The organism is Mucilaginibacter sp. FW306-07-L, assembly GCF_058782065.1.
The window spans coordinates 173,015-229,394 of the sequence record NZ_JBYSXI010000001.1 but is presented as its reverse complement, the minus strand read 5'-3'; the positions used below and the strand labels follow the sequence as shown (position 1 = coordinate 229,394).

64 protein-coding genes and 1 tRNA gene (2 of these 65 cut by a window edge) are annotated in these 56,380 nt (G+C 44.2%); 19 read left to right on the top strand and 46 right to left on the bottom strand.

From position 1 onward, the window contains the following. The 4 genes from AC3WJC_RS01050 to AC3WJC_RS01035 all read right to left on the bottom strand — a co-directional run. Positions 1-36, bottom strand: partial view of an ImuA family protein gene (locus AC3WJC_RS01050; protein WP_492397212.1) — the 5' portion only. The gene continues 705 nt to the left of window position 1, outside the view; the window shows 36 of its 741 coding nt (coding positions 1-36); the start codon lies at positions 34-36; its stop codon lies off the left edge, out of view. A 113-nt stretch (positions 37-149) separates the two neighbouring features. Further along, the gene (locus AC3WJC_RS01045; RefSeq protein WP_492397211.1) at positions 150-3,443 is read right to left on the bottom strand and encodes a DEAD/DEAH box helicase; all 3,294 of its coding nucleotides are present in this window, start codon (positions 3,441-3,443) and stop codon (positions 150-152) included. Position 3,444: 1 nt separating this feature from the next. Continuing rightward, entirely contained in the window at positions 3,445-4,254 is an 810-nt protein-coding gene (locus AC3WJC_RS01040; RefSeq protein WP_492397210.1) for a hypothetical protein, read from the bottom strand. A gap of 112 nt (positions 4,255-4,366) precedes the next feature. Then, the gene (locus AC3WJC_RS01035) at positions 4,367-4,552 is read right to left on the bottom strand and encodes a hypothetical protein (protein WP_492397209.1); all 186 of its coding nucleotides are present in this window, start codon (positions 4,550-4,552) and stop codon (positions 4,367-4,369) included. 230 nt (positions 4,553-4,782) lie between these two features. Between AC3WJC_RS01035 and AC3WJC_RS01030 the strand changes: the two genes are divergently transcribed. The 6 genes from AC3WJC_RS01030 to AC3WJC_RS01005 all read left to right on the top strand — a co-directional run bounded on the left by AC3WJC_RS01030 (position 4,783) and on the right by AC3WJC_RS01005 (position 8,533). Then, a complete protein-coding gene (locus AC3WJC_RS01030) occupies positions 4,783-4,980 on the top strand; it encodes a hypothetical protein (RefSeq protein ID WP_492397208.1) in 198 nt (65 codons plus the stop codon). 39 nt (positions 4,981-5,019) lie between these two features. Next, positions 5,020-5,922, top strand: a complete 903-nt coding sequence (locus AC3WJC_RS01025) for a DUF8464 domain-containing protein (RefSeq protein ID WP_492397207.1) — start codon at positions 5,020-5,022, stop codon at positions 5,920-5,922. A 96-nt stretch (positions 5,923-6,018) separates the two neighbouring features. Then, positions 6,019-6,396 carry a DUF2958 domain-containing protein gene (locus tag AC3WJC_RS01020; protein WP_492397206.1) on the top strand — a complete coding sequence of 126 codons (378 nt, stop codon included), beginning with the start codon at positions 6,019-6,021 and terminating at the stop codon, positions 6,394-6,396. Between the two features lie 213 nt (positions 6,397-6,609). After that, complete coding sequence (locus AC3WJC_RS01015; RefSeq protein ID WP_492397205.1) at positions 6,610-7,530, top strand: ArdC family protein; 921 nt, start codon at positions 6,610-6,612, stop codon at positions 7,528-7,530. Between the two features lie 296 nt (positions 7,531-7,826). Next, positions 7,827-8,201, top strand: a complete 375-nt coding sequence (locus AC3WJC_RS01010) for a DUF2958 domain-containing protein (protein ID WP_492397204.1) — start codon at positions 7,827-7,829, stop codon at positions 8,199-8,201. Between the two features lie 83 nt (positions 8,202-8,284). Continuing rightward, entirely contained in the window at positions 8,285-8,533 is a 249-nt protein-coding gene (locus tag AC3WJC_RS01005; protein WP_492397203.1) for a hypothetical protein, read from the top strand. Between the two features lie 30 nt (positions 8,534-8,563). Here AC3WJC_RS01005 and AC3WJC_RS01000 read toward each other — a convergent pair whose 3' ends face one another. The 9 genes from AC3WJC_RS01000 to AC3WJC_RS00960 all read right to left on the bottom strand — a co-directional run bounded on the left by AC3WJC_RS01000 (position 8,564) and on the right by AC3WJC_RS00960 (position 16,403). Then, on the bottom strand, positions 8,564-8,938 hold the full coding sequence (locus AC3WJC_RS01000) for a hypothetical protein (protein WP_492397202.1): 375 nt from the start codon (positions 8,936-8,938) through the stop codon (positions 8,564-8,566). Then, positions 8,922-11,669: a MobF family relaxase gene (gene mobF, locus AC3WJC_RS00995; protein ID WP_492397201.1), complete on the bottom strand. Its 2,748-nt coding sequence runs from the start codon at positions 11,667-11,669 to the stop codon at positions 8,922-8,924. Before mobF ends, AC3WJC_RS01000 begins: the two co-directional genes overlap by 17 nt. Positions 11,670-11,757: 88 nt before the next feature. After that, positions 11,758-12,219, bottom strand: coding sequence for a hypothetical protein (locus AC3WJC_RS00990; protein ID WP_492397200.1), 462 nt, complete (start codon positions 12,217-12,219; stop codon positions 11,758-11,760). A 148-nt stretch (positions 12,220-12,367) separates the two neighbouring features. Then, entirely contained in the window at positions 12,368-13,150 is a 783-nt protein-coding gene (locus AC3WJC_RS00985; protein WP_492397199.1) for a hypothetical protein, read from the bottom strand. Between the two features lie 26 nt (positions 13,151-13,176). After that, a complete protein-coding gene (locus AC3WJC_RS00980) occupies positions 13,177-14,673 on the bottom strand; it encodes a type IV secretory system conjugative DNA transfer family protein (protein ID WP_492397198.1) in 1,497 nt (498 codons plus the stop codon). A 9-nt stretch (positions 14,674-14,682) separates the two neighbouring features. Then, a complete protein-coding gene (locus tag AC3WJC_RS00975) occupies positions 14,683-15,540 on the bottom strand; it encodes a hypothetical protein (protein ID WP_492397197.1) in 858 nt (285 codons plus the stop codon). Positions 15,541-15,551: 11 nt separating this feature from the next. Further along, positions 15,552-15,857, bottom strand: coding sequence for a helix-turn-helix domain-containing protein (locus tag AC3WJC_RS00970; protein ID WP_492397196.1), 306 nt, complete (start codon positions 15,855-15,857; stop codon positions 15,552-15,554). Between the two features lie 55 nt (positions 15,858-15,912). After that, positions 15,913-16,101, bottom strand: coding sequence for a hypothetical protein (locus AC3WJC_RS00965; RefSeq protein WP_492397195.1), 189 nt, complete (start codon positions 16,099-16,101; stop codon positions 15,913-15,915). An 89-nt stretch (positions 16,102-16,190) separates the two neighbouring features. After that, positions 16,191-16,403: a hypothetical protein gene (locus tag AC3WJC_RS00960; RefSeq protein ID WP_492397194.1), complete on the bottom strand. Its 213-nt coding sequence runs from the start codon at positions 16,401-16,403 to the stop codon at positions 16,191-16,193. Positions 16,404-16,546: 143 nt separating this feature from the next. Between AC3WJC_RS00960 and AC3WJC_RS00955 the strand changes: the two genes are divergently transcribed. Then, positions 16,547-16,900 (top strand): hypothetical protein, encoded by a 354-nt coding sequence (locus AC3WJC_RS00955; RefSeq protein WP_492397193.1) that lies wholly within the window; start codon positions 16,547-16,549, stop codon positions 16,898-16,900. Between the two features lie 81 nt (positions 16,901-16,981). Continuing rightward, on the top strand, positions 16,982-18,145 hold the full coding sequence (locus tag AC3WJC_RS00950; RefSeq protein WP_492397192.1) for a hypothetical protein: 1,164 nt from the start codon (positions 16,982-16,984) through the stop codon (positions 18,143-18,145). A gap of 166 nt (positions 18,146-18,311) precedes the next feature. Here AC3WJC_RS00950 and AC3WJC_RS00945 read toward each other — a convergent pair. After that, a tRNA-Met gene (locus AC3WJC_RS00945) sits at positions 18,312-18,384 on the bottom strand. 141 nt (positions 18,385-18,525) lie between these two features. Between AC3WJC_RS00945 and era the strand changes: the two genes are divergently transcribed. Continuing rightward, complete coding sequence (gene era, locus AC3WJC_RS00940) at positions 18,526-19,401, top strand: GTPase Era (protein WP_492397191.1); 876 nt, start codon at positions 18,526-18,528, stop codon at positions 19,399-19,401. A gap of 173 nt (positions 19,402-19,574) precedes the next feature. After that, positions 19,575-20,876, top strand: a complete 1,302-nt coding sequence (gene der / locus AC3WJC_RS00935) for a ribosome biogenesis GTPase Der (protein ID WP_492397190.1) — start codon at positions 19,575-19,577, stop codon at positions 20,874-20,876. 63 nt (positions 20,877-20,939) lie between these two features. On the opposite strand, the gene ispF is transcribed toward der, so the two are convergent. Then, positions 20,940-21,422, bottom strand: a complete 483-nt coding sequence (gene ispF, locus AC3WJC_RS00930) for a 2-C-methyl-D-erythritol 2,4-cyclodiphosphate synthase (protein WP_492397189.1) — start codon at positions 21,420-21,422, stop codon at positions 20,940-20,942. Between the two features lie 2 nt (positions 21,423-21,424). Then, on the bottom strand, positions 21,425-22,576 hold the full coding sequence (porV, locus tag AC3WJC_RS00925) for a type IX secretion system outer membrane channel protein PorV (RefSeq protein WP_492397188.1): 1,152 nt from the start codon (positions 22,574-22,576) through the stop codon (positions 21,425-21,427). 213 nt (positions 22,577-22,789) lie between these two features. Here porV and AC3WJC_RS00920 point away from each other — a divergent pair, with 213 nt between their 5' ends. Continuing rightward, positions 22,790-24,406, top strand: coding sequence for an SUMF1/EgtB/PvdO family nonheme iron enzyme (locus tag AC3WJC_RS00920; protein ID WP_492397187.1), 1,617 nt, complete (start codon positions 22,790-22,792; stop codon positions 24,404-24,406). Positions 24,407-24,570: 164 nt separating this feature from the next. Here AC3WJC_RS00920 and AC3WJC_RS00915 read toward each other — a convergent pair whose 3' ends face one another. From AC3WJC_RS00915 to AC3WJC_RS00775, 29 genes are all read right to left on the bottom strand, one after another. Next, positions 24,571-25,233, bottom strand: a complete 663-nt coding sequence (locus tag AC3WJC_RS00915; protein ID WP_492397186.1) for a DUF4159 domain-containing protein — start codon at positions 25,231-25,233, stop codon at positions 24,571-24,573. Then, positions 25,230-25,940, bottom strand: a complete 711-nt coding sequence (locus AC3WJC_RS00910; RefSeq protein ID WP_492397185.1) for a 16S rRNA (uracil(1498)-N(3))-methyltransferase — start codon at positions 25,938-25,940, stop codon at positions 25,230-25,232. Before AC3WJC_RS00910 ends, AC3WJC_RS00915 begins: the two co-directional genes overlap by 4 nt. A gap of 10 nt (positions 25,941-25,950) precedes the next feature. Further along, on the bottom strand, positions 25,951-27,291 hold the full coding sequence (locus tag AC3WJC_RS00905; protein ID WP_492397184.1) for a hemolysin family protein: 1,341 nt from the start codon (positions 27,289-27,291) through the stop codon (positions 25,951-25,953). A 7-nt stretch (positions 27,292-27,298) separates the two neighbouring features. Continuing rightward, positions 27,299-27,844 (bottom strand): inorganic diphosphatase, encoded by a 546-nt coding sequence (locus AC3WJC_RS00900; RefSeq protein ID WP_492397183.1) that lies wholly within the window; start codon positions 27,842-27,844, stop codon positions 27,299-27,301. Continuing rightward, positions 27,845-28,516, bottom strand: coding sequence for a DedA family protein (locus tag AC3WJC_RS00895; protein WP_492397182.1), 672 nt, complete (start codon positions 28,514-28,516; stop codon positions 27,845-27,847). 59 nt (positions 28,517-28,575) lie between these two features. Next, positions 28,576-29,955 carry an NADH-quinone oxidoreductase subunit N gene (locus tag AC3WJC_RS00890; RefSeq protein ID WP_492397181.1) on the bottom strand — a complete coding sequence of 460 codons (1,380 nt, stop codon included), beginning with the start codon at positions 29,953-29,955 and terminating at the stop codon, positions 28,576-28,578. Positions 29,956-29,986: 31 nt separating this feature from the next. Continuing rightward, complete coding sequence (locus AC3WJC_RS00885; RefSeq protein ID WP_492397180.1) at positions 29,987-31,456, bottom strand: complex I subunit 4 family protein; 1,470 nt, start codon at positions 31,454-31,456, stop codon at positions 29,987-29,989. Positions 31,457-31,479: 23 nt separating this feature from the next. Beyond that, complete coding sequence (nuoL, locus tag AC3WJC_RS00880) at positions 31,480-33,390, bottom strand: NADH-quinone oxidoreductase subunit L (RefSeq protein WP_492397179.1); 1,911 nt, start codon at positions 33,388-33,390, stop codon at positions 31,480-31,482. Positions 33,391-33,536: 146 nt separating this feature from the next. Beyond that, positions 33,537-33,866, bottom strand: a complete 330-nt coding sequence (gene nuoK / locus AC3WJC_RS00875) for an NADH-quinone oxidoreductase subunit NuoK (RefSeq protein ID WP_492397178.1) — start codon at positions 33,864-33,866, stop codon at positions 33,537-33,539. After that, positions 33,850-34,371 (bottom strand): NADH-quinone oxidoreductase subunit J family protein, encoded by a 522-nt coding sequence (locus tag AC3WJC_RS00870; RefSeq protein ID WP_492397177.1) that lies wholly within the window; start codon positions 34,369-34,371, stop codon positions 33,850-33,852. The genes nuoK and AC3WJC_RS00870 overlap by 17 nt, the downstream gene beginning before the upstream one ends. Before the next feature lie 59 nt (positions 34,372-34,430). Then, a complete protein-coding gene (locus tag AC3WJC_RS00865) occupies positions 34,431-34,928 on the bottom strand; it encodes a NuoI/complex I 23 kDa subunit family protein (RefSeq protein ID WP_492397176.1) in 498 nt (165 codons plus the stop codon). A gap of 16 nt (positions 34,929-34,944) precedes the next feature. Then, on the bottom strand, positions 34,945-36,003 hold the full coding sequence (nuoH, locus tag AC3WJC_RS00860; protein WP_492397175.1) for an NADH-quinone oxidoreductase subunit NuoH: 1,059 nt from the start codon (positions 36,001-36,003) through the stop codon (positions 34,945-34,947). Beyond that, positions 36,004-36,996 (bottom strand): NADH-quinone oxidoreductase subunit G, encoded by a 993-nt coding sequence (locus tag AC3WJC_RS00855; protein WP_492397174.1) that lies wholly within the window; start codon positions 36,994-36,996, stop codon positions 36,004-36,006. A gap of 248 nt (positions 36,997-37,244) precedes the next feature. Continuing rightward, positions 37,245-38,609, bottom strand: a complete 1,365-nt coding sequence (gene nuoF / locus AC3WJC_RS00850) for an NADH-quinone oxidoreductase subunit NuoF (protein ID WP_492397173.1) — start codon at positions 38,607-38,609, stop codon at positions 37,245-37,247. A 2-nt stretch (positions 38,610-38,611) separates the two neighbouring features. After that, positions 38,612-38,947, bottom strand: a complete 336-nt coding sequence (locus AC3WJC_RS00845) for a hypothetical protein (RefSeq protein WP_492397172.1) — start codon at positions 38,945-38,947, stop codon at positions 38,612-38,614. A gap of 6 nt (positions 38,948-38,953) precedes the next feature. Then, complete coding sequence (locus AC3WJC_RS00840; RefSeq protein WP_492397171.1) at positions 38,954-39,481, bottom strand: NADH-quinone oxidoreductase subunit NuoE family protein; 528 nt, start codon at positions 39,479-39,481, stop codon at positions 38,954-38,956. Then, a complete protein-coding gene (locus AC3WJC_RS00835) occupies positions 39,474-40,685 on the bottom strand; it encodes an NADH-quinone oxidoreductase subunit D (RefSeq protein ID WP_492397170.1) in 1,212 nt (403 codons plus the stop codon). The genes AC3WJC_RS00840 and AC3WJC_RS00835 overlap by 8 nt, the downstream gene beginning before the upstream one ends. Before the next feature lie 6 nt (positions 40,686-40,691). After that, positions 40,692-41,195 carry an NADH-quinone oxidoreductase subunit C gene (locus AC3WJC_RS00830; RefSeq protein WP_492397169.1) on the bottom strand — a complete coding sequence of 168 codons (504 nt, stop codon included), beginning with the start codon at positions 41,193-41,195 and terminating at the stop codon, positions 40,692-40,694. Beyond that, the gene (locus tag AC3WJC_RS00825) at positions 41,195-41,737 is read right to left on the bottom strand and encodes an NADH-quinone oxidoreductase subunit B (protein ID WP_492397168.1); all 543 of its coding nucleotides are present in this window, start codon (positions 41,735-41,737) and stop codon (positions 41,195-41,197) included. The genes AC3WJC_RS00830 and AC3WJC_RS00825 overlap by 1 nt, the downstream gene beginning before the upstream one ends. Positions 41,738-41,861: 124 nt before the next feature. Continuing rightward, complete coding sequence (locus tag AC3WJC_RS00820; RefSeq protein ID WP_492397167.1) at positions 41,862-42,233, bottom strand: NADH-quinone oxidoreductase subunit A; 372 nt, start codon at positions 42,231-42,233, stop codon at positions 41,862-41,864. A gap of 76 nt (positions 42,234-42,309) precedes the next feature. Then, positions 42,310-44,001, bottom strand: a complete 1,692-nt coding sequence (locus tag AC3WJC_RS00815) for a tetratricopeptide repeat protein (RefSeq protein ID WP_492397166.1) — start codon at positions 43,999-44,001, stop codon at positions 42,310-42,312. Between the two features lie 14 nt (positions 44,002-44,015). Continuing rightward, complete coding sequence (locus tag AC3WJC_RS00810; RefSeq protein ID WP_492397165.1) at positions 44,016-44,936, bottom strand: PstS family phosphate ABC transporter substrate-binding protein; 921 nt, start codon at positions 44,934-44,936, stop codon at positions 44,016-44,018. Further along, positions 44,923-45,153 carry a hypothetical protein gene (locus AC3WJC_RS00805; protein ID WP_492397164.1) on the bottom strand — a complete coding sequence of 77 codons (231 nt, stop codon included), beginning with the start codon at positions 45,151-45,153 and terminating at the stop codon, positions 44,923-44,925. Before AC3WJC_RS00805 ends, AC3WJC_RS00810 begins: the two co-directional genes overlap by 14 nt. Before the next feature lie 9 nt (positions 45,154-45,162). Continuing rightward, positions 45,163-45,984 (bottom strand): energy transducer TonB, encoded by an 822-nt coding sequence (locus tag AC3WJC_RS00800; RefSeq protein ID WP_492397163.1) that lies wholly within the window; start codon positions 45,982-45,984, stop codon positions 45,163-45,165. A gap of 38 nt (positions 45,985-46,022) precedes the next feature. After that, the gene (locus AC3WJC_RS00795; protein ID WP_492397162.1) at positions 46,023-46,556 is read right to left on the bottom strand and encodes an ExbD/TolR family protein; all 534 of its coding nucleotides are present in this window, start codon (positions 46,554-46,556) and stop codon (positions 46,023-46,025) included. 6 nt (positions 46,557-46,562) lie between these two features. Then, positions 46,563-47,174: an ExbD/TolR family protein gene (locus AC3WJC_RS00790; protein ID WP_492397161.1), complete on the bottom strand. Its 612-nt coding sequence runs from the start codon at positions 47,172-47,174 to the stop codon at positions 46,563-46,565. Positions 47,175-47,254: 80 nt separating this feature from the next. After that, positions 47,255-48,082 (bottom strand): MotA/TolQ/ExbB proton channel family protein, encoded by an 828-nt coding sequence (locus AC3WJC_RS00785; protein ID WP_492397160.1) that lies wholly within the window; start codon positions 48,080-48,082, stop codon positions 47,255-47,257. A gap of 441 nt (positions 48,083-48,523) precedes the next feature. Continuing rightward, the gene (locus tag AC3WJC_RS00780; protein ID WP_492397159.1) at positions 48,524-48,862 is read right to left on the bottom strand and encodes a translation initiation factor; all 339 of its coding nucleotides are present in this window, start codon (positions 48,860-48,862) and stop codon (positions 48,524-48,526) included. A 54-nt stretch (positions 48,863-48,916) separates the two neighbouring features. Further along, positions 48,917-49,864, bottom strand: coding sequence for a diacylglycerol/lipid kinase family protein (locus AC3WJC_RS00775; RefSeq protein ID WP_492397158.1), 948 nt, complete (start codon positions 49,862-49,864; stop codon positions 48,917-48,919). Positions 49,865-50,080: 216 nt separating this feature from the next. Between AC3WJC_RS00775 and metK the strand changes: the two genes are divergently transcribed. From metK to AC3WJC_RS00740, 7 genes are all read left to right on the top strand, one after another. Then, on the top strand, positions 50,081-51,331 hold the full coding sequence (gene metK / locus AC3WJC_RS00770; RefSeq protein WP_492397157.1) for a methionine adenosyltransferase: 1,251 nt from the start codon (positions 50,081-50,083) through the stop codon (positions 51,329-51,331). Positions 51,332-51,405: 74 nt separating this feature from the next. Beyond that, entirely contained in the window at positions 51,406-52,302 is an 897-nt protein-coding gene (locus tag AC3WJC_RS00765) for a helix-turn-helix domain-containing protein (protein WP_492397156.1), read from the top strand. Between the two features lie 67 nt (positions 52,303-52,369). Beyond that, positions 52,370-52,834 carry a hypothetical protein gene (locus tag AC3WJC_RS00760; RefSeq protein ID WP_492397155.1) on the top strand — a complete coding sequence of 155 codons (465 nt, stop codon included), beginning with the start codon at positions 52,370-52,372 and terminating at the stop codon, positions 52,832-52,834. A gap of 7 nt (positions 52,835-52,841) precedes the next feature. Beyond that, a complete protein-coding gene (locus AC3WJC_RS00755; protein WP_492397154.1) occupies positions 52,842-53,144 on the top strand; it encodes a DUF3817 domain-containing protein in 303 nt (100 codons plus the stop codon). 50 nt (positions 53,145-53,194) lie between these two features. Next, a complete protein-coding gene (locus AC3WJC_RS00750; RefSeq protein WP_492397153.1) occupies positions 53,195-53,755 on the top strand; it encodes an NUDIX domain-containing protein in 561 nt (186 codons plus the stop codon). An 84-nt stretch (positions 53,756-53,839) separates the two neighbouring features. Then, positions 53,840-54,844: a PorP/SprF family type IX secretion system membrane protein gene (locus AC3WJC_RS00745; RefSeq protein ID WP_492397152.1), complete on the top strand. Its 1,005-nt coding sequence runs from the start codon at positions 53,840-53,842 to the stop codon at positions 54,842-54,844. Between the two features lie 96 nt (positions 54,845-54,940). Beyond that, positions 54,941-55,471 (top strand): OmpA family protein, encoded by a 531-nt coding sequence (locus AC3WJC_RS00740; RefSeq protein ID WP_492397151.1) that lies wholly within the window; start codon positions 54,941-54,943, stop codon positions 55,469-55,471. A 73-nt stretch (positions 55,472-55,544) separates the two neighbouring features. Here the strand turns inward: AC3WJC_RS00740 and AC3WJC_RS00735 are convergent, their stop codons facing one another. After that, positions 55,545-56,177, bottom strand: coding sequence for an NAD(P)H-dependent oxidoreductase (locus AC3WJC_RS00735; RefSeq protein WP_492397150.1), 633 nt, complete (start codon positions 56,175-56,177; stop codon positions 55,545-55,547). Positions 56,178-56,257: 80 nt separating this feature from the next. On the opposite strand from AC3WJC_RS00735, the gene AC3WJC_RS00730 reads away from it, so the two are divergent. Then, a protein-coding gene (locus AC3WJC_RS00730; protein WP_492397149.1) for a winged helix-turn-helix transcriptional regulator crosses the window boundary here: on the top strand, positions 56,258-56,380 show its 5' portion. Its footprint extends 255 nt past the window's final position; the window shows 123 of its 378 coding nt (coding positions 1-123); the start codon lies at positions 56,258-56,260; its stop codon lies beyond the right edge, outside the window.

The window sequence follows — 56,380 nt, the reverse complement described above, 5'->3', positions numbered from 1 at the left end:
CAACTGCTCGATAATGTCTTGCTTTGTCCGACTCATCCTTGTAAGTATATATTCCTATGATAGGAATGTAAAGACAAAGATATGCTAAAAATATTAGCAAAATCAAGTAATAGTTTATCCTCTTTAAAATATTATATCTGAAATAAAATTTAAGCTAAAAAGCCGCTAAGGATCTGTAGCAAGTTTATGTAAGGCATATCATGAGGGAGTAACAACCCTGCAAACTGTGATTTAAATTCGGTATGCGCGCTAACTCTAGTTCTGTAGCGGGTTTTCGTTATCTGCATGTAGGCTAATAATTCCGGAGTTTCGGAACCTTGCGAAATAGCACTAGGCAGACACTCAAGTACTGCTAATGCCTCTAATATAAAGCCTCGATCTTCTGCAATTTTCTTTACAATTTGCACAATAAAGGTTGAAAAATAAGATAAGCAGCGAGGCGCAATATTTGTAGCTACTTCGCGAGCTTTAGGGCAAGTTATTTTCAGCCCAGCAAGGGTTCCTCCCATGGCTCGTTCAACATCCGCCAGAGTTTCGCCTTTTAACCAAGATATCATCCCCTTTTTAAGAGTAGACATTATTGCTAAATAATTGGTAGGCGTTACGCCTTGAACTCCCCCAATGGTTTTTAATGGAAGAAAGTCAACTCCGAAGCAGAATCTCCCAGCACTTTCATTGGAAGCCAACCAATCAAGCATCCATTCTGTCCAGCTTAATATGGTTATTGGCAGATTGTCATAACTCTCATTGAGTGATTTGTGTAGGTCGTTAAGTATCTCAGGGGATATACCCGATTGAATTGATAGTTGCCGCAACCAGTCAGGTAAATCAAGTTTTTGGTCAATTTCGTCTATTCGCTTGATAAAAGCTTCTAAAGCCGACTCAAATGATTCAAGTTCCTGATGTTTTTGTGCAATAAAATGTCCAAGCGAACGTTTGAATAATCCCTCTATTGAATTTGTTTGATTACCACTGTTACCCAATCGATTAATTAAATACTCAGTGTCTGCATTTAACGGTAAGTGTTGTTGAATTTGATCTAGAATTCTTCTTAAAGGATCAACGATAGCTACACATCGCTCATCTTCTGGGATTATTGATTGAAGTACACTATGCGCATTCCTTTCTGGCACATTGTCTGTAAAGGCGATTAGATTTCGCGGTACAAGTATTACTAGACCATTGGCAAGATACCCAGCACGTCCAGCTCGACCAGCGGCATTCAATAACTCATGCGCTTTCATGGGTTCTTGAGTTATATAAGCTCCGCCTAACGAAGCACGTTCATCCGCCGATAAAATGGCTACTTGTGCTGGTAAATTCATTCCTTGAGACAGAGTCGTCGTTGCGTAGATGATTCTTGCTCCGTCATTCCTGCTAAATAAACTTTCAGCAAGTTGTCTCTCATGAGAAATCAAATCGGCGTGATGTGGCACAGCACATGAAATATTATGCATTATTGAATATGCTGGATCACCGAACTCTGCTTCAATACTTTTAAATAACCGCGCTTCATGGGCGTTATAATTAACAGTAAAGCCAAGTTCTTCACCTGTCTCGCGCGCGGATTTGTTCACCCATGCAGTATTGTTCATAAAAACAATCGTTTTTAAACCAGCCCGGGCTGAAGCGATTGCCACTTTTCGAGATACACCGTTTCCATTCGTTTTTGCAATAACGGAGCGATTACTCGTAAATTCATAATTAAGAGAATAAGCTTCTTCCGCCAGTTTCCGGAGGCGAATATCTTGCGGTTGATCCGGATGCCAATTATTGACCAGACCAAATAACGCATAAGGAACAGCTTTTAATAAATTTTTTGGTGCTGTTTGTAGGCCGCTTGTGGGACTTTCTCCACGAGACAATGCACTTTTATCTAAATCTGACTGAAGTGTTGTAGCGGCATTTTCTACGGCTTCTATGTCCTGTCTCGAATAAATAACAACGCCACGCGCTTGTCTACTTGGTTTCCATACAAGTTCTAACGAAATACACGTTTTATCTGTTAACTCTTCAATCCATTCTGCAAATAATTCTGAGCTGTCAATCATCGCTGAAAGAAACAGAAAATCTACTTCAGGTAGCAAAGAGGCTAATCGAAGTATTACTAACATTCCATCAAGCGCACGTCGCAAACTTCCAGATTCAGCCGAAAGACTATGACATTCATCAAATATTACTAAACCTATTCCTTCAAACGCGTCAGGATTGAAGTTTAAGACCGCAAGACACTTTTCGGGAGTCATAATCGAAAGGTCTGAAAGTGAACCCTTAATGGCAGTTAACAAGTCTGTATCAATGTCTACATCCATGCCAAAAATCTCTGGCGGCAAGGATTCCGCTAAATCACGACGTAGTTGATCCACTAAAGCATTTGTGGGTGCTAGAAATAAAACTTGCTTGCCAGATGCAAGCGTTGCTGCGATTTTAAACTCTGAGATCGTAGTTTTTCCCGCCCCAGTGGGTAACACCAAAATAGCTGAATTGCCTGGCAGATGAAATCCTTTTTCAATAGCCACTTTATGATTCGGCCACAGCAAGGGCTTTTGTAAAGCGCGAAAATTTAGCCATTTCCACCAAATATCAGGATCTGCGCCATCAGGTGCCGGCAACAATAAAATAGAAGCATCTAACAGAGTAGGACCTAAGCTATCTAATAAAGTTGCCAAATGGGCTGGGCCTGGATATGTTGATAAGTAACCGCCATTTAATCCAGGAATATCAAATTGTCGGGTGCTTAGTTGGATTACTTGTTGGAATATTGACATTGAACTATCGACAACACGGCCGGAAAATTCTGACGGATTTTCTCCTAATATTGTTGCTGCGAGCAATTCTAGCCCTTCTAATATAAGTTCATATAAGTGAGAAGTCGCACGATCAGGATATACTTCTTCCGTCTGGATTGTATTAGCCTCGTTTCGGCGTGATTTTGCACGTCTAATGATGCTCCCGAATCTTTCCTGAACAAAGTCGACAAGTGATGCGGATAATTGCTGTATGACAAAAGGTGCAGCTTGACTAACGCCGTTAAATCTCAATATCGCTTCACGAGCATCAGGTAATTGTTGAGCGAAAAGAAATAATAAAGCTGCAGCCATATCACCATTGATATGGTCTCGATTAAATACATTGTCATCGATCTGTTCTTCGTCTTTTGATTGCAAAGTTTTCCCTAGAATTTGATACGCACTAGCAGCCACAAATGCGGATGCTCGGCCAGTAGCCCTATCGCTAGTGGTGACGGCAATACTCTCATAGCTATTGGCAATTACAACTAAGCGTTCAATTGAGTCTATCGCGTTATCGTCAGTAATACCCCTGACACGTTCCGTAACTAACTGAGTATAAATTTCGGTGAGTAAGCGCGGGAGATCGTTTGCATCAATGCCTGATACAGAAGGTGCGCTTTTAAGTAATTTGGAGGATTCCGGGTCGAACATATCAAAGGCTATTTATTACTTTTTGTGTAAAATCCTCAAACCAGTCACGCATATTAGCCGCAGTAATAAATGTACAACCGATGCGTGCCGATTGGTTGATGCCCGCGAGTTTGTTATATTTTTTGAATATTCTTCCTCTTTCGGTTTGATTATCTTCCGTCAACTCAATTGTTAAACTGGAACGATATTGGCGAACGCTCATCCCGACTGATTTTGCTGCGATGGCATTGAGTGTTCCGGCTTTGAACTCTTGACGGAGCATGGTTGTAGCACTTTCTAGAACCTTTCGATGGTTAATGTGATGTGCTTTTAGTGCAGGAATGGTGACATAGGAAAACGTATGTTCAGCATTTTCAGTGCATTTGTCCTCAAAGACAGTAGTGCTTACAATATCTGTTTTAGCGGCATTTAATTCAATCATTAAACCGTCAAGCCCCTGCGTTGTGGAACCTATATGAGGATCACGTAGTAGTGTATCTGCGGAACTGTGTTTACGCGCAACAATCCAGGATATCGCTTCGAACAGCACGCCATCTCGCTGCCATTTTGCAGTATTCCGCTCCTCCTTCCCTGTTGAAGGATCAATTTTCAGCGTTAACGCTTTTATTACGCTTGCTTTCATATCGGCATCCTGTGCAGCAGTGTAAACAATCTTATCAACTGTTATATTTTGCAAAACTGCTTCAGCATGCCCAAACTCGCATTTCATAACCAATCCAACGAGGCGAGCAAGCTCATTTTCATTGGTAATAACCCAGCGGTTACCTGTACTATCAAAATCAATAGGAACTGTGGTGGCAGTAATAGGCATAGGATAATTTTCTCGAATTTAGTTGATTTATTGAAATTGAGCAACTGCTCATATTTTAATTGTTTTGTAGCATCGGAGAAGCAACGTTGTTCGTGTGATAAAGCCTACTTGATTACGCTTCTGGATCGTTTTGGGCAGACGCAAAGGATAAGGCAATAAGTTTTAGTTCTTGTTTTTTGTGCGTTTCGACTAGTTCCCTATAGATGCGTTGAAAGAAAACCAGATATTCATCTCCGAATGTTTTTACTAGCCTCGCTGCCGCGTAATGTGCTTTTTGCAAATCTTCGATGTGAACCATCGTAACTCCTGCGTTTTATGAATTATCCTGTGGGAGATTTTATCTAATTTTCTTTAACAGACGTTCCTGATTTTACTTTGTCAACGATAAGCTTAGATCATGTCTTACGCATACTTAGGTGTGCTTATACATATCACATCGTTGATTTACAGAATTTTGTTTGACAATCACAGGTTGCTTTCATTATGACAGGCCGCGTTATTACGCAGCATTAGCACGGAAGGGAAAGTATGAATAACGAAGAAGAAATTTTTATAAATCGAAAGCAGGCTTCCAGACGAACCGGGTTTTCTCCAAAATCATATTCAACCTGGGATTCAAGAAAAACCTATGACCTTAAGCCGCAGATCCGCAAAGGCGTGATTGTCTATCGACAATCAATCATCGATGCCCACGCGGAAAGCCGTCGTCTCATCAGACAAGCCTAAAAATTAAAAAACCATAATAGTTATACAAGGAGCGCCCAAATGAATATTGAGCAGGCGAAAGCCATCGCTATTGCCGAAATTTTATTAAAACTTGATCTTAAACCAGCCAACGAAACTGAAACTGACGCGACCTTTTACTCTCCGTTCCGAAATGAACGCACACCGAGCTTTCATGTTCAGAAAGGAAGCAATGTCTGGTTCGATCATGGAGAGGGCATCGGCGGCAACGCCTTTGAACTCGTCGTACAGATCCTAAAGTTTCAGGGGTATGGCTATCGCCCGGAAGACGCGCTGCGCTGGCTTCGCAATACCGATCTTGACCCGACGCAGTTCAAACCACGTGATCTGGTACGGGAAAAGAAAAGCAAGTGGAAGCTGGTTCAGGAAATGGAACTCGAAAATCTTATCCTGATCCGCTACCTCGAACAGCGCGGTATCAACGTAAAACTAGCAAGAAAATTTGTTCAGGAAGTATATGTCCGGCACTCAAACGGCCGCACCCGCATGTATGCGCTTGGGTTTAAAAACGAAGATGGGGGATATGAATTGCGAAACCGTCTGATGAAAAGCTCTCTTTCGCCTAAGACGATCAGCTTTATCCGCGCCGATGACCCAAAGCCGGATGCTGTGATGATCTTCGAAGGTTTCATGGATTTCCTCACTTACCTAACCCTGAAAAAAGGGAAGCTGATACACGATATAATCGTTCTCAATTCCGTTGCCTGCGTTGACCACGCCATACGGTACATTAAAAACTATGGCTACCAGTACGCTTACACTTGGATGGATAATGACAAAGCGGGTTCAGCTGCGCAACGGCGCTTTGATGATTTTATTCTTACCGAGCCTGGTCTCACGCATAAGCCTTTAAATTATCTTTATCAAGATCACAAAGATTTAAATGCCTGGCACATGAATGCTATCAGCCTAAAGCCGAATTAATCAGACTTGAATCCAAATGCTCATCGGATCTGGGCTTATCAACGTAATGAAACCTGAACAGCAAGATATTTAACAGACTAACAGAATGGAGATAGGATGAACCTATTTACCCCAGCACAGCGCGAACAACTTTTAAATAACGGCGCTAATCCAGACAGGAACCATCAGCCGGTTGTTCGGCTATTTCTGAGTAATACGTCCTGCACGTGGCTTATAAACGAACTTTATGCCGACGAGCCTGATCTTGCCTTTGGCCTATGTGATCTAGGTTTTGCTTTCCCCGAACTTGGTTACTGCTATCTGCCGGAAGTGCAGGATGCAGAAAATCCAGATGCGGGTATCATTTTACAAATAGACGAGGCATTTAAAGGCAATTATGGCATGTCTGTTTATGCAGATGCCGCCCATGTATCGCGACGCATAGTCACCGATGACGTAACACTTACGCGATTCGTTCCAAAGCCCACACGTTAAATTTTAAGGCGTCTTGCAACAGTTTTATAATACTTTCCCTCGTTGCGAATGATGGTTGCGAAGCGGTGATAACCAAAGCCGTTCCTCACGCAAATATTATTTTCGCTCTGCCTCCGGCATTCACCCGCCCAACCAAAATAACATGTTGCATTCGTCGCTAAGCCTTTGGTTTGGCATCACCTCTAACCATCGCAACGACAGAAAGGGTTTTATATGACTGCCGCAATAAGCACAAAATCTAAAAAACATGTGCGTCAAGACACGCATCAGCAAATTACAGATATTATCATAGAACAGCTTGAACAGGGCGTTGTTCCCTGGCAGCAGCCCTGGAAAAGCAACAACCCGGCTTTGAACGGTTTACCGTTTAATACCTCCACCGGCAATAAGTATCGCGGGGTCAACATTCTGCTTTTATGGACTGCCATGCTAAAAAACAACTTTGAAACCAATGAATGGGGAACTTTCAACCACTGGAAGGCAAAAGGCGAATACATTCGCAAAGGCGAAAAGCAGAAGGCCATGATCATTAAATACGGCAAACGCGAAGTAGAGGTCGACGGCGAAACCGAGGAAGTCGGCTACGTCCAGCGATTCTGGGTCTTTAACCGCAGTCAGCTACAAAGCTGGAAGGCGGATGAAACAGAACTGGCTCCGCAAACGACATCGGCTGAACCTTTTGAGCGACACGCCGTTTTAGACGAGTTTGTTGCGAACACTGGAGCGGTTATCATGTGCTATGACGGTGACCCCTGTTATAACCGAGTCGATGACAAAATCCGCCTGCCTTACCTTGAAAAATTTATTGATACCAATTCAGTAACCGCTGTTGAAGGCTATTATTCGACATTACTGCATGAGCTAACTCACTGGTCTGGTGCGCCGCACCGCCTTAACCGAGTAAAGGGCAAAAGGTTCGGCGATAGCGAATACGCGTATGAAGAGCTGGTCGCTGAGCTCGGCGCATCATTTATTTGTGCAGAACACAATATCTCGATCCTGCAAAAAGGAGATCATGCCGCTTATATTGAAACGTGGATTAAGGTCTTAAAAGATAATAAGCAAATGTTGGTAACTGCTGCTGCCGATGCCTCCACAGCCTTTGATTATCTGTATGAACTTCAGCCAACTTAAATCCTGGGCGAATTTGCTGCACGGGGGGTGTCCCCGCGCAGCATTCTTTTTACAACGCCTCACTAAAGTAGCATACCGTGGATTAAATTAGACGGGGAGCAATGTGTTTTCCATTTCTGTTATGACGGATTGAGGAGTTACGGACGGAAATTAACCGAAGTCACTCCGTATGCAAATGTTATTTTCCCCTGCCTGCGGCATTCCTCGCGAAGCAAAATAACAGGTTGCATCCGTCGCTAATACTCCGGTTTTTTCATTTCCTGTAACCATCAACTCCTAACAGAAAAGGAAAACAAATGACCACTCAACTCTTTACCAAATCACAATTCAGCCAGCTCATCAACAATGGCGAATTACCGCACAAAGACTACGCACCAGTGGCACGACTTTATCTGACGAATTCTAACAGCCAATGGTTAATTAGTGAATTATTCTTCAAGCACAATATGGCTTACGGAATTACCGATTTCGGTGATGGTACAATCAAGCTGGGGCTTATCAATCTTTCCAAAATCCGAGGATTGCAGAACGAAGACAAGAAACTGGTCGCTGATCCGCAATTTGCAGGGCGATACAATTTAAGTGTCTACCTTCGAGCCGCCCGCGATGCAACCCGCATTGTTACGGACGAAGACGCATTGATCGAAGCCGAATTGGAACTGAAAGCCTAATAACTGGGCCGTCCGAAACCCCGGACGGCCTTTTTTTCACAAGGAGATTTAAAATGAAATATAGTCCGAACAATCATCCGGATATGGAAGAAGAGGCAATGCACTTAGTCAATATAAGAGATTATAAAGGGTATTTTCAGAGCTTGATTGATTACCCAACGGCAAACGGAACCGAATATCGATGGTGTTTTTATCTTGCCTGGTTTACCAGCGATGACAAGGGTGCTCATATTATGAAATGGGATCGTAGCTATGAAATTATCCCGATCACCGAAGATGGATGCATAATGATCGACGGCAAAGCATATGGCGATAGATATTGGGATCATTGAACGTTGTTGAGAAGCCCTTGTAACAGGGCTTCATTTGCTTTGTAACACCGTTACTTTAGTTACCGTGGTAATATTCTCCGCCAATGCTTTGTACCGCTCGTCAACACATTCAATAATTCGATTTTGCTGATCGAACAGTTCAAGGAAAAGCGGCTGTAACCCATACCCTTCAATTTTGACCGTGCATGAAGTATAGATCAGGTAGATTGCCGGTTCATCGCATCGGTATTGCAGCCGGAGCAGGTAGGCGTAATTAAATGCCTCCGCATTACCATTAGGCAGGAGAAATACTAAATTGCGGTTGTAGCCGCTGTTCGCGTAATAGCGGTTGTCAGCTTTCTCTTCAATCCCGTTCGGATTGTTTTCCTGCATCTGCGCAAATTTCAACTTAAATTCTTGGCTCATATTCATCTATTAAATAATCCTTTTCTGCAGATACGGGCAGTGCTTTATCCGCCATCCGAGGTCGATTTTTAAGGCGGTTTTCCATTTCGGCTCGAACAACGTATTCATTGTCGCCGATACGCTCGCCAACTAATTCCAAAGCGGATGTTCTGTTTCCCAGGTGTAGGGCATGTTCCAAAAGTTTATCTTTATCATCCGTAAAAATCGATATGGCCTGTTTGCCCCGACTGCATGAAACATAAAACTGCTTGGCATCTGTTGCAGAAAAGGTATCGGCAGGCTGGCTGATGATGACCGTGTCCACCGTGCGTCCTTGTGCAGAGTGGCTTGTGCTGCAATAGTCATGGTCGATATGGCCGAAGCCACTGCCTATCCTGTAGTTCGTTTTGCTTACGGGGTTCCGCAAATGGAGTGTGCCGTCTTTGGCAATTCTGCGCACCTCCATTGACTGACCGTTGCTTAACCGCCTGTCATCCAAATCAAAACCACCATTAGTGATTTTCAGCTTATCGCCTTTGGCTAAAGCGATCTGGCGCTGCTGATAGACTTGGAACGCGTTCGCTCTTTGCAGTGGTAACGAGCGGACGGTATTATCTGCATTTTTTATGACGAGGCCGGTTTCGTCAACCTCGATCAGATGCCAAACGCTGCCTCGTTTAATCTGTGGCACGTTCTGATTAAACTGAATGACATGTCCGGGGCGATATTTCCGCCAATCCGTTTTCTCAGCGTCGGTGAAATTGAGGTTCTCCAATCTATTAACGACTATATCCTTTCTACCGATTTTACCGGCCTTTTGCATTTCAGCCCTAATCTCGTTGTTGATTATACGTCCTTGCTTTCGGGTAGGTGATACTGCCAAAACTGTTTCGCCACGCTTTACAGCATCCACATAAGCGGAAACCATCCCCTTGTTTGGCTTTAACGGGTCAACGGTCTTGATAGCGCCCATTTCATCCAGCTTTTCAAAGCCGTCTTCGATATTGCCTTCTGATAGATGTTTCACCGCTGCAAGATATTGGGGGTTGCTCCGCTGGCGATAAATTTTGCTGACCTCGGCTGCCGGGATCTGCCCGATCGTATTGATGACACGCAATCCATCGCCGCGCAAGGTTGCATTGTGTTGTCGGGTATCTCCGCAGTAGATAACCCTAAAGTTCTTTTCATCCGCCAGGCGGAGAAGGGCGGTCATATCCTTGACCCCTAACTGCCCCGCTTCATCGACGACAAGAACCTGATTCTCCAAATTTTTCTGAAACGTGCGATCCGACAAAAGTTTGGCAACAGTTTCGGTATTCTCAAAGCCGTCGGCTGGCATTTGTTCCCGGGCTGACTTTGCCAGGGGGGTTACAAAAAAGACCTTCTTGCCAGCCGTCTGTATGAGGCGGTCAAGTTCTTTCAACGATGTCGTTTTACCTGCACCGGCTACGCCACGCAAAATATTCGTCTGGTGTGGGTTGGTCAGCAAATAGTTGACCGCCTCTTTTTGTTCCCCCTCCAGCTTTATATCGGGCGCAACCGTATAAATCGGCCGGAACCTTCCTTGCCCTTTTCTGGCAAGGTTAACCATTTCACGTTCTTCGGCCAGCACTGCCGTAGTTGTTAAATAGTTCAGGCCATTTTGCTGAACGCAAATCAATCTCTTATCGGAGTTGATGTCCATTTCAATGGCTGCAATTTCGATCTGACGTTCGCCTATACTGTGTTTAATCGCATTGGACATCAGCCGCCGGTCCTGAATAACAGAAGCGCGTTCAAAAGAATGGTCGATTGAGTGATCGACACAGTCTTTAACTGAGAGGAGGGCTTCCCGACTTTTGTCAGCATAACGGATTTTCGCATCCATCTCTCCATCGGCATAAGCGATCTCTTCGTTGATCTGCCTGCGCCACTCTTTTTTTAATTCTTTCATGGAAAGGCCGGTTTGCTTTTTTGCACGGGTTCTTGCACCCAACTCACTTAGTAGTTCTGGATCAGTGATCCCCAAATCCTTAGCCACCTGACCAATTTCATCGGTGCGCTTTGAAAAGTGTCTGATGACGCTTTCAGGTGTTCCTAAAATTTCGTATGCGCTGTCCGTTACCCGGATATCATAGCCGAGGTCAATTAGCCCGTCGGACATGCGTTTCTGGAACCTTGCTTGGTAATAGGGCATATCCCTTTTGATATTACGGAACTGTCCAGCTTTGATCTTGTCTTCGACAGGGTCATATGTTGCGTTAAATACGTAGGCGTGACAGTGCATATGAGGGTCGGGCGGCATATCGCCGACTGGGCGTGAAGTTTGGTGATAAAAAACTGCCGCCACTAGCTCGCCAGTTTTGCGGTCCTCGTTTTTTCCACCCTTACGCACCCTGGTCATGCTGTCGGCTTCTATCTCTTCCAAAGTTGCACTCACGGCCTGCTCGAAACATTTCAGGATATGGCCGTCCTCGCTTAGGGCATGGAGTAGAGACACCGATTTAGGCAAATGAAAGTTGATGTCATAGCCCGTTGTCCTTTCCTCTTTGCTGTAAGGGGTTAAGTTTCTGCCAGTAATAGGGTTAATATTATCGCATAATTTGTAGAAAATTTCTTTTTCGGCAGGCCCGGTTATGCCGAGCCTTTCTGCAAGTCTGCCGGTGAAGAACCCGCGCAACTCCTGATTTTCCGAACCCAGGTAATAATCACCTTTAGCCAGGGCATCAGAAAAATATTTTTTTGCATGGGCGGCCGATGTGCTTTGTATCATCCGTATCATGGCAGGTATATTAAAACAGGGCGCTGAACGCGCCCCGTTATTTTAAGTAAATCATCGATAGTGCAGGTTAGGTCGCTCGTTAATCGAGATCGAAATCGTCAAACTCGGATAAATCATATTCATCCAAATAAGGATTACGGGCGTCATCCTGAATGCCGTACCGTTTATCGTATTCAGCGATATTCCGGTCCAGTTTATCCGCCCAGTAAGTCGAAAATTCGTAACTCTTTCCGCTCCCGGACAACCCTTCTTTCGCTTCTTTATAAGCCTCATCTCCTAAATATAGGTCAATAACCGCTTCAACTCTCGCCGTCGTCGTGGGGCCGTCTTCCCAGGTCTGCATTTCAAAATCTCGCTTCAACCCTATTATCAGACTGGACTTCTCTTTCTGTAGCGCAATTACCCGGCTTTGACTGGTTTCATCGCCTATACATTTTTCGAGTTCAGCGTTGATTAAAAACACATGCTCCTGTGCCTCAAACAGCGGTTGTTCCAGATAGGCGTACTCGGGCGGCATAGGATTTTTTACAAGTTTATTCATCGCATTTAGGGTTAACTTCGTTCGGTTTTAAGTAAAGCCATTGGCGTTAACAGGCGTTCCATTGTGGCCGAAGCTGTGCAGAGGAAATAACTAATGTTTTAGTTTAAAAGTCATCAGACATCTTCCCTTTGCACAGCTAAGGCAGCGTTTAGTAAACTTGCAACGCCTCGTCTTCGACCATTTTTTCAACAACTTTTCGGCGCAAATCAGGATTGCCAGGGAAGCTGCCGTAAGGGCTAAAACCTCTTGTATCTGCCTGCTCTGTATAGGTTAGCGTGTTCATTAATTCTTCGGTACAGATCATTTCGTCGATTTTATCCATGATGAAATCGTCTCCAATTGCATGTGCTGCAAAATAGCTACCTGAGTAAATGATGCCGCAGATGATTATCACATACCCGATGGGCTGTTGAAGTATTGCAAGGGCGATACCGGCAGCAAGAAACAAGGCTGGTTCCAGGAGTGTGGCGACTTGTTTCGGTGTCGGCACCTGGCCTAAGATACTGATCTTATAAAACCGCTCATCAATGATGCCAGGCGACAGGCTGAATTTGGCAAAGTCAAATACTCCCGGTTCGCGCTTTATCTCTTTATGGCGCTGGTAGGCGAAATATAGAAACCCTGCAATCACCATATACCACGAAGGATATCTGATGATTACCTTCCATAAAGCTAAGCCGCCGCCGCCCCAAGGACTCATCATCGACTGAAAATTTTCCTTTAAGTAAGGGATGAAACCAATCAGCAGGGCGATAAATACACAAGTAGACATCGAAAAGGCTCTTTCACCCATTGATTTTCTAACCCAGCACTCGCAAAACAACCTCGGCCAACTGCCTATCGCAATAAACAATCCGAGTAATACACCTTTGAACAATGCATGCCTGCGATAGACCTGATGATAATAAATGTTACGTTTTTCCTTTTTCATGATTTTATTTATTAGTTATTATTTCGTTATGGAATGAAATTCTGTTTGAAGGAGATTTTCTTAAAGTTCTCTCCATTGCGGAAAGCTGCACCCTGCCGGACGATATAAGCTTCGACGACTAAATTGTTTAGCGGAGAGCCCGTTCGCAGGGTCGTGAAATCCTCGGCACGCACTCGGCGTTCAATTTTAGTGCTGACCGTCTGGCCTGCGGAATAGCTATTATTGCTCATGGTCATAGACACCTGCGGCTGAGTGAAAAGACCATCACCTATCATCTCGCTACTGTGGCGGTTTGTCTCCAGATCCGCGTTTGCATGGTAAATTTGCGTTGAAAGCGTACCGAGCAGGGACATAACTTTATGTTGTGATTTTTCACCACCCATGCTTCGGAAATAGTTCGCAAGGTTTTGCGAAATATAAACGGTGGAAATCATTGAACTCCTTGCAGTCGCCTGATATTCAGCATCATGTTCATGGATGAAAGTTTGGGCCTCATCTGCAAACAGGAAAAGTGGCCGACCGCTCTTTGTAACATCGCGGCGCTCAACCGCCTTTTGCCAGATGTATTTGAAAAGGATCTGGCAATCACGCCCGATTTTGTCATACCGTTTTGTTGGCAGGTTCACTAAGATGATTTTTCCCTCAAAACAGTCTTCCGGCCGAAAATTTGAATGATTTCCGCAGAACATCGAGAACACCGGCTCTCTCATCAGCCGAAACAAAAAGCCGGTAAACATGAACTCGATAATCGACCTCGTTTTTTCCGACAGGTCTTTGTAATTATCCATAAAGAATTCATGCACCTGGCCAAAGGTCCTGGCATTCGGTACAGCCTTGTATAACGCTTCGGTATAGGCTTCATCATCAGCCGCCAGTATTTTTCGCGTATCGCCGTCAATGGTTTTCTGCCAGGCAATTTCCTGTTCGACCACTTTCTTTTGTGCCAGGCGATGTGCTTTTTGAAAAGCGGACGGTTTATCGGATGATTGTGGCTTGTTGGGCTTAGGAATACTCCTGACCACAGCGAATAATCGCTCTATGGTTACCTCGCCATAGGCCAGCAAAATCAGATCTAGCGCAGAAATTATCAGGGTATCGAGTGCCCCCTCCCAAAATGCGTCTTCTGATTTTCCTTTGTCCTTTTCCTGGCCTGCCGCGATAACTGTTTTTAGGACGCTGAAAATGTTTTCGGCAAACCCCTGGCGGTCTTCCGTTGTCTTAGAAATATACTGGAGAAAATTGAACGCATAAGCCCCTTCAGGCTCCAGTATAATCAGGTCCTTGCTACGTTTCGAAAGGCGACAATAGCCAACCCAGCTGTCTTTTTCGTCTGTTTTACAGGTCAGCACCAGGCCGCCGAACCCTTCGGCTAAAAAGCGAAGGGCCAAAGCGCGCCCCGATCCCGTCGTTTTGCCACTCCCCACGCCGCCCCATATCTGGATGCCAGCAAAGCACTCCCTTATAGTAAGGGGCGTTTCACCTGGAAAATTGAGTATCGGCGTTTCTAAATTAAATTGTTTCATGTCGGCTTCTTATTCGTCCTTTTGCGGTTCTATATCCTGAATATCCCTTTCGGTGGTGTTCACTCCTTCCGGCGCGTCAATTGACATCTCTGCGGTTTTGACTGGCAATTCGGTTTGCCCAGGGTCTTTCAGTTCAGCAACATATTCTTTCGGCGCTTCGACGTGCCCGGACTTCTGATCGATTGAAAGCTGTTCAGCTTTAACTGGCAGTTCCTTTGCTTTTTCTGCCCGTTCCCCGACAAGGCGCGTTTTTTCAGGGAGACTTTGTATCTGCTCAGGTGATTTTGACCGGGCTTTTGAAACAGGGTTATCTTTTTCGAACTGGTCATAGCCCGCTTTCATTCCTTGTAAATACCCTATCTGAGTCACATTAGCCGATAAGGCCGACTTAATCGCCTCGGGCTGATGTTGCGCCAGCTTATACCCAATGTTAAATCCATTGGTATAGGATTTTTTGCCTGGTGCAGGCAAAGCCTGTTGCTTCACGCGTTGCTGTATCTGACCGAACTCAAAAGCTTTTTTACCCGACACCAGACCTTTGATATAATCCTTATTCATCTTTTTCGACTGGATCAATTGTTCGATCAGTTTCGGTTCGCGTTCGCACAATGCCCGTGCATTGTGGTAGCCATTTTTGAATTGGGGCGTAAACTCCTTTCGGGGTATACCGCGTGAAATTTCCTGTTGATCCCGTGCGGCCTTCATGATTTTTACAAACTCATTGTTCTTGTTTCGGTCGATAACCTTTTCGAGCAGGCGAGGTTCGTACATGCTCAACACATACCCGGCATTGAAAGCCCTGATAAGCCTTTGCTCCGATTCACCACGGGTGAGGCCGGTTTCTTCATGGTCTTTATAGCTATCCATATTCTATGGTTTTAGAAGGTTTCGTATGCGTTATCTTCCAGGAACTCATCAATCGAATCTGAATCGTAAAGAATCAGTTTAGGCGAGGGCATGGCGTATCTAATCAGTCCCTCGTCCCTATAGCTTTGCAGCGTGGTTTTGCTCTTGATCCGCAATTTTAACATGGCCTCCTCGGTGGAAATCCACTTGTCCTTTTTTACACCGGTTTCAGTTTTTAACCGCCGGTATAGCGACTCCAGTAATTCGTAAAAGGCCGTTTCCTCAAGGCATATCACCTGGATATTCGTTGCTGGGCGCGGTGTTTTTAATTGCTCCATTTATTCTTGGTTAAAACCGCCTGCGATCCCTGACCGCAGGCGGTGGTGATGCTGGTTATTTCTTTTTCAGTCGCTCGGCGAGGAATGAGTCGGATGTATTGCTTCCATATTTGTTATGGCCGCCGTTATCGACTATTATTCCATTTCCTGGACGAACGGTAACCGTACTGTTACCGTTCTTGAATTTGTATGGGTCGTTTGTTGACGCATACCCAGCATCATTAATCACTTTTTTCGTGCTCATGGCGATTTTTGATTTGCGTTAGTGCCTACTCTGTTACAGCGTTTTCGGCTAATCCGCTGCCTCTATTTATGGTTTCAGGCGTTTTACCATCAATCTTCCTCGCTTTCCAAATAATGCCACCCTGTGGCCGGGTTGGCGCCATCATCATCGAAAGTGTAATGGACACTGTGCCAAAATTTCCTTGCTGCCTCCATGTCACTTTCGTTGTCTGTAGCAGTGTTCCCTGATTTCATCACCTCATTTCCTTCAGCAGGTGCTGGTGAGGTGCCAATTGGCGATTGTAGTTTTAGTGGCTTGTTCATTTTCAATGAAATTGATATTGACATATTTGAAATGGACTTTATAAGGGGCTTTGGAGGCGGACTATGGACCATACGGATGACTTTTCCATAGTTGTATGTAATTTGTACTGCTCTTTAAATTTGTGTTGACATTTGCATTGATTATGGATATTATCTCGTCGAGGTGTAAAGTGGATCAAGACCGACTTTCCGATAATTGGCGGCTTAAAAGTGTTATCAAGCCAATCGATGAAAATAACTTTGATGCGTATGTTGAACGTTTCGGCCGGGAAAGAGCTCTTGGCTACCTGGATGCGATAGCGGACATGAAAGCCGAAGTCGATTGGATGTTGTTCCACACTACCCCTGACAGTGGGGGGTGGCGCAGAACCGAATCTAAAACGGCAAAGTTGTTGAGAGACTTTCAAAAGCAAAAAAATCAATTTGTAAATTCTATATTGAATCATACGATTTGTAAAAATGACCTCGTTATCGTTAAGAAGCTTAAGCAAAAGTGACCCATTTTTTATGGGGGAGAGAATTATATAAATTATATAAAAGTTTATATAAATTGCAGGTATTGGTAACTAACAGTCTTTATGTTCATTCCTAGTGAGGCTTACAAACTTTTTTTAATTGAAGTAATCAAGATAATAGACATAGTTGCGCCAGTTAAGAGCGCCGAAGCAAAATCAAGACTGTTTTATTGGGAACAGGTGGACCGAGATAACTACAGTGTCATCCAATTAGACCGCGTCGGAACTCAACAAGCTCGCCACTTCTATTTTAATGAACTAACCCTTGAGAGTAACCCAGACGGTGAGATAAAAGAAAGTGATCGGGTCATACTTACTGTATTAATCAGGGCGGGCTTTACACTTCCGAATAGGTTTAACTTAAGAAAATCAACGTCTAAAAGAGCTTCTGAAAATCTGAAAGCAAGGGCCTTATTTCAAGTATTCTTGTGGAACAAGGATCGAACCTTGTTGGATCAATATCCGAATCTGAAGGTGTTTGATACTAACGACACGAGCTCGTTCGATGCTAACGCCGGGAAGTATGATATAAGTGAATTGTGGGGCTTTTATAGTGACCATACTAATACAGAGAAATTTAACAATATGCCGTCGGACATAGCAAAATCGTACATTGATGGCGCCCACCAGTTTTTTAAAGAATATCTTAAAGCATGTACAAAAAAGGCTAAGACTAAGATTGTTCTTGATTATTGGCATCCAAGGGAGCGCGAATACGCTTCGGAATCTGACTACACTGGAAGCTCCATTTTTAGTAGCTTACGTTCGCCATTGGCTTCAGTTGGGTTTACCCTGCTCGGAATCCATTTCTTCAAGAACGGGGTAATACAAGATCCGCCAAACACTGGTGAAGTACAGGTCGGTTTTATGGCTTATTTTGAGGAAGTAGTAGAATTTTGGAACTCTGCTGAAGTCAACAGAATTTTAAATACAAATATTGAGGAAGTAGACACCTTCGCTCCTAAGTTATTGTCATTTTTAAAGTCTGCTACTGGTGAAGACTTTTCCAAACTCAGTAAAATAAAAATAGAGGAACTATTCAATAGAACCCCAATGATGGCGTTATTTGACGAGCGCAAACTTGAATCCATGTCAAAAGGTGAGCTCAAAGGAATGGTGAAAAAGGAGTATCTAACAGTAAGTAGGTTGTATAGAGTTTTCTGCGAATTTCACCCAGACTGGCAAAAGTGGTTCATAACGATGATTGAGCCAATTAGAACTTGTTAGCGACACAATTTGTTATCAGCCTTTCATTTATATATTTTTGTGCGTTGCCGCATCTATATTCGGCATCGTTTAATTAACTTTCATACGATGGCTGGCGTGTATGAACATTGTATGACCAGAAAAAACAAAGGCAGCTACATTTTACTGTAACTGCCTGATCTTTAGGTAGCGGGAGCAGGACTCGAACCTACGACCTTCGGGTTATGAGCCCGACGAGCTACCAACTGCTCCATCCCGCACTGTTTTTGTATTTTACTTTTTGATCATAACTCCAAAAAGTCCTTTTTCATATATCAAATCGAAATAAGATTTGTTTTGAATTGGACTGCAAAGATATAATTCGTTTCTTTGCAGTCCAAATATATTTTAAAAAAGTTTCTATGAGTCACAGGGCAGGTTTTGTTAGCATAATAGGTAAACCCAACGCAGGTAAATCAACGCTGATGAACCACCTGGTGGGCGAAAAAATGTCGGTGATCACCCCAAAGGCGCAAACCACCAGGCACCGTATTTTAGGTATTGTTAACGGCGATGATTTCCAGATCGTTTTTTCGGACACGCCGGGTATCATTAAACCCCACTATGCCCTGCACGAGAGCATGATGCACCAAGTAGAAGGCTCTATTGTTGATGCCGACCTTATTTTACTGGTAACCGATATTAACGAGAAGCATGACGAGGACGATGTGATCAGGAAGCTTGAAGGCTCACTGGCACCCTTAGCTGTGCTGATCAATAAAATAGATCAGTCGGACCCGGAAACTGTAATTCAGAAGGTTGAATACTGGCAGCAAAAACTAAACCCGAAAGTGGTATTCGCCATATCGGCCCTGCATGAGCATAACCTTAAAGCCATTATGGATTTTATTATGGAGCACCTGCCCGAGCATCCGGCCTATTATGAAAAAGATGCTTTGACAGATCGTAACGACCGCTTCTTCGCTTCAGAGATGATACGTGCGCAAATATTTAAGCAATATAAAAAGGAGATACCTTACAGCACCGAGGTTATTGTTACCGCCTTTGTTGAAGGGGAAAAAATACACCGCATCAGCGCTGAAATTATTGTGGAACGCGACTCGCAAAAAAACATACTGATAGGCAAAAATGGCGACATGCTGAAAATAGTAGGCAAATATTCCCGCCTGGACATGGAGGAGTTTTTTCAGCGTAAGGTATTTTTAGAAATGTTTGTAAAGGTTATACCCGACTGGCGCAGTAAAAAGAATTACCTGAAAAAATTCGGGTACGAATAAATAATTAAGATTTGAGATGTTAGACAGGAGATTTGAGATCATTGATCTTTTAAGTACTCAAAATCAACATCTGCAATTAAATAAGGGATTTAGCTATTAGTTTGAGATAAGGTATTGTTTAACTTATTTTTGTCTCAAATCTCATATCTCAAATCTCAAATCTAAAAAACAGAATGAGTAATATAGTAGCTATAGTAGGCAGGCCTAACGTAGGCAAGTCAACCCTTTACAACCGTTTAACTGAAACACGTAAAGCCATTGTTGACGATTTTAGCGGCGTTACGCGCGACAGGCACTACGGTGTAGCGGAGTGGACTAACCATACGTTCACCGTAATTGACACCGGTGGCTACGTAGCCCGGTCAGAAGATGTGTTTGAGGCCGCCATACGCGAGCAAGTGGTAATAGCCATTGAAGAAGCCAGCGTGATTTTATTTATGGTTGATGTTACCACCGGCATTACCGACCTGGATGATGAAATAGCATCGCTGCTGCGCAAGGGCAATAAGCCTGTTTTCGTGGTGGTTAACAAGGTGGATAATACCATGCTACAGTCTGACGCTACCATATTTTACAGCCTTGGCCTGGGCGAGCTTTACAATATCTCTTCCATGACAGGATCGGGCACCGGCGAGTTGCTGGACGATGTGGTTAAACACTTTGACCAGGAAGAACCGGAAGAAAACGCCCTGCCTAAATACGCGATAGTTGGCCGCCCTAACGTAGGCAAGTCATCTATCATCAACGCGTTACTTGGCCAGCAGCGTAATATAGTTACGCCTATCGCCGGTACCACACGCGATTCGATACATATACGCTATAACCAGTATGGGCACGATTTTATGCTGATAGATACTGCCGGTTTGCGTAAAAAAACCAAGGTTAAAGAGAATATCGAGTTTTACTCGGTAATGCGTACCATTAAAGCCCTTGAAGAGGCTGACGTGATTATACTGATGGTTGATGCCGTTGAAGGTTTGGAAGCCCAGGATATTAACATATTCCACCTGGCCGAAAAGAATAAGAAAGGTATCGTTATTGTAGTAAACAAGTGGGATCTGATTGAAAAGAACAATAAAACTATCAAAGTTTTTGAAGAGCAGATCAGGGAAAAAACAGCACCGTTTACTGATATTCCGATTGTGTTTACCTCAGTTACCGAAAAGCAGCGCGTATTAAAGGTTATTGATGTAGCTAACAAGGTTTATGAAAACCGTGCACGCAAAATAGCTACCTCAAAACTGAATGATGTAATGCTGCCGATCATTGAAAACTATCCGCCGCCGGCATTAAAAGGCAAGTACGTAAAAATTAAATACATTACGCAGATCGCCGGTACATCACCCATGTTCGCGTTCTTTTGTAATCTGCCTCAATACATCAAGGAGCCTTATTACCGCTTTATAGAAAACAAACTACGTGAGAACTTTGATTTTTCGGGCTCACCTATCCAGGTTTGGTTCAGGCAGAAATAAAAATATTATAATAAAAAAAAGGCGCTCTAAACAAGCGCCTTTTTTATGCCTGTAAAATTATAACTATATCTTTTCGATCAAACACACGGCATAAGCCACCACACCCTCTTCGCGGCCTATAAAGCCTAACTGCTCATTGGTGGTTGCTTTGATGGATATATCTTCTTCGCTGATGCCGGCCGCTTCGGCAATGTTTTTTTGCATGGCCGGGATGTGTGGGTTTATTTTGGGTGCCTCGAGGCATACCATGGCATCGATGTTACCTATCGTCCAGCCCTTTTCGGCCAACAGCTTTATTACATGTTGTAACAATATCAGGCTGCTGATGCCTTTCCAGCGGTCGTCCTTATTTGAAAAATGATAGCCGATATCGCGCAGGTTAGCCGCGCCCAGCAAAGCATCGCAAATAGCATGCAGCATTACGTCGGCATCTGAATGGCCGTACGCGCCCGCATGATGATCTAATTGAACTCCGCCTAAAACAAAAGGGTGCTGATCACGCAACTGGTGAACATCAAACCCAAAACCTACCTTTATTTTCGCCACAATTATTTTTTAAGGCCAAAGTTAGCAGATAATGTGAAACGCAGGGTATTGGCCAGCGCGCTGTTTTGCTGGTTAGCCGCCAGGTATGAAAAATCGAACGTATAATCCTGGTATTTGAAGCCCACTCCCATCGACAGGTATTTACGCCCGCCTTTTGAGGCTGCCTCATAAAAGTAGCCGGTACGCAATGCAAACTGCTTATTGTACCAGTACTCTAAACCCGGCGATAAGGTGATCTCCCGCATTTCCTCACGAAACCCGCCGGGCGCATCCGTAAACGACTGGAAGATACCCGCCGGTACCGATACATCATCGCCATTATTTATGCTGCCATCCGGGTTAACTGTAGTGGTGGGCACTAACAACTTATTCACATCAAAAGCGAAGGTAAGCTGGTTGGTGGCATCTAAAAACCAGGTATTAGCTATACCCAGCTTCATGTTGGTAGGCAAAAAATAGCGCGGGCCATTATCAGTATAACCTATTTTTGTACCGATGTTTGATATGTTGGCACCAAAAGCGAATAGGGCATCCTTACCGAATTGCTGTGTCGGGTTTTTATAATACAGGGAAACATCGGCCGCTACGGCATTGCCTGCCCGCGCAGTTTGTGCCGAACCTGATACAAACGATATGTTTGATAAGTTGGAACGGATGTAACGCAACGTTAACCCTAACGACAGGTTATCCCCAAACTTGCGGGCGAATGATCCGTCTATCGAAAACTCGTTAGGGCTGTATGAGCCCTGGCTGGTACCGCTTTCGTCAGCAAGTGAAATTGAACCCAGGTTAAAATAACGTAAGGACAGGCCGATGCTGTTACGGTCATCCAGCTTGTGGGCATAGCTAAGGTAGGCCAGGCTAACATCGGGTACCAACCGGCGTAACCATGGGCTGTATGATAGAGAAAGCGTGTGATTTTCTTCTAAAAAAGCCAGCTTTGAAGGGTTCCAGTAAGCGGAGTTGGCATCAGGCGATATGGCCACACCGGCATCACCCATAGCACCGGAGCGCGAATCGGGCGTGATGGTTAAAAAAGGCACCTCGGTGCGTATTGCCGTACCCGAACTGCCGTTTAAACCGGTTTGCGCAATAGCCGCGCATGGCAACATAAGAGCCGCGTATACAGATGCTTTAATAAACTGAAGCTTCATTTAGCTGGATGGGTAAGGGTTATATTTTCAAATATATGAATTTGATACCGGGGTATATCAAAAACTAAAATGATAATACGTAAATGCTATAATTAGGTTGTAACAATTTCAGCTTCAATTACGTTAAAAAAAGCAGTAAACAAAACAGAGAGTATTGTTGTATAAAGGGGTGAAGTTGCTACTTTTACCACTTGATAATTTGCTTTAGATAATATGAAGATAACTTTTACAAGAACTGCTTTGGCGTTACTGATAGTTGGCATGGCCGTAACCGGCTGCTCCAAAAAACAGCGTTCGCAAAAAACGGGCCTTGCGTACAATGACAGATCCAACGGTGGTTATATGCGTTTCAGGCAAACGCACCCAAGCCCGGGCCCCGGCCTTGTACCAATTGAGGGCGGTACCTTTGTATTGGGTGGCAGCGCCGATCAGGATGTTACTTATGATAATAACAATACCCGCAGGCGTGTTACCGTGCCATCATTTTATATGGACGAAACCGAAGTATCAAATCAGGATTGGCTGGATTACCTGCACTGGATAAATATTACTTTCCCGGATGATCGTGAGCTATACTACAATGCTACGCCTGATACGCTGGTTTGGCGCAGGCCTTTATCATACAATGAGCCTTATGTTGATAATTATTTAAGGCACCCGGCTTTTCAGGATTACCCCGTTGTAGGCATAACCTGGGAGCAGGCGCAGGAATACTGTACCTGGCGTACTGACCGTACTAACGAAAATATTTTACGTGAAGGCGGCTACTTAGCCAACTGGAAAGATAATGCCGCACGTAAGGGAAAAGAGCCTTTCAACACTGAAATTTACACCAATAACCAGTATCGTGGTGCCGGTATTGATGGTAAAAAAATGATGCCCGATCTTAATCCTAACGCTCAGGGCACAAAAGCTGTTCGCCCGGTACGTATGGAAGATGGCATTATCAAACAAGGCTACCGCTTACCTTCTGAAGCTGAGTGGGAATATGCCGCGCTATCGCTTGCAGGTAATACTGAATTTGAAAACATAAACGATGGCAAAGTATACCCATGGAATGGCCTTGGTGTACGTTCGCCTAAAAAAGCAACACGCGGCTTAATGCTGGCTAACTTTAAACGCGGCAATGGCGATAATGCCGGTGTAGGTGGTTATTTGAACGATAAGGCTGATATTACCGCCCCGGTACGTTCTTACGAGCCAAATGATTTTGGTTTGTATAACATGGCCGGTAACGTTAACGAATGGGTGGCTGATACTTATCGCCAAATGTCATTTGAGGATGTAGAGGACTTTAACCCTTTCCGCGGTAACGAATTTACCAACAAACGCATGGCCGACCCTACTAAAGGTGTTTACGCCAAGGATAAATATGGCAGGCCCATAAAAGACCCGGCTAAAACAAACCGTAAAATGAAGTACAGCGAGTTTGTTGCCATGCAGCAAGGCGGAGCCGCCCAAAGCACTACCGGTGATGCACAAGCCCCGGCAGGTACAGATAGCACCGGCGTTACAGCTACTGTCGCCCCAAGCGCCATTGCAGGCAAACCATACACTAACGACTATCGTGATTATATTGATACCGTTGATGCCAGCCTGTACGGCACTACCACACTGGTTAGCAACCGCTCAAAGGTTTACAAAGGCGGATCATGGAATGACATGGCCTTTTGGTTAAACCCTGCCACCCGCCGTTTTATGGATCAGGATAACTCCAGCGCCGAGGTTGGTTTCCGCTGCGCCATGACTATGGTTGGCGCGCCCGAGATCAATCCGCAAGGCAAACCGCACATCAGGGTTAAAAAGCCTAAGAACTATAAATCAAGATAAAATTGTAACTACATAAAAACGAAACCCCGTAATATTTTACGGGGTTTCGTTTTTATGTGTATAAGTCAGAGAGTTATGTCATTGCGAGGTACGAAGCAATCTCTTTAAGATATGTTCTACAAATGCTTCTTAGATTGCTTCGTAACTCAATTACGATCAAGCAATCAACGGGTAAACACATATTGCACTAGGTTAGCACCCATTTTAAGTGCTTTCAGCCGGGTTTCCTGGCTATCGCCGGGGTAAGTGCCATAATCCTCCCAGCCGTTGCCCAAATCGCTTTCAAAAGAGTAAAAACACACCAGCCGGCCTTTGTATATCAAGCCGAAAGCCTGCGCCCTTTTATTATCATGTTCGTGCACTTTGGGTAAGCCGTTAGGCAGCTCGTATTTTTGGTGGAATACCGGGTGGTTAAGGGGCAGCTCCACAAAATCAAGTTCTGGGAATACCTTTTTCATTTGGGGGCGGATGAATTTGTCCAGCCCGTAATTATCATCAATATGCAAAAAGCCGCCGCCTGTTAAGTATTTACGTAGGTTTTGTGCTTCCTGGGCAGAAAAGATCACGTTGCCGTGCCCGGTTAAAAAAACAAAGGGATAATCAAATAACTGGGCACTGCCAACCTCTACTATTTCTTCTTCGGCCTTAAAATTGGTTTTAAGGTTATCATTACAAAATTTAATGAGGTTTTGCAGGGCGGTGCGGTCGCCATACCAGTCGCCGCCGCCATTATATTTTAGGCGGCCGAGTTTATAGGTAGCAGCATTAAAACCGCTAAATAATAGCGAGGCACCGAGTACCCCTACCCATAAAAACCTTTTTTTCATAACCGGTTTAAAAAGTTCACCTCAAAGCAAGCCTCAAGCGCGGCCGTTTCGGTACGCAGGCGGCTGTCACCTAAAGTTATGGGTTTGTAACCGCTATTCAAAGCTGCGGTTATTTCATTATCGGCAAAGTCGCCTTCGGGCCCTATCAAAACAGTGGTACTTTCGCCTGCTTTTAAAATTGATTTAAGGGATGCCTTTTCGCCCTCAGCACAGTGGGCAATAAAGCCTTGCCCATTTAAGGCTGTCGAAATAAATTTATTGAACGGCACCGTTTCATTTAATCGCGGATGATAGGCTTTGATGGATTGCTTTACCGCCGAAGTGATAATACGGTTAAGCCTGTCTACACGGGCTTCCTTCCGTTCAGACCGCTGACAGATGATAAGCGATATTTCATCGATACCTATCTCGGTAGCTTTTTCTAAAAACCACTCCAGGCGTTCAATATTTTTGGTGGGTGCCACCGCAATGTGCAGGTAATGATTACGCTGCTGGTAATGCTCGGTTACCGCTACAATATCAAGTATGGTACGTTTAGGGTGAGCGTCCTTTATACGGGCGATGTAAAAGCCGCCGCGCCCGTCAATCAACTGCACTTCGTCGCCAACGCTAAGGCGCAGCACGCGCACGCAATGCTTGCTTTCCTCTTCGTTTAAAAAGTATTGGGAAACTTTGGGCTCAATATCCGGGGTGTAGAACAGATGCATAGTTTGCAAATTAATGCAAATCTACGGTATCTTCATCATTTATGAGCAGTTCGAGTTTTACCGCTTCAATGTTTTGGTCTGATTTTTTGAGCACTGTAATATTATATCCGTTAGCTTCTCTTTGCTCACCAACGTCGGGTATTTTACCAAACAAATCGCCCAGCCAACCCGAAACGGTATCATAATCACCATCCTCCGGCAAATCATGCGGCAAATGCTCGTTAACATCGTAAATTGAAGCCAAGGCATTCACAATAAATTCGCGCTCGTTCACCTCTTCTACAATCGGCTTCTCTTCATCGTATTCGTCCTGTATCTCTCCTACCAGTTCTTCAACAATATCTTCCAGCGTAACCATGCCGGCAGTACCGCCAAACTCATCAAGCACAATGGCTATCTGTATACGCTTTTGCTGCAATTCGGCCATCAGATCATTGATCTTCTTGGTTTCGGGTACAAAGTAGGGCTTACGGATGATCTCTTTCAAGTTGATCTCCTCTCCCCTCACCATCAGCGGAAGAATATCCTTAGTGTGTACAATACCTACGATCTTATCAATCACCTCCTCATACACCGGCATGCGCGAGTAGCCCTCTTCAATAAGGGTTTCAAGCAGTTCCTGCTTTTCGGTAGACAGATCGATACCTGATATTTTGGTACGAGGCACCATGATGTTTTTCACCACGCGCTCATTAAACTCAAATACATTTTGTATCAGCTCGTGCTCATTGCTATCCAGTGCGCCTGATTCCTTGCCCTGCTCAAGCAGGTACTGCAATTCTTCAGAGCTATGGTGTGTTTCAGAACCGTGTATGCTGATTACGCCAAAGGCTTTAAGGATAAAATTAGCAAAGCCGTTAAGCGCCCAGATAAAAGGCCTGAACACCACGAAAAAGAAACGCAGCGGAAACGAAACGGCCATTACCGTACGTACCGACCTTTGTATAGCTAATGATTTGGGGGCAAGCTCACCAAAAACAATATGCAAAACGGTTATAACAATAAAAGAGATAACGTGGCTTGCTGTTATAAAGCCGGGGCTTAGCGTAATGCCAAAAGCCATAAAAGCGCGAACCACCATATTGGTAACCACGCCTTCTCCAACAACACCTAAACCAAGCGAGGCTATGGTTATACCTAACTGCGTAGCAGCAAGGTAACCATCCAAATTATGCAGTATACCCCGGGCTATTTTAGCAACGCCGCTGCCTGATTTGGCTTTGATCTCAATCTGTGAGCCTCTAACCCTCACCATGGCAAACTCGGCGGCTACAAAAAAGCCGTTCAATAAAACCAAAAAAATGGTTGCAAATATGTAAAAACCGCTTATTTCGTAATGCTCGGGGTCCATGTATTAATTATTGGTAAACAGGAAAGGTACTTTGGTAAAGCTCAATGCTTTCTTCAATTACCTTGTGGGCGTAACTTACACCAAGCCATTTTTCGATGGTTACGTTTTTACCTTCAAGGGTTTTATAATCCGAGAAGAAACGAACGATCTCTTTCATAGTATGCGGCGGCAGTTCAGAAATATCGTTAATGTAATTTACTGACATGTCGTTGGCTGCAACGGCAATGATCTTATCATCCTGCTCTCCGTTATCAACCATGTGCATTACACCGATAACCTTGGCTTCGATGATAGACATCGGGAAAACGTCAACCGAGCACAATACCAATATATCCAGCGGATCTTTATCATCGCAATAAGTTTGCGGGATAAAACCATAATTAGCCGGGTACATTACAGATGAAAACAGCACGCGGTCAAGCTTTAACAGGCCTGAATCTTTATCAATTTCATATTTTGCTTTCGAGCCTTTCGGGATCTCGATGATAGCGCTTACTACTTCCGGAACATTTTTACCAGCAGATACCTGGTGCCATGGGTGTTGAGTACTCATTTATTGTTGTATATCTTTATGATCAATTTTGTTTTCTTTAACGCTTTTATCGCTAATTAGTTTCTTTTTAACAAAAGCAAAAATTAAGGGAGCAGTTGTTATTACTAAAAATGCTAAAATAACATATTGCAGGTAGTTTTCTATTTCAGGATAACTCCTGCCTAAAAAATAACCCGCCAATGTAAGCAAGCTCACCCACAAAACGCTTCCCGTTATATTGTATATGGTGAACTTTTTAAAACTTACCTTAACAACTCCTGCAAAGATAGGTGCAAAAGTCCTGATTATCGGAAAAAATCTACCTAAAATAAGCGCCGTGCCTCCATATTTGTTGTAGAACTCTTCGGCAACCATTACATAACGCTTTTTAAAGAACCAGGTATCCTTACGTTTGTATAATAAAGGCCCCGTTCGGTAACCAAACCAGTAGCCCACATAGTTACCTAAAATACCTGCTATAGCCAGCGAAAACACCAACATGCTGATATCTACCGGTAACTTACCCGCCGCGCAAAATATGCCGGCCATAAATAAAAGATAATCGCCCGGGAGAAAAAAGCCGAAGAATAAACCCGTTTCGGCAAAAACAACAATAAGCAAAACGTAAAAGCCAAGACCGACTATGGTATTGGCATCAGTTAAACTTTGCAGGCTATCCCAGATGTTTTCCATGCAGTGTGCCGTAAAACTACAAATAATTATGCTAAGATGTATTGGCCCCGGCCCTGATATTAAATCAGGTTGGAAATTATTGCAGGATAAACACCAATTATAATGGTGATTAACGCCGATAGTCCTAATACAAAGCTAAAGTAAGCTGGTACAGCAACCTCGCCCCTATCAGTAGTTTTAAAGTACATGGCAATAATAACCCTGAAATAATAGAAGATGCTAATGATAGCATTAACCACCGCCAGCACTACAAGCCACAACTGATATTTTGACAAGGCCTCAGAGAACATGAAGAATTTACCAATAAAACCGGCAGTTAATGGTATACCGGCTAATGAAAGCATGGCCACCGTAAGTGTTAAGGCCAGGAAAGGGTTTTTAGAGGCCAGGCCATTAAAGCTGTCAAAACTATCTGACCCGCTTTGGCGGTGCACCAGTATTAATGCGCCAAAGGCGATGATAGAAGCGACAGAATAAGCCGAAGCATATACAAATACCGAACTCGCCGAGGCTGCGCCCAGCGCCACTATAGCGAACAGCAGGTACCCGGCGTGTGAGATACTGGAGAATGCCAGCATCCTTTTAAAGCTTTGCTGGTATAAGGCGGTTATATTACCGATAAACAAGGTTAATATAGTGATAACCAGTAGTACCGGTGCCCAAAAATCAGACAGCGGCGCGAAGCTGGCTGAGAACAAACGCAGGAAAGCTGCGAAACCTGCTGTTTTTACCACGGTTGACATGAAGGTGGTAATCAGCGTTGGCGAACCCTCATAAACATCCGGTGTCCAGAAATGGAACGGAGCCGCGCCTACCTTAAAGCACATGCCCACTATAATTAATAATAAGCCCGTATAGAATAACGGACCGATCTCACGCGGATTTTCAACTACAAAAGTGCGGATAGCTTCAAGGTTAAATGAGCCGGATGCGCCATAGATCAGGGTGATACCGAACAGTAAAAAGCCTGTTGAGAAAGCGCCCATCAAAAAATATTTTAAAGCGGCCTCGTTAGACGCGAAGTCGTTTTTACGGATCCCAGCCAGGATGTATAAACTAACCGACATGATCTCGATACCGATGAACAGCATAACCAGGTTATGGAATGATACCATAACGATGATACCCGCCAAGGCAAATAATATGATAGCATAATATTCGGCCACGTGGCTGCTGATCTTTTCAAAATACCCCTTTGAAAGCAGCAGGATCAATATAGTAGATAGTATGGTAATGCCTGAAAAAGCGATCGAAAAATTATCAAACAGCATCATGCCCGAAAATATGGGCTGGGCGTTTGTATTCCATTCGGCAAAGGCAAAACCTAAACCAACTAACAAACCAATAACCGACACCGGCAATAACGCCTTGTTTGCTTTAAACAACCCAAGATACAAAAGCAGCAAGGGTAAAACTGATAATATTATTAAGGTGGTCATCTGTTATTATAAAAATAAACTCTAAATACTATTACTTACTTGTCATTGCCGCTACTTTCTGGCTGATCTCGGCAAGCAGTGTGTTTACCGCTGCTTCGGATATGTGTAATAATGGTTGCGGGTATACGCCTAACACGATGATGAGCGTACATATTATACCTAAAACCAGTTTTTCGGTACCGGTAATATCCGTAAACAAGGCTGTTAATTCATTGGTTTCGCCATGCATTACCTGCTTGTACATGCGCAGCATATAAATGGCGCCGAAAATGATGGTCAGTCCGGCTACGGCCGCTATCCATATATTATAATTGAATACCGCTTTTAACAGTAAAAACTCACCGATAAAACCATTGGTTAATGGCAGGGCAACAGTGCCCAGGGTGATGATCAAAAATGCTATAGCAAACTGAGGGGCTACTTTGGCAATACCACCCATCAGGCTGATATCGCGCGTACCTAACCTCCGGCTGATAATATCCCAGATAAAAAATAAACCTACTACGTTGATACCATGGTTCACCATTTGTATCAGCGCGCCCTGCATACCTTGCGTATTGTATGCGAATATGCCCGCGGCTATCAAACCTACGTGGGCAATGGATGAATAAGCTACCAGGCGCTTGCCATCCTTTTGATTAAAGGCGATCAGCGAGGCATATACAATACCGATCACCGCCAGTATCATCACAATATTTTGCCATATTAAAAATCCCACCGGCACATTTGGCAGTAACCAGCGGATAACCCCGTAGATACCCATTTTAAGCATAATGCCTGAAAGCAGCATAGTACCGGCCGATGGCGCTGTGGTATAGGTATCAGGCTGCCAGGTATGGAACGGAAACACCGGCATCTTGATAGCGAAAGCGATAAAGAACGCCCAGAATAACCAGGCTTGTTGTAAGTTGGTTAGTCCGATGCTCGATAGGTCGCTCAACTCGTACGTTTTGGCCGGACTATGCAGGTACAGGTAAATTAAACCTAACAGCATAAACAGCGAACCCGCGAAGGTATAAATGAAAAACTTAATGGTGATGCGAATGCGGTTTTCGCCGCCCCACAAACCACATATAAAGTAGATGGGGATCAGCGCGGCTTCCCAGCCAACATAAAATAAAAAGCCGTTTAACGCGGTAAACACGGTAAGCATACCGGCTTGCATAAATAGTATCAACGCGTAAAAAGCACCCGCGTTTTTATACTGATGCTGATACGTGGTAAGTATAATTAACGGAACCAGTACTGTGGTCAGTAACACCATGATCATGCTGATGCCATCAATACCGGCGGTAAAATACACGCCAAATTTTGGCAGCCATGGGTAGCTAACGCTAAACTGTACAGAAGCATCGGGCACAAAACGGGTTAAAAGCAATAAGGCTACGGCCATTTCGGCAACAGCAAAAAACAGCGCCACATGCTTGGCTGCGCCGTTTTTAATAAAGGCGGTAATTACAGCGGCAATTACAGGTAAAAAAAGTAGAATACTAACCGTCATTTTATCAACTTAACGCTTGCGTTTTAATTAATTAGGGTGTAACCGTACATCAGCACTGCTACGATGCCTATCACCATCATAAATATATAGAAACCCACATTGCCGGTTTGCAGCAAACGCAGGCCCTTACTTGCATCAATTGAACCTTTACCCAAACCATTAACCAACCCATCAATACCCAACAGATCAACCACCTTATAAAAGAATACCGACAAGGCATCCAATGGCCTGCGAATCAGGAAATCATACAGTTCATCCACGTAGAATTTATGGTATGACAGGTTTGATATTATGTGGCGCTCCTCGGTATCAGCAACCGGCACATGTTTCCCGCTTATATATTTAATATAGGCATAGCCCAGCGCGATCAACGCAGCACCTACTGATACGCCCATCAATATCCATTCAATACTGTGCGATAAATGATGCGCCTCACCGGTAAGTTTAGCGGATTGCTCAAAAACCGGTGCCAAAAATGCGCCTAACTCATGATGGCCGCCCAATACTTCTGGCACACCGATCAAACCGCCTACTATGGAAAGGATGGCCAATACAACAAGCGGGATAGTCATGGTTGCAGGCGACTCATGCAGGTGGTGCTCCTGCTCATGCGTGCCACGGAATTTTCCGTAGAACGTCAGGAACATCATACGGAACATATAAAAAGAGGTAAGGCCCGCTGTGATAACACCTAAAACATATAAGGTAGTACTATGCTCAAAAGCATGTGCCAGTATTTCGTCCTTTGAAAAGAAACCCGAGAACGGTGGTATACCCGCTATCGCGATGGTACCTATAAGCATGGTGTAAAACGTAACCGGCAGTTTGCCGCGTAGTCCGCCCATTTTGCGCATATCCTGCTCATTGCTCATGCCGTGGATAACCGAACCGGCACCCAGGAACAATAAGGCTTTAAAGAAAGCGTGCGTTAACACATGGAAGAAAGCACCGGTGTAAGTACCAACGCCTAAACCCAAAAACATATAACCCAGTTGCGATACAGTTGAATAAGCCAGTACCTTTTTAATATCAGTTTGGGTAAGGGCTATAAGCGCGGCGAATGCGGCGGTTGCCATACCTACGATGGAGATTACTTCTAAAGTTACCGGAGCCAGCGTAAACAAAATATTTGAGCGGGCGATCATGTAAATACCAGCCGTAACCATTGTTGCAGCATGGATCAGTGCCGATACCGGGGTTGGACCGGCCATCGCGTCGGGCAGCCAGGTAAATAAGGGTATTTGTGCCGATTTACCTGTAGCGCCTACAAACAGCAGTAATGTAATTAACAGGATAGTGCTATCGCCGGAGTGCATGGTAGCTGCCTTGCTGAATACATCCGCGAAGCTGATGCTGCCGAAAGTATTAAATATCAAGAACACCGCGATCAGGAAACCCAGATCGCCAATGCGGTTCATTACAAATGCTTTTTTAGCGGCATCGGCATAGCTTGGATTGTTGAACCAAAAGCCGATCAGCAGGTATGAACATAGGCCCACGCCTTCCCAGCCGATAAACATCACCAGGTAATTGGAGCCCATTACCAGCAGCAGCATAAAGAACACGAACAGGTTTAAGTAAGCGAAAAACTTACCAAAGCCCTTATCATGGTGCATATAGCCGATTGAGTATAAATGGATCAGAAAGCCCACGCCCGTTATGATAAGCAGCATGATAGCGCTCAACTGATCGATCAGGAATGCAAACGATACATTCAGGTTACCAACCGTGAACCAGTTGTACAGTTCCACGTTAATAGGTACGCCTGATGCCTTGATCTGGAAAAAGGTAGCCACGCTTAACCCGAATGATACCAGTACCAGCAGGCTGCCGATAGCGCCAATTAAATTTTTAGGCAAAGCATTACGCCCAAGCCCGTTAATAACAAAACCGGCTAACGGTAGTAAAGGAATAAGCCAGATGTATTTGTCCATGTTTAAGTCTATCTCTTAACTGTCATTCGCGGAATTAGCTTATCCGGAGATTGCTTCGTACCTCGCAATGACGTATGTATCTTTTTTACTTCGATTAGTTTTTGTTATTCAAATCCGAAATCGAAATTTCGAAATCCGAAATCAGTTTACCATTTCAACCTGTTCAGCACATTAATATCCAGCGAGTTGGTGTTACGGTAGATCATTACAATGATGGCCAGCCCGATAGCTACCTCAGCAGCGGCCAACGCCATAATAAAGAATACGAACACCTGCCCCGCGGCATCTCCCCTGTAAACTGAAAAGGCAGTAAGCAGCAGGTTTACCGCGTTAAGCATCAGCTCAACCGACATAAAAATTATGATGGCGTTACGGCGTAGTAATACACCAATTACCCCTATTGTAAATATGATGGCGCTCAGTAAAATATAATGATTAAGCGGCACCGCTTGTATGGCGTTAGTAAAGCTTTCCATCAGGCTGTGTGTTTGGTTGTTTATCCTTAGTTGCCAGTAAAACAGCGCCTACCATTGCCGATAGCAGCAGCAGGGATGATACCTCAAAAGGCAATAAAAATTCATTGAAGAGTACCTTACCCAGGTTTTTTACTAAACCCAGTTCGGGGTTTTGCAATATTACGGGTTGCGATACGGCCATGGTTTTTAATGATGCTACTATCGTAACCAGCAGGCAGCCCCCGCCAAACACGGCCGCAATTTTTACGATGTTTGATTTCATGGGCTCATTATCCTTATTTAGGTTCATGAGCATGAGCGTGTATAGGAAAAGTACCAGTATAGCCCCCATGTAAACAATAAAATTCACTATGGCTAAAAATTGCGCGTTCAGCAATATGTAATGTACCGTGAACGTAAAAAAGGTTAATACCAGGTATAATATACTATGCACGGGGTTACGTGCGGTAATAACCAGTATCGCAAAAAATATAGACAGGAATGCGATGAAGTAAAATGTACTCATGTTTAGTATTGAAAAACACCTTGCCCGCCGTTATGCTGCGCTAAGGTATAAAACTTCTTTTATTGGTTTAAAGGCGCCTCCACTAATTTATCCTTGCCATATATAAAATCCTTGCGCAGGTAATCGGCCGGTACAATATCACCATCCAGGTAGATAGCTTCTTTAGGGCAGGCCTCTTCGCATAAGCCGCAAAAAATGCAGCGCAGCATGTTGATCTCGTAAACCGCGGCGTATTTTTCTTCACGATATAGGTTCTCCTCGCCTTTCTGGCGCTCGGCAGCCGTCATGGTGATAGCTTCTGCCGGGCACGATAGCGCGCACAAACCACAGGCTGTACAACGTTCGCGGCCATGTTCATCGCGCTTGAGCGAGTGCATACCCCTGAAGTTTTCAGAGAACTCACGCTTTTGCTCGGGATATCTAATGGTTACCGGTTTCTTAAAAAAGTGCTTCATCGTAATTGCCAGCCCTTTAAAAATGGCAGGCAAGTAAGCCCGTTCCCAAATATTGAGCGGCTTTACTTCGAGTACTTTTTTTCTATTGCTTAATGATTCCATTTATACAAACTCCACATTAATTTAAAAGCGTAACAACAATACCTGTTATCACAATATTGGCAATGGCCAACGGTATCAGGGTTTTCCAGCCCAGGTTCATCAACTGATCATAACGGAAACGCGGGATGGTCCAGCGGATCCACATAAAGAAGAAGATGAACGCGAATATTTTAGCGAATAATACCAACACACCAATAATAGTAACCAGGTTTGGCGAATCAATTAATTCCATGAACGGAAAGTTATACCCACCAAAATAAAGCGTAGCCATTACCGCTGAAGAAACAAACATGTTAATGTATTCGGCAAACAGGTAAAAGCCCAGTTTCATGGATGAATATTCGGTATGATAACCACCTACCAGTTCCGTTTCGCACTCCGGTAAGTCAAACGGGGTACGGTTAGTTTCAGCAAAGGCACATACGATGAAGATCAGGAAACCCAACGGCTGCTTGAAGAAATTCCAGGTGAACCAGCCTCCCTCCCAGGGTAAACCACCATGCCAGAAGCCTTGTTGCTGCTCCGCGATCTCGCGCAGGCTTAACGATCCGGTTACCAGTAACAGGGCGATGATGGAAAGCCCCATTGAAATTTCGTAGCTGATATTTTGCGATGCCGCACGGATAGCGCCCAGCAAAGAGTATTTGTTGTTTGATGCCCAGCCACCTATCATGATGCCGTATACACCTAATGATACCACACCGAAGATGTATAGGATGCCTACATTAATATCGGTAACCTGCAAGTCAATAACTGTTGAACCGATGGTGAGCTTTTGACCCCATGGAATAACCGCCGAACCGATACAGGCTGTTAATATAGCCAGCGACGGGCCTACGATAAATAGTAATCCGCTTGCCCTTGTGGGGATGATCTCTTCTTTCAAAAACATTTTGGCACCATCAGCCAGTGGCTGTAGCATACCAAACGGACCGGCACGGTTAGGACCTACCCTATCCTGAAAAAAGGCGGCTATTTTACGCTCGGCATAGGTAGAGTACATGGCTACCACCAGGCTGATAGCAAATACAATTACGATCAGTATAAACTTTACTATAATGTCTGTCAATTCCATTTACAGGCGTGTTTCGCGTTCAAATTGTTCTTTATTGGCTTCCTGCAACAGCGGGTTGGTTTTAACTACCGGCAGCGGCTTCATGGTTTCGTAATGGTTAGCGCTGATCACTGATTTATGCGATACCTTGCGCGGGCCTTCAATTGTCCAGTCGGCTGTTTTCTTTTTATCAAAACGGCAGGTATTGCAGATGAATTCCTCTACCTCACCATATATATCCTTACGGCCTGTTACCCTGATCACGTCCTCGCCTTTGTACCACAGCGTTACCTTACCACAGCATTTATCGCAATCGCGGTGTGCTTCAACCGGCTTGGTAAACCAAACCCTGTTTTTAAAGCGGAAGGTTTTATCAGTCAATGCGCCTACCGGGCACACATCAATTACGTTTCCCGAAAAATCGTTATCAACCGCTTTTTGTATATAGGTTGATATTTCAGAGTGATCGCCACGGTTAAGTATGCCGTGCAGGCGGGTGTTAGTGATCTGGTCAGCCGTGAACACGCAGCGATAGCAAAGTATGCAACGCGTCATGTGCAGTTGTATCTTATCGCCAATGTCGATCTTCTCAAACGTGCGGCGGTCAAACTCATAACGGGTTTTTGCAGCGCCATGCTCATAACCCAGATCCTGCAGGTGGCATTCGCCGGCCTGGTCACACACCGGGCAATCCAGCGGGTGGTTGATCAACAGCATCTCTACTACACCTTTACGCGCTTCAATAACTTCGGGCGAGGTAATATTTTGCACCTCCATGCCATCCATTACCGTGGTACGGCATGATGCTACCAGCTTAGGCATAGGGCGCGGATCCTTTTCAGAGCCTTTGCTTACCTTAACCAAACAGGTACGGCATTTACCGCCGCTGCCCTCAAGCTTTGAGTAATAACACATAGCAGGCGGAACAATATCGCCACCTATCTGCCTCGCGGCATTCAGGATACTTGTTCCGGGTTCTACGTCAACAGTGATTCCGTCTATCGTTACTTTCATTTTTATTCCTCACAAATCCTCACCTTATGATGATGGACTTTAAGACCTTATATTTCTTTCTGTCTTGCCGAGCTTATCGAAGCACTCGCCGATTTTCCCAGTGTTTAGCCCTTCGACAGGCTCAGGGTGACAACCCCTTTTTATTCTTTTCAGGTAACCTGTCATGCTGAGCTTGTCGAAGCATTCGCCGATTTCCCGGCGTTTAGCCTTTCGACAGGCTCAGGGTGACAACCCCTTTTATATGTTTGTTACGCTTCCGCCTTTTCCACCTTCGGCAACGGGTCGGCGTAATGGGCCAAACCGTAGTTGCGCGTGGTAGCTTCGGCAGCGTTGGTAACATGCCATTCAAACTCATCCCTAAAGTGACGAATGGCACTGGCTACCGGCCAGGCTGCCGCGTCACCCAGCGGACAAATGGTATTACCTTCAATTTTTTTAGATACGTCAACCAGCAAATCCATATCGCTCATTTTGCCGTAACCATATTCCAGGCGGTGCAGCACCTTTTCCATCCAGCCGGTACCCTCACGGCATGGCGAACATTGTCCGCAGCTTTCGTGGTGGTAAAAACGGGCGAAATTCCAGGTATTGCGTACAATGCACTGGTCTTCATCAAAAGCGATAAAACCACCCGAACCCATCATGGAGCCGGTAGCGAAACCACCGTCAGACAGTGACTCGTAGCTCATCAGCCTTGCTTCGTTGTTGATGGTTTTTAAGATCAGGTTAGCAGGCAAAATTGGCACTGATGAACCACCGGCCACTACCGCTTTAAGGCGTTTGCCGTTGGCGATACCGCCGCAATATTCATCGCTGTAAATAAATTCTTCAACGGGTACGCCCAATTCAATTTCGTAAACACCCGGCTTATTAAGGTTACCCGATGCCGAGATCAGTTTAGTGCCTGTACTGCGGCCGATACCGATTTTGGCGTATTCGTCTCCACCCTCGTTAATGATAGGCACAACCGCGGCAATTGATTCCACATTGTTAACCACCGTTGGGCAACCATACAAACCCGCGATAGCCGGAAATGGCGGCTTGATACGCGGATTACCACGTTTACCTTCCAATGATTCCAACAGAGCGGTTTCTTCACCGCAGATGTAAGCACCGCCTCCGGGCTGCACATACAGCTCCAGATCGTAACCGGTACCTAATATATTTTTGCCTAACAAGCCCGCGTTTTTAGCTTCGGCTATGGCTCTTTCCAGTATGCGGATCTGCGGCATCATTTCGCCGCGAACGTAGATGTATGATGTGTTGGCACCCAAGGCGTAACTGGCCACGATCATCCCCTCGATCAGCAAGTGAGGGATGTACGTCATCAGGTAACGGTCCTTAAAAGTACCGGGTTCTGATTCATCGGCATTGCAAACCAGGTAACGGGGCACGCCTTCGGGCTTGGCCAAAAAGCTCCATTTCATCCCGGTAGGGAAACCCGCGCCGCCACGGCCACGCAAGCCCGATTTTTTTACTTCCTCCACAACCTCGTCGGGGGTTAGTGTTTTCAGCGCTTTTTCAACAGCTGCGTAACCGCCCTTTTGGCGGTATACCTCCAGCGTGTTGATGCCGGGTACGTTAATATGTTCTAATAATAATTTGCGTCCCATAATTAGTTAACCAATATTGCTCCGTTTCGGTGATATGTCACAAAAGGTACATCCTCATTTACTAAGTGGTCTTTGAGGTTTCTCTTATATTGAGATCGTTCTATTTGGTGCAACATCTGTTTATCTTTCTGATTGCTTTTGCGTGTACTATTACGCCTACGCTTATCACATACCATCGACTTTTGGCCATATTTACTCCAAATAACCTTATACCTTGCGTAAGCCTCAGCGCTTTGACTATTTACATGGCCATAAGTATCACCATCTACACGAGTCAACTCCTCATATTTCTCAGGGTTGCGTAGTTTATGATAATCTTTATCCTTTTGCGATGCCATAAAATATTAGTTATTTGCCTTTGCTTTCAAGTCCGCTATTAAAGTATCAACCGATTGGGTGGTAAGGTTCTCGTAAAAGGTGTATTCAGGGCCTATCTGCAAAACCGGGCCAAAGCCACAGGCTGCCAAACACTCCACCCCTCTCCAGCTAAATAAACCGTCGGCAGTAACTTCGCCTTCTTTAACACCTAACTGCTGCTCAATATAATCCATTATTTTTTCGGCACCTACCAGGCAGCAAGGGCCTGTACGGCAAACCTCCAGTACATATTTGCCTTGCGGGCGCATAAAGTACATGGTGTAAAAGGTGGCTACCTCATAAACCTCAATAGGTAAAATATCCAGGTAAGCAGCTACCTTATCCATGGCGGGGGCGCTCAACCAGCCAAACTCGGCCTGTGTTTCGTGCAAAATAGGCAGCAATGCCGATTTTTGTTTTCCTTCCGGATAACGGCTTTTTATATCATCAAACTTAGCGATCAGCGCTGCTGAAAACTCAACAGGCGCCTGCTCGGTATCTTCAACCCTAAGCATCTAATTCTCCCGCTATAACGTTTAAACTACTCATGTTAATTATCGCGTCAGACAGTAGCATGCCCTGGCTCATGGGCGCGTACATCTGGTAATTTATAAAGCTCGGCCTGCGGAAGTGCAAACGGTACGGCGAGCGGCCGCCATCGTTCACCAGATAAAAACCCAGTTCGCCATTGGCACCTTCAACCGCGTGGTATACCTCGGTAACCGGGGTTTCCACCTCGCCCATCACTATTTTAAAGTGATAGATCAATGCTTCCATATTGTTATACACTTCCTCTTTTGGAGGCAGGTAAAACTCGGGCACATCAGCATGGAAAATATCCGCAGGTTCTTTTTCTATTTTGTTTAAGGCCTGCTCAATAATGCGCAGGCTTTGCTTCATCTCTTCGTTACGTACCAAAAAGCGGCTGTATACGTCGCCATTCTCGCCTACCGGAATTTCGAAATCAAAATCATCGTACGATGAGTAGGGCTCCATAGCCCGCACATCATAATCAACACCGGCAGCGCGCAATAACGGACCGCTCCAGCTATAGCTCAGCGCCGTTTCGGCAGTTACGGGGGCAACACCTTTGGTACGGTCAATAAATATACGGTTGCGGTTAAACAGGTTTTCAAACTCCTTTAACACTACCGGAAACGCTTTTATAAACTTGCGGATCTTATTAAACGCGATGGTATTAAAGTTACGTTCAAACCCGCCGATACGGCCAATATTGGTAGTAAGGCGTGAGCCGCAGATCTCCTCGTAGATTTCATAGATCTCCTCACGGTATTCCATCATATACAAAAAGCCCGTGAACGCGCCGGTATCAACACCCAATACACCGTTACAGATGATATGATCGGCAATACGGGCAAGCTCCATGATGATCACGCGCATGTAGTCCACACGTTTTGGTGTGGTGATGCCGGCCAGCTTTTCAACCGTCATGTGCCAGCCCATATTGTTTATGGGTGACGAGCAGTAGTTCAGCCTGTCAGTAAGTGGGGTGATCTGGTAAAAAGGGCGATGCTCGGCAATCTTTTCAAACGCGCGGTGTATATAGCCAATGGTTGATACGCCGCTTACTATACGCTCGCCATCCATCTGCAGTACGTTTTGAAAAACGCCGTGCGTGGCCGGGTGCGTTGGCCCTAAATTCAGGGTCGATAGTTCGCTTTGCGGATCATTATCAAAAAATACAGGATGGTTCTGCATACTTATTTATCTACCAAAAAAGTAATCTTTCTTATCTACACGATTAGGGTCTTCCAGCGGGAATTCTTTACGCATCGGGAAGGCCGTCATATCGTCAACATTTAAAATACGGCGCAGGTCGGGGTGGCCATCAAACACAACGCCAAAAAAGTCGTAGGTTTCGCGTTCCATCCAGTTAGCGCCATCCCACAATACGGTTGCGGTTGGTATATGCACATCAGCTTCTGCCAAAAATACTTTTACACGGATGCGTACATTATTCACCAAACTGTGCAGGTGATAGATCACGCCGATCGGTTTTTCCTGTTCGGGATAATGGATCGCCGTTATATCCGTTAAAAAAATGAATTGCAGCGCAGCGTCATTTTTCAGGAAACCCAGCAGGTCAATGATCTGCTCGCGGCTGGTTTCAACGGTTAGCAAACTATGTGGTTCACCAATTACGGTTACCAGTTCGCCAAATTTCGCGGCTATCTTATCTAAAACTTCCTGATTGGTTATTTTACCCATTACTGAATTCCGTATTTAGCTAAAAGTTCCTGGTACTTAGGTTCGTTGCGGCGGCGCAGCGATTCGGTTTGTACCAGTTTCTGAATATTCATAAAGCCATCAATAATAGCTTCGGGGCGTGGCGGGCAGCCGGGTACGTAAACATCAACCGGTATAACCTCATCAATACCCTGCAATACCGAATAGGTATCAAATATACCGCCGCTTGACGCGCAGGCACCAACAGCCATTACCCAGCGTGGCTCGGCCATTTGCAGGTATACCTGGCGCAGTACAGGTGCCATTTTTTTAGATATGGTACCCATTACCATCAGCAGATCTGCCTGGCGTGGCGAAAAGCTTAAACGCTCGGCACCAAAACGGGAAAGATCATAGTGCGAGCCCATGGTTGCCATAAACTCGATACCACAACATGAGGTAGCGAATGGCAAAGGCCATAATGAGTGGGAGCGAGCCAGGCCTATTGCCCTGTCAAGCGAGGTTGCAAAAAATCCCGAACCTTCAACACCCGGAGGGGCATCAACTATCTGAATATCACTCATGATTTACAATTATAAACCCAGGTTTCACCGGCAAACAGACCGCCGGACACCACAAATTTATAATAAAATATGAGCTATACGTACTTGGAAAGCTATGTATGAGGTATTTAGAATCAATCTAAACTTAATCCCAATCCAGGGCGCGTTTCTTGATGATGTAGATAAAGCCAAGCAGTAAAGTACCCATAAAAATGAACATCTCGATCATGCCGGTTTTACCTAAATCTTTAAAGTTTACTGCCCATGGGTACATGAATATAACTTCCACATCAAACAGCACAAACAGGATGGCTACCAGGAAGTATTTAATGGAGATTGGCGTGCGTGCGTTACCAACTACTTCAATACCTGACTCAAACGGCGTAAGCTTATCAGCAGTTACACGCTTAGGGCCAATTTTGTGGGTTACAAACATGGTTGTAAATACAAAACCCAGTGCAACTATCATTTGAAAGATAATCGGTAGAAAGTTGATCGGTAAACTGTGTGCTTCCATGTTACAAATATAATGATGTAGGTGTAATAAAAAAGGCCTCATTAAAATGAGGCCTTTTCACAATAGCTAAAAATTATTATTTTCCTTTAGCTCCGCCCTTTTTAGCAAAAAAGCGTTGAGCTTGTTTATTAGCCGGATCTAACTCACGTGCTTTTGTATAGTTTTCTGCGGCTTTAGCCTCATCCTTATCTTTAAACTCAGCTAATGTACCAAGGTACGAATATGCTTCGGCTAAACCTTTTTTATCAGCATCAGCAGGAGCACCTTTGGCGGTAACCACCTGAATGTACTGCTCATAATATGGCTTTGCAACACCGGTTATGTTGTCACGATTAGGTTCCTTCAAATCGTTTACACGTGCGCGGTACAAGGCTACAATAGCAATTGGCGTAGTTGATTTAGCCTGAATATAAGAGAATGCGCTATCGGCTTTTGTAAGCAATGCAGGGTCGGCAGTTGGCTTTGGTTTAGCTGTGCTGTAATATTGATCCTGGTATGCAAAGTAATAACTCAAACCCATTGACAGGTAATCATTCAATTTCGCGCCACGTGATTTAGCAATGTATTTTGAATAAGCTTCACCAGCTTCGGAGTATTTTTTCTTTTGATATAAAGTTTTAGCGATATCAGCGTACAAATCAACTTGTGTAGTATCTAACTCAACTGCTTTACGTAATGAATTAATACCGGTTGAATCATCGCCCATTGCAACTTGTATACGGCCTAAGTAAAGGTAATCACGAGGGATTATACGTTTTTCACCAGCCTCAGCCATAAATTTCTTCATGCCTGCTAATGCAGCCGGATAGTCCTTATTCTCGTAAGCAGCATAGGCTTTGTAACGATAGATCTTTAAGTTGTTAGCGCCTGCTACTTTCTCTAAATCAGCCACCTCTGACTGCAATGTTGGGTAATCACCTGCTGCTAACAAAAAGTCAGCATAACGCATACGTGATTCAATTGAACGGTCTGTTAAACTAAGGTATTTTTTATAGTTCTCAACACCTTCTTTCACCTTGGCTGATGCCATCTTTGGATCATTAAACGCCCAACGCAAATCAGTTTCCGCCCACTCACGGTAAGCAGGGCCGTAGTTAGGGTTAATAGCTAAAGCGGCTTTATATTCAGCCTCAGATTGCTCAAAGTTATTGGCATATCGCCACAGTACACCTTTAGCTACAGTAGCACTTGCCGATTTCGGATCAGCAGTTAATGCCTCCTGATAAGAGGTAAGCGCTTCGCTGCTTTTTACCAATAAACGGTTAGCGTTACCTAACTCAACCAATAAAGCGGCATCTTTAGGGTTAACGGCTTTACCTTTAGCTAATACATCGGCTGCTGCTTTCGCGTCAGCAGGGTCAAGCAGGTAAGCTTCGCCTACATATAAATATGGCGTGCTGTTCTTACCAGCCAGGCTAATGGCTTGGTTAAAGTTGGTAGTAGCGCCGGTAGCATTCTTTTCTAAACGTGCTACGGCTCCTAAACCGGCATAGTTTAATGCTGATTTAGCGTTTTTAGCGATACCCTGGGTAAATACAGCTTTTGCTGAGTCCGGATAATCCTGTAATATATATACCCAGCCCAGATAGAAATAATTTTCATCCTTATCTGCCTGTGTTTGGGTCAGATTTTTAAGCATTGATTTTGCTTTCTGATACTGCTCGGCGTCAATAGCTTTTTTGGCGTCGTCTAAACTTTGCGAAAAAACTGATGAACCAATAAGCATCAGCGGCAATGCTGCGGTGGCAATTTTACTGATCTCTTTCATCGATTTAAATTAAGTTACTCTTTCTTTATGTTTATTTCCCTGCGTGGGATTGAATCAGGCAGTAAACCGGACTTTAGTATAATACGCTGTCCGCGTTCGCTTGCCAAAAATGATGCAAATCCTGTGCCTAAACCTACCCTGCCGGTGCTATTTAATATATATAGCCCTCTGCTCAACGGGTACTGATTTAAGACAAGCGAAGTTTGTGATGGTTTAAAGTACTCATTAGGGTATTTCTTGTTCCCTTCATCACGTACGCCTACAATTTGTACTTTACGTACATAAGGTGCATAATCATCATCAGGATCATTAAGCCAGCTAAAACCAACTATGCCAATTGAACCCTCATGTTCACTTACATATTTTATGACCTCTTTGTTTGATTTGAGTGCATAAATATTTTTTTGCTTGAGTTCGTTATTGCCCGAAAATGTTTTTAAGTAGCGTACAACACTTGAGTTCGGATTATCAAAAACGATATTTTGATCTGTTTTAGTCTGTCCGTTAAGCATTTTTTTTATTTGTGACACGGTAATGAGCGTATCAGCCGACTTTTGATTGACAATAAGCGCTACCGCGTCAACAGCAAATTTATCCACCACCGGCGGAAGTTTACGGGCATCAAATATCTTTTTTTCAGCGGGCGTTAACTCGCGCGACATGATGGCTACACGGATACTATCGTTTAAAAACATATTCAGCAATTCATTTTCTGAAAGATAATTGATATCCAGCTTTGCTTTGTTGAACAGGCTTTCAAACACCACTTGCTCCTCGGCCACTATGGGTTCAAATGATTCATCTGCTAATATCTTGATCTTGCCTTCGGCAAAACTATCTGATGGTGCTTTTGAATCAGTAGGAGAACCGCATGCGCTCCATACCATAGCGGCAGCGATAGCAACAAACGTGAGCTTTATGTTATTCTTCGTCATTATCCTTTTTAAGTAAGCGTGAAAATCTGAGTATTCCGTAAAATATAAAGAATGCGCCAAACAGGTACCGCTGCCAGCCGTTAAGCGGCAGATTCATGGCATCCCAAAACATTACCATTACACCCAGTGTAATTACACAGATAAACGTAATAACCCCTAAAATAAGCAAAAATCGCCTTTTGAGCGATTTTTGCTTTGAATTTGAATTGAATGACATTATTTGCAATTATTCGCTTGCTAAGTTAAACGCGATTGGAACGGTGTACTGTACACGCACCGGACGACCATTCTGGATACCAGGTGACCATTTTGGCGACTTTTTCAATACACGCATTGCTTCCTCATCGCAACCGCTACCAATACCACGCAATACTTTAATATCGGTTAATGAACCATCCTTCTCAACAACGAACTGCACGAATACACGGCCTTGTACGTTGTTTTCGCGGGCTACCGCCGGATAGTGAATGTTCTTCTCCAGATATTTACCGAAAGCGGCTAAACCTCCAGGGAAGTTTGGCTGCGTTTCAACCGCGGTAAAGATCTCATTCGGATCACTTTCAATTACTTGTTTTACGTCAGAGTTACCTACCGGCTCATCAATACGTATCTCAGCGTTCGGGTCACCTTTTTGATCGCGCTGGCCCGGGTCAGCAACTTCAAGTTCTTTTACAGTCGGCGGATCTTTTTCCACAACCTGATCGTCAGGCTTTACCACCGGAGGTGGGAATTTAACCTGGTCAACCTTTGGTTTAGGCGGCTCAGGTGCAGGTGGAGGTGGTTTTTTAGTTTGATCCACGGGTGGCGGCGGTGTAAGTACCACATCGGTAACTTTAACCTTCTCGGCCGCCTTAGGAATGATGCCTTTTATAGCATTAACAATAGTAGGCAACGCTATAACAAATACGAATAAAACAATACCAATTAGTAAAGCTTTACCGGTACGGGCTGAGTTATTTTTTCTTAACTCATACGCACCATACTCTTTGTTACGACCGGCGAATACTACGTCAATCCATTCCTGTTTTAATAAGTCTAACTTTGACATTATTTTAGGCTTTACTTTACGTATTAAACACTTGTTAATTAATATAAGCCCTGTTTCTTCAACAGGTCAACTTCTACAGGTGATATATCAACAATACCGTATGACTGGATATTGGTTATCGCGATCTCGTCAAGCGCGTCAACCATGTTTTTGTAAACTGATTTATCACTTGGTTTCAGGATCACGAACATATATTTTCCTGTTTTTTCCTGTACTTCTTTGCCTTTATCAAGCAAAGTTTGGCGCAATCCTTTTTTTCCGTAGCCTTCTACTTCAGGCGCTGATTTGCCGGGCTCACCGATATACCACATCAGTTTATCGTCTTTACCCAACAGCAGCGTCATAGTACGAGAAGCAGCTACATCAAGTTGCTGATCTTGTTTCTCATCCTTATCCGGCATGGCAATGTCCATCGCCTTTGGCTTTGACAGGGTAGTTGTTAGCATGAAGAAGGTGATCAGAAGGAAAGCCAGATCCACCATCGCCGTTAAATCGACACGTGTTGACGCTTTCTTACTTCGTACCTTTCCGCCTTTTTTCTTACCCCCGCCGGAGGTGTCTAATTCTGCCATCTTATCTTATTTTGATGCACCCCTCAAGGTGGTTATTAAACTAAATTTATTGACTTTTTGGCGTTGCAAAATGGCTACAACATCTTTAATTACAGGATATTCCTGTTTGCTGTCTCCTTTGATAGATACACGCAGCTCAGTATTATGCAATGCTTTAGCAGCTATACGTGATTCACGTATCCAGTTATACAATTCATCGCTTACTGAATCGCGCGGAATACCCGGCTGCTGGAAACTTTTACGCTGATCAGGATCCATGTTTAAGAACTGCTTTAAGTTACCCATTGGTACACCAAATACAGGTAATACCTCAAAGCGTGCATACTCTTCAGGCGTAAATTGCTGGCCGTATTTTTCGCCCATTTGTTGTAAAACCTGCCTGCGCACGTCATTACCCTCAACTGAGAAAAAAGCTTTTCCGGAACCAACAGTTATTACAGCAAGGTTATCGTCAGGAACGGGTATCTCTTTAACAGAGCCCGGAACATCTACCGGAACCGGGTCTTCAACCCTTGGTTTGGCAGTTAATATGAAAAAGGTAAGCAACAGAAACGCCACATCACACATGGCCGTCATGTCTATCGCTGTACTTTTTCGTGCTACTTTTACTTTTGGCATTTTCTTATCTTTTTAAATATTAAGGCTTTGTTTTAATTACACCACCCGCGTTTTACAGGCGGTTAAGCGCATAATATTTCTTATTTGTGTGACGATGCAAATGTTTGTACGATGCTGAAACCAGTTTCGTCAATTGCGTAAGTCAGTTTATCAATTTTAGATGTAAAGAAGTTATACATGATGATTGATAAAGCTGAGGTAAAGATACCTAACGCAGTATTGATCAAGGCTTCAGAGATGTGTGAAGAAAGAGCTGCCTGGTTTGGAGCACCTGATGTTGCAAGCTCAGAGAACGCACCGATCATACCAACAACCGTACCTAACAAACCGAATAATGTACCGATAGATACCAGGGTAGCGATGATAGTAAGGTTTTGCTCAAGCATTGGCATTTCAAGCGCGGTTGCTTCTTCAATATCTTTTTGGATAGCTAATGATTTTTGTTCTACGTCCATGCTGGCATCATGCTCAACTTCACGGTATTTTTTCAAGCCTGATTTGATAACGTTAGCTACTGAACCTTTTTGTTTGTCGCACTCAGCGCTGGCAGCCTCAATGTTACCGGCGTTAAGGAAGCTTTGTACTTTACGAACGAAAGTATCAACATTACCGGTGCCTGAAGCTTTACCAATAACGATGAAACGCTCGATAGAGAAAACAATAACCATCAACAGGAAGCTAATGATAACCGGTACAATCGGACCACCTTTGTGTACAGTACCAAAAACGTCAACAGGCTCATTAGCCGGATCACCACCCTTGTAGTGGCTTGGGTGACCTAATATGAAAATAAAAATACAGATAGCAACCACTATACATAATGGAATTGCAAGTGTTGCGAAAATGCCCGATGAGCTTGAGCTTTCTTGTTTAACAGGAGTACTTGGTTTTGATGGTACGTTAGCCATTACAGTAAAATTTAGTTTTTAGTTTATGTTTATTTTTTATGTTTAATATGCTTACTCAGCGAATAACAAAATTAAAATTTTCAGAATGGAAAAAAACCAAAATCTGTTATTCTTAATAATTATTTAACAATCAGCCGCAATTTTGTTTGGCTAATTGGCGGAATACAATAACGTATACATTACCAAATATTGTTTGTTGCAACTATAATTTTTTACAATGAAAATTATTTTTTTCAATAATAGCAAAAAATATCCTACAAAAAGTGTGTAACTAAACTGATAGATTTTTATCTATATACTAATCTATCTATCATACTAACAATCGTTTTAGCCTGTAAGTTAACCTATTATCAACTAAAATAAGTGTATTTTTAACTATAATAGTTATCAAACTAAATTCTATCTTTTTTTAACATTATTGCAATCGATGGCATAAAACGGTTATCCACCCGCCTTTTTAACCTTGTAACCATCAGCAACCAGCATGGTTAATATTTTGTCTCTAAAATCGCCTTGTATTAATATTTCGCCCTCTTTAGCTGTTCCACCAACACCACATTTGGCTTTTAGTTTTTTGCCAAGGGCTTGTAAATCGTCATCCAAACCAATAAAACCATTAATACGGGTAACTATTTTACCCCCGCCTTTACGGTCAAGGTGAATTTTAAGGTTTTGCTGCTGCGGTGCAAGGGTATCCTGCGGGCCGCCGTTATCATCATGGTATTCAAAACCGGGATCGGTTGAATAAACCACGCCGGTATATTTCTGGTTCTTCTTCATTACCATACGTATAAGGTTAATACAGGCTGTATAATGGCCTGCTATTGGTTACGATCAGTTACTATCGCTTGTAACTAAAGTATTCCAGGTACTCTTGATATCATCTCCCTTTACAAATCCCTCGCCAACTATTACCTTTAACGAATGCGGTACAATGTTTATTTCAACACCGGCACCAATTATTTGCGGTTCGCCGTCAAGATGGGCCGGGCCGTTGCTGTTGCGGGTAACCTGTATGTGTTTACCGCGGATAATTTCAACAAAGGATGACTTGTCTGCCGTTTTATTGAACATGCGCAAGGCCATCTCCGGAAAACGGTACAGCGGGAATGGCTTTACCACGCAAACGTCCAGCATACCATCCTGCACAGAGGCTTTGGGCGATACGTGGGCATTGTTACCAAATTGCGATGAGTTGGCAAAACTCAGCATAAAGGCTTCGCGGTCATACGCGCGGCCATCAATAACAATGTGGTAAGTGTTTGATTTATAATTAAGTATTTCCTGTACTGATGATTTAAGGTAACTGTAAAAACCACGTTTTTTGGCATTTTTACCTTGCGAAAATACATTGCTGATGTGGGCATCAAAACCCAGGCCCGCCATGTTAAAAAACGGCTGGCCATTAAAAATAGCCGAGTCGATAGTTTCAACACGTGTTTTATTAAAAGTTTCAACCGCGCCGCGCACATCCATAGGCACGCCCAAAAAGCGCGCGAGCCCGTTGCCTGAGCCAAATGGAATAATACCAAGCGCGGTATCACTGCCAAGTATGGCCGATGCTACCTCGTTAACCGTACCATCGCCACCCACAGCTACTACAATATCATATTTGCCTATAGCCTCTTTAGCCAGTTGGCGCGCATGGGTAATACCCTCGCTAAAACTAAAGCCGGCATCAAACAGTGATGTATCCAGGTAATTACCTATCAGTTTCGGCACCCCATCCTTTTTTTTACCGCCCGAAACCGGGTTTACTATAAATAATACTTTCTTTTTCAATCACCTGTATTTAAGCGGGTCAAAAGTAAGTTATTTTCGGCTTTGTAAAAATTGTTTTATTTTAGCCGCCCGAAAGTGGACTGATTTAAGCTGCCTCAACGCGGCGAATTGCAACCACGTAAATAAAGTGCTAAAGTTTTGCTCCTTTTTTTACCGGGTTTCCGTTTATCGCCCCATCTTTCCGGTTGTTTACATTATATTTATTTAAAGATTTTTATGCCATATTTATTCACTTCAGAATCCGTATCAGAGGGGCACCCTGATAAAGTTGCTGACCAGATATCAGACGCGCTGATCGATCAATTCCTGGCCTTTGATGCCGAATCAAAAGTGGCCTGCGAAACCCTGGTTACTACCGGGCAAGTTGTTTTGGCCGGCGAGGTTAAATCAAAAGCTTATTTAGACGTACAAAAAATTGCCCGCGATGTTATTAACCAGATAGGTTATACCAAAGGCGAGTATATGTTTGATGGCAATTCATGCGGTGTGTTCTCGGCTATTCATGAGCAATCGCCGGATATTAACCAGGGTGTTGAGCGCCAGAACAAGGAAGACCAGGGCGCGGGCGACCAAGGTATGATGTTTGGCTACGCTACCAGCGAAACGGATAACTACATGCCATTAGCCCTCGATCTGGCACACGCCCTGTTAATTGAACTGGCGGCTATCCGTCGTGAAAATAATGAGATTAAATACTTGAGGCCCGATGCAAAATCGCAGGTTACGCTGGAGTATAGCGATGATAACCAGCCGATCCGTATCGACTCGATCGTAATATCAACCCAACACGATGATTTTGACAGCGAGGAAGCTATGCTGGCCAAAATACGTGAAGATATTATCGGTATACTGATTCCTCGCGTTAAAGCCAAGTACCCTAAATATGCTCATCTGTTCAATGATGGCATTAAATTCCATATTAACCCTACAGGGAAATTCGTTATCGGCGGTCCGCATGGTGATACCGGCCTAACCGGCCGTAAGATCATCGTTGATACTTACGGTGGTAAAGGCGCGCACGGCGGTGGCGCGTTTTCAGGCAAAGATCCATCAAAGGTTGACCGCTCTGCCGCTTACGCTACCCGCCACATTGCCAAAAACCTGGTAGCCGCCGGTGTTTGCAGTGAGGTATTGGTACAGGTATCATACGCGATAGGCGTGGCACAGCCAATGGGCATTTACATAAACACTTACGGAACCAGCAAAGTTGGGCTGAATGATGGTGAGATCGCCAAAAAAGTTGAGTCATTATTTGATATGCGCCCGTACGCTATTGAAACCCGCTTTAAATTGCGTAATCCGATCTATAGTGAAACCGCAGCTTATGGCCACTTTGGCAAAGAGAGCAAAACAGTCAGCAAAACCTTTATCAGCCACGATGGCAAATCAGTTACCAAAGAGGTTGAGCTGTTTACCTGGGAGAAACTGGATTATGTTGACGCGGTGAAGTCAGCCTTTGGCCTGTAATTTACTTGTAATAAAAATTTATTGAGATAGCGACGGGTAATATCCGTCGCTATTTTTGTTTGATACCGCTTCGCATGGCATCAACAAAAATAAATACATATGATCCGTTGGCTTTCACCTCGCGCTTTATGCCGGTTGAGGAGATGAAAGCCCTCGCGGGCGATTTTTTCGTGTTGCCTGTTGAGGATATGTATCAGCACCTGGCACGGCCGGTACCCGCATCACGCGCTACCTCGCACTCCATATTATACATAACCGAAGGTGAGGCTAAGATGGGTATAGGTAATGCTAATTACACCATTGGCCCTAATCAAATGCTGGTGGTTGCGGCCGGGCAAGTTTTTTCATTCTCCACCGGCGATGTTAACAAGGGGTATATCTGCAACTTTAGTGATGGTTTGATAACAGCGAAATATGGCAGCACTGAATTACTGCACAGCTTTGAATTTTTAAAGATATGGGGCAATCCGCTAATTAAACCTGACGCCGAAACCGTCGGTTATATTTCCCAGTTATTCAAACGCCTGGTAACTGAATACCATCAAAATAAACTCCGCAATATTGATGTGTTACAGCCTTACCTGCTGAGCTTGCTTACCGAAATAAACCGGGCGTACTCGCCTCTGTTAGCAAACGGGAACGCGCAATCAAACATTATCATTAATAAATTTAAAGCGCTGGTTTTTGCAAAATTCCGTATAAATAAATCAGTTGCCGATTATGCCCGAATGCTTAACATCTCCCCTAACCATTTAAACAAAATCGTTCGAAATGCTACACAAAAGTCGCCATCAGTATGGATAAACGAGGCCATTATTGCCGAGGCAAGGGTACTGCTGGTACAAACTAATTTTACTATAAGCGAGATATCATATGCCTTAGGGCTGGATGACCCGTCTTATTTTACCCGCTTATTTAAACGGCATGAAGGCATCACACCAACAGCCTACCGCACGATTGATAAGTGCTGACAATGGCCTAATGTATCCTATTCAACTGATGCAGCAATCCGGAAATTTGCTGCCATAAATTTTGCTTATGTACGCCATATTAATTTTTCTGCATTCTGTTACGCGCTGGCTGGTTTTAGCCTCTTTAATATATGCCATATTTAATGCCTTGCGTGGCTGGCTTTCCGGGCGATCCTTTACCCACAGCGATGATAAAGTGCGCCATATCACCGCCACTATAGCGCATGTACAGTTGTCTATTGGTTTTGTATTATATTTTAACAGCCCGGTTGTGCTTTATTTCAGGCAGCATTACCACGACGCCGTAAAGCAGTTGCCCTTTTTATTTTTCGGCCTGATACATATAGTGATGATGACGATAGCTGTTGTTCTCATCACCATCGGCTCATCATTAGCCAAGCGGCACAAAACTGACGAGCAAAAATTCAGGACCATGGCCATATGGTTCACTATCGGTTTAATTATTATACTAATTAGCATACCCTGGCCGTTTTCGCCATTGGCACAACGCCCTCTTTTACGCACATTTTAATAATATCATGCTTAAACAATTAAATACAAACATTGGCCGCTTAAGGCTGCTTGCACTACTTGAAGGCCTATCGTTAATAGCGCTGGTTTTTATTGCCATGCCCGTTAAGTACATTTTGAACGATCCCGCCTGGGTTAAAGCAATTGGCCCCGTGCATGGCGTGTTGTTCCTGCTTTTTGTGGTAAATACTATCAGCGCGGCTATTGAGCTGAGCTGGAAGTTCAGCGAAACCACCTGGAAAGTTTTACTGGCTTGCATTATACCCTTTGGTACTTTTTATGTAGATAGTAAGATATTGAGCAAGTATTAATTACAGCACTATTTTAAGGGTTAACGCCGAAACGCTTATATTTACCCTTGATGATAAACCCGACCTTGAACCCCTGGACAATAACCGGCGAAACTGAGAAATACGACAATCCATGGATCAACGTAACCGAATACCAGGTACTTAACCCGGCAGGCAACCCCGGCATTTACGGTAAGGTACAGTTCAAAAACCTGGCTATAGGCGTGTTGCCGCTGGATGCGGACATGAATACCTACCTGGTTGGCCAGTATCGTTTTCCGCTGGAGCAGTACAGTTGGGAGATGCCCGAGGGTGGGGGAGTGATGGGTATTGACCCTTTGGATTCGGCCAAGCGGGAACTGTTGGAAGAAACCGGCCTTAAAGCTACTGAATGGACAGAGATACAGCGTATGCACCTATCCAATTCGGTAAGCGACGAATTAGCCATTATTTACCTTGCCCGTAATCTGGAGCAGTTTGAACCCGAACCGGAAGAAACGGAACAACTCGTTATTAAAAAAGTAGCTTTTGATGAGGTTTACCAAATGGTTTGCCGCGGCGAAATTACCGACAGCATGACAGTTGCCGCGGTGTTAAAGGTAAAAACAATGCTGTTTGAAGGGCGGTTGTAACAATCTAAAGTATTTACTTGCACCCATTAACTTTTAATTATTAAATTGTCAGCACCTTTTATTTACCCGTTAAATTAAACTTAGTTGTTGGCTTTATCACGATACCTTTTTACTGTTTTAATCAGCGCAATGCTGCTTTTTGCAATAGGCACCCAAGCTCAGCAAAAACCTCAATACACCCAATATCCTTTCAATAACTATCTGATCAATCCGGCTTTCGCGGGTATTGAGAATTATGTGGACCTTAAAATGGGGCACCGCAGCCAGTGGACAGGCCTTAACGGTGCGCCAAAAACGACTTATCTTACCATCAACGCCCCCTTGGGCGAGGGCTTTTTAAACGGCGGCGCGGGCAGCGGCAACCCTAACGAACGATCGTACCTGCGTACCTACATGGCCGCCGAACCACACCATGGTATTGGCCTGCAACTGATAACTGATAAAGCGGGGCTGATCTCACAAAATACCATTGCAGGCAGTTATGCCTATCACTTAGGGCTTTCGCCAACCTCAAACCTGGCGGTAGGTGTAACGGCGGGGGTTAACCAGTATGCTATCAACAGTTCAGAAATCACGGTTGAAAACCCCATAGACCCGGCCATCAACAATGGTAATAACAGCAAGTGGAATCCTGATGTTAGCGCCGGCGTATTGCTATACGGGCCTAACTACTATACCGGTTTTTCGGTACAGCAGGCGTTATCACAAAGCATCTTTTCATCCAGCTATAATCAAAGTAAAACCGTGCCGCACTTTTTATTTACCGGCGGCCTGCGTTTATACATGACGGATGATTTAACCCTGCTGCCCTCCGTACTGATAAAGTTTATCGACCCCGCCCCCACTACTTATGATGTAAACATGAAACTTGCCTTTCGGGATGATTTTTGGGTAGGCGGTTCGTACCGCAAAAATGATTCGTTTGGCATATTGGCAGGGTTTAACCTGAGCTCATTGATCAACGTAGGTTATTCGTACGACATTACTACCTCTAACCTTAACGCGGTAAGCAATGGTTCGCACGAAATTGTGATCGGTATTATGCTCAACAATACCTATAAAGTAAAGTGCCCGCAAAGAAGTTTTTAAGCTTAAACCGGGTTTAACAAAAACCTTTTAACTTAGGGCCTGGCAATAAATGCCCGTTATAACCCGTTTTCAACATTAAACAATTTTATCTGAACGATGAAGTCACTAAAACAATATGGCAGCCTGCTGCTTATTGCCGCTTCGGTAGCAGCAATGCCTGCCTGTAAATCAAAAAAGGCTGTTGTAGCCCCGCCGCCGCCAAAACCGCCGGTTGAAAAACCTGCTACACCGCCGCCACCGCCGCCGCCTGTTCAACAGCAAACCCCGGCTCCGCCACCGCCGCCCGCGCCGCCAAACTATAATTTCAGCAATATTCAGTTTGAGTTTAACTCGGGCATATTGAAAACCGAATCGTACGCGCTGCTTGATAAAGCTGTTGCCGAAATGAAGAAAGATGACGCGGTATCATTCGTATTAAATGGCCACTCATCAGCCGAAGGCTCAGAGAAGCATAACATGGATCTGTCTGTTGAACGTGCCAACTCGGTAAAAACCTACCTGACCAACAGCGGCATCAGTGCCGACAGGCTTACGGTTAAAGGTTTTGGTGAAAGCAAACCCATCTCAACCAATACCGACGAAGCAAGCCGCGCGCTAAACCGCAGGGTAGAGATCAAAAAACAATAACAAATTTTTATCTCATAAAAAAGGAGCGTTTACTTTGAGTAAACGCTCCTTTTGCTTTTATTAAGTTGACAGATTACTTCACCTCAATGATAAACTCATCTTTAGGCATACGTACCTTTTTAAGGTTTACCAACCAATCATTAGCTTCATCGCGGTAACCAAGCGGTAGTATAGCCGCACTTTTTAAGCCCTTTTCGGCCAGGCCTAAAATTTCATCGAGTTTTTCAGGTATAAAGCCTTCCATTGGCGTGGCATCAACGCGTTGTTCAGCGGCGGCAGTTAACGCAACACCCAGCGCAATGTACGCTTGTTTAGCCGCGTGTGCGGCGTGCCATTGCTGGCCAAGCGGTTGGTACATGCTCCAAAGCCTTTCATGATAAGCACTCATGGCATCTTCCGGCAAGCCGCGTTCTTTCGCTGTATATTTAAACACTTCGCCTATGCGTTCGTGGCTGTAACCATCCCAGGCCGCGAAAACCAGCAGGTGCGAGCAATCAACAATCTGGCTTTGATCAAAAGCAATACCTTTGATCTTCTCCAGCACCTCTTTATCAGATATAACAATAATCCTATACGGCTGCAAACCTGATGATGATGGGGCCAAACGGGCCGCCTCTAATATATAATCCAGTTTATCTTGCGGAACAACAGCTCCGTTCATTTTTTTGGTGGCATAGCGCCAGTTCAGATCTTCAATTAAGCTCATTATAATTACGTATTTATTATGACAAATGTGGGGGATTATTTGTTTACTTTTGTCACAAGGTAACCATAATTCACAGTAACATGCAAGTAACCAAGTCACCACAAGGTAAGCAGCCTTTAACTAAATCGCAGTGTAACAAAAAGCTGTTGGCTATTAAAGATGCCATGGATTTACTTGAGGGCAAATGGAAGATACACATATTG

Excerpts from the sequence above, each read along its gene's own strand:
- AC3WJC_RS00985 (WP_492397199.1), bottom strand. The coding sequence starts at position 13,150 with ATGAAAAAGGAAAAACGTAACATTTATTATCATCAGGTCTATCGCAGG.
- AC3WJC_RS00830 (WP_492397169.1), bottom strand. The coding sequence starts at position 41,195 with ATGGGTAAAATAACCAATCAGGAAGTTTTAGATAAGATAGCCGCGAAA.
- AC3WJC_RS00840 (WP_492397171.1), bottom strand. The coding sequence starts at position 39,481 with ATGCTTAGGGTTGAAGATACCGAGCAGGCGCCTGTTGAGTTTTCAGCA.
- AC3WJC_RS00805 (WP_492397164.1), bottom strand. The coding sequence starts at position 45,153 with ATGTCATTCAATTCAAATTCAAAGCAAAAATCGCTCAAAAGGCGATTT.
- AC3WJC_RS00795 (WP_492397162.1), bottom strand. The coding sequence starts at position 46,556 with ATGGCAGAATTAGACACCTCCGGCGGGGGTAAGAAAAAAGGCGGAAAG.
- AC3WJC_RS01000 (WP_492397202.1), bottom strand. The coding sequence starts at position 8,938 with ATGAGCCAAGAATTTAAGTTGAAATTTGCGCAGATGCAGGAAAACAAT.
- der (WP_492397190.1), top strand. The coding sequence starts at position 19,575 with ATGAGTAATATAGTAGCTATAGTAGGCAGGCCTAACGTAGGCAAGTCA.
- AC3WJC_RS00865 (WP_492397176.1), bottom strand. The coding sequence starts at position 34,928 with ATGGAATCATTAAGCAATAGAAAAAAAGTACTCGAAGTAAAGCCGCTC.
- AC3WJC_RS00765 (WP_492397156.1), top strand. The coding sequence starts at position 51,406 with ATGGCATCAACAAAAATAAATACATATGATCCGTTGGCTTTCACCTCG.
- AC3WJC_RS01035 (WP_492397209.1), bottom strand. The coding sequence starts at position 4,552 with ATGGTTCACATCGAAGATTTGCAAAAAGCACATTACGCGGCAGCGAGG.
- AC3WJC_RS00790 (WP_492397161.1), bottom strand. The coding sequence starts at position 47,174 with ATGCCAAAAGTAAAAGTAGCACGAAAAAGTACAGCGATAGACATGACG.
- AC3WJC_RS01040 (WP_492397210.1), bottom strand. The coding sequence starts at position 4,254 with ATGCCTATTACTGCCACCACAGTTCCTATTGATTTTGATAGTACAGGT.
- AC3WJC_RS00780 (WP_492397159.1), bottom strand. The coding sequence starts at position 48,862 with ATGAAGAAGAACCAGAAATATACCGGCGTGGTTTATTCAACCGATCCC.
- AC3WJC_RS01045 (WP_492397211.1), bottom strand. The coding sequence starts at position 3,443 with ATGTTCGACCCGGAATCCTCCAAATTACTTAAAAGCGCACCTTCTGTA.
- AC3WJC_RS00955 (WP_492397193.1), top strand. The coding sequence starts at position 16,547 with ATGGATATTATCTCGTCGAGGTGTAAAGTGGATCAAGACCGACTTTCC.
- AC3WJC_RS00980 (WP_492397198.1), bottom strand. The coding sequence starts at position 14,673 with ATGAAACAATTTAATTTAGAAACGCCGATACTCAATTTTCCAGGTGAA.
- AC3WJC_RS00820 (WP_492397167.1), bottom strand. The coding sequence starts at position 42,233 with ATGGAAGCACACAGTTTACCGATCAACTTTCTACCGATTATCTTTCAA.
- AC3WJC_RS00905 (WP_492397184.1), bottom strand. The coding sequence starts at position 27,291 with ATGGACCCCGAGCATTACGAAATAAGCGGTTTTTACATATTTGCAACC.
- AC3WJC_RS00750 (WP_492397153.1), top strand. The coding sequence starts at position 53,195 with ATGATAAACCCGACCTTGAACCCCTGGACAATAACCGGCGAAACTGAG.
- AC3WJC_RS00835 (WP_492397170.1), bottom strand. The coding sequence starts at position 40,685 with ATGCAGAACCATCCTGTATTTTTTGATAATGATCCGCAAAGCGAACTA.
- AC3WJC_RS00845 (WP_492397172.1), bottom strand. The coding sequence starts at position 38,947 with ATGGCATCGCAAAAGGATAAAGATTATCATAAACTACGCAACCCTGAG.
- AC3WJC_RS00920 (WP_492397187.1), top strand. The coding sequence starts at position 22,790 with ATGAAGATAACTTTTACAAGAACTGCTTTGGCGTTACTGATAGTTGGC.
- nuoF (WP_492397173.1), bottom strand. The coding sequence starts at position 38,609 with ATGGGACGCAAATTATTATTAGAACATATTAACGTACCCGGCATCAAC.
- AC3WJC_RS00900 (WP_492397183.1), bottom strand. The coding sequence starts at position 27,844 with ATGAGTACTCAACACCCATGGCACCAGGTATCTGCTGGTAAAAATGTT.
- AC3WJC_RS00810 (WP_492397165.1), bottom strand. The coding sequence starts at position 44,936 with ATGACGAAGAATAACATAAAGCTCACGTTTGTTGCTATCGCTGCCGCT.
- AC3WJC_RS00855 (WP_492397174.1), bottom strand. The coding sequence starts at position 36,996 with ATGAAAGTAACGATAGACGGAATCACTGTTGACGTAGAACCCGGAACA.
- AC3WJC_RS01025 (WP_492397207.1), top strand. The coding sequence starts at position 5,020 with ATGAATATTGAGCAGGCGAAAGCCATCGCTATTGCCGAAATTTTATTA.
- mobF (WP_492397201.1), bottom strand. The coding sequence starts at position 11,669 with ATGATACAAAGCACATCGGCCGCCCATGCAAAAAAATATTTTTCTGAT.
- AC3WJC_RS01030 (WP_492397208.1), top strand. The coding sequence starts at position 4,783 with ATGAATAACGAAGAAGAAATTTTTATAAATCGAAAGCAGGCTTCCAGA.
- AC3WJC_RS01020 (WP_492397206.1), top strand. The coding sequence starts at position 6,019 with ATGAACCTATTTACCCCAGCACAGCGCGAACAACTTTTAAATAACGGC.
- AC3WJC_RS00915 (WP_492397186.1), bottom strand. The coding sequence starts at position 25,233 with ATGAAAAAAAGGTTTTTATGGGTAGGGGTACTCGGTGCCTCGCTATTA.
- AC3WJC_RS00950 (WP_492397192.1), top strand. The coding sequence starts at position 16,982 with ATGTTCATTCCTAGTGAGGCTTACAAACTTTTTTTAATTGAAGTAATC.
- AC3WJC_RS00760 (WP_492397155.1), top strand. The coding sequence starts at position 52,370 with ATGTACGCCATATTAATTTTTCTGCATTCTGTTACGCGCTGGCTGGTT.
- porV (WP_492397188.1), bottom strand. The coding sequence starts at position 22,576 with ATGAAGCTTCAGTTTATTAAAGCATCTGTATACGCGGCTCTTATGTTG.
- AC3WJC_RS00965 (WP_492397195.1), bottom strand. The coding sequence starts at position 16,101 with ATGAGCACGAAAAAAGTGATTAATGATGCTGGGTATGCGTCAACAAAC.
- nuoH (WP_492397175.1), bottom strand. The coding sequence starts at position 36,003 with ATGGAATTGACAGACATTATAGTAAAGTTTATACTGATCGTAATTGTA.
- era (WP_492397191.1), top strand. The coding sequence starts at position 18,526 with ATGAGTCACAGGGCAGGTTTTGTTAGCATAATAGGTAAACCCAACGCA.
- AC3WJC_RS00735 (WP_492397150.1), bottom strand. The coding sequence starts at position 56,177 with ATGAGCTTAATTGAAGATCTGAACTGGCGCTATGCCACCAAAAAAATG.
- AC3WJC_RS01005 (WP_492397203.1), top strand. The coding sequence starts at position 8,285 with ATGGAAGAAGAGGCAATGCACTTAGTCAATATAAGAGATTATAAAGGG.
- AC3WJC_RS00755 (WP_492397154.1), top strand. The coding sequence starts at position 52,842 with ATGCTTAAACAATTAAATACAAACATTGGCCGCTTAAGGCTGCTTGCA.
- AC3WJC_RS00870 (WP_492397177.1), bottom strand. The coding sequence starts at position 34,371 with ATGAGTACATTTTACTTCATCGCATTCCTGTCTATATTTTTTGCGATA.
- AC3WJC_RS00785 (WP_492397160.1), bottom strand. The coding sequence starts at position 48,082 with ATGGCTAACGTACCATCAAAACCAAGTACTCCTGTTAAACAAGAAAGC.
- AC3WJC_RS00960 (WP_492397194.1), bottom strand. The coding sequence starts at position 16,403 with ATGAACAAGCCACTAAAACTACAATCGCCAATTGGCACCTCACCAGCA.
- AC3WJC_RS01015 (WP_492397205.1), top strand. The coding sequence starts at position 6,610 with ATGACTGCCGCAATAAGCACAAAATCTAAAAAACATGTGCGTCAAGAC.
- AC3WJC_RS00815 (WP_492397166.1), bottom strand. The coding sequence starts at position 44,001 with ATGAAAGAGATCAGTAAAATTGCCACCGCAGCATTGCCGCTGATGCTT.
- AC3WJC_RS00740 (WP_492397151.1), top strand. The coding sequence starts at position 54,941 with ATGAAGTCACTAAAACAATATGGCAGCCTGCTGCTTATTGCCGCTTCG.
- AC3WJC_RS00800 (WP_492397163.1), bottom strand. The coding sequence starts at position 45,984 with ATGTCAAAGTTAGACTTATTAAAACAGGAATGGATTGACGTAGTATTC.
- AC3WJC_RS00990 (WP_492397200.1), bottom strand. The coding sequence starts at position 12,219 with ATGAATAAACTTGTAAAAAATCCTATGCCGCCCGAGTACGCCTATCTG.
- nuoL (WP_492397179.1), bottom strand. The coding sequence starts at position 33,390 with ATGGACAAATACATCTGGCTTATTCCTTTACTACCGTTAGCCGGTTTT.
- AC3WJC_RS00970 (WP_492397196.1), bottom strand. The coding sequence starts at position 15,857 with ATGGAGCAATTAAAAACACCGCGCCCAGCAACGAATATCCAGGTGATA.
- AC3WJC_RS01010 (WP_492397204.1), top strand. The coding sequence starts at position 7,827 with ATGACCACTCAACTCTTTACCAAATCACAATTCAGCCAGCTCATCAAC.
- AC3WJC_RS00890 (WP_492397181.1), bottom strand. The coding sequence starts at position 29,955 with ATGACCACCTTAATAATATTATCAGTTTTACCCTTGCTGCTTTTGTAT.
- nuoK (WP_492397178.1), bottom strand. The coding sequence starts at position 33,866 with ATGGAAAGCTTTACTAACGCCATACAAGCGGTGCCGCTTAATCATTAT.
- AC3WJC_RS00885 (WP_492397180.1), bottom strand. The coding sequence starts at position 31,456 with ATGACGGTTAGTATTCTACTTTTTTTACCTGTAATTGCCGCTGTAATT.
- AC3WJC_RS00825 (WP_492397168.1), bottom strand. The coding sequence starts at position 41,737 with ATGAGTGATATTCAGATAGTTGATGCCCCTCCGGGTGTTGAAGGTTCG.
- AC3WJC_RS00975 (WP_492397197.1), bottom strand. The coding sequence starts at position 15,540 with ATGGATAGCTATAAAGACCATGAAGAAACCGGCCTCACCCGTGGTGAA.
- AC3WJC_RS00910 (WP_492397185.1), bottom strand. The coding sequence starts at position 25,940 with ATGCATCTGTTCTACACCCCGGATATTGAGCCCAAAGTTTCCCAATAC.
- metK (WP_492397157.1), top strand. The coding sequence starts at position 50,081 with ATGCCATATTTATTCACTTCAGAATCCGTATCAGAGGGGCACCCTGAT.
- AC3WJC_RS00895 (WP_492397182.1), bottom strand. The coding sequence starts at position 28,516 with ATGGAAAACATCTGGGATAGCCTGCAAAGTTTAACTGATGCCAATACC.